The organism is Actinomadura napierensis (assembly GCF_039529375.1).
GTDB lineage: Bacteria > Actinomycetota > Actinomycetes > Streptosporangiales > Streptosporangiaceae > Spirillospora > Spirillospora napierensis.
This window is the reverse complement of sequence record NZ_BAAAMR010000055.1, coordinates 1-55,813: the sequence shown is the minus strand read 5'-3', so window position 1 is coordinate 55,813 and position 55,813 is coordinate 1. Positions and strand designations below refer to the sequence as shown.

The window sequence follows — 55,813 nt, the reverse complement described above, 5'->3', positions numbered from 1 at the left end:
CAAGGTGCTGCGTACCTACGACGAGGAGAACGGCTGGCAGCCGCCGCTGCGCAACAGCCCGCTGATGTCCCTCGATGAGCTGGCCGCCCTGTCCGTGGACGGTCTGGAGGGCCTCCAGCTCCTCCAGGACAAGCTCCGCGAGGAGGCCGGCTGAGAAGGCCGCCCCTTAGCTGCGAAGGCCGAGGCCCCGTCCGTCTGGACGGGGCCTCGGCGTTCGCGTGCGTCAGTTGTAGCGGGCGGCGCGGCGGTCTCCGCCGTCGCGGCGCTTGCCGCCGCCTCCGCCCCCGAAGGAGCGGCGGTTGCTGTGCGGGCCCCCACCGGACCGGGGGCCGCCGCCACGACGCTCCCCGCCCGCGTAGGAGCCGCGGTGCTCGCCGCCGCTGTAGCCGCCGCCCTCGCGGCGTCCCTCGTACGAGCCCTCACTGCGGCCCTCGGAGCGCTGGCCGCCGTCCTGGCGGTCGAACGAGCGTCCGCCGCGTCCGCCGCCGCTGAAGCCGCGTCCGCCCCGGCGCCCGCCGCCCGGACGGCCCCGGCCGCCCTCGCCGCGGCGCGGCCGGTCCGGGATGAGCGGCTCCTCGATCGGGATGCCCGACGGGATCCGCGCCCCGGTCAGCTTCATCAGCTCGGCGTCGCCGCTGCTCACCCGGACGCGCGGCGCGTTGATGCCGGCGCGGCGGGTCATCGCGGACGTCGACCGCACCTGGTGCGGCAGGACGAGCGTGACGACGGTGCCGCGCTCGCCGGCGCGGGCGGTGCGGCCCGCGCGGTGCATGTAGTCCTTGCTGTCGGCCGGCGGGTCGACGTGCATGACGAGGCTGACGTCGTCCACGTGGATGCCGCGCGCGGCGACGTCCGTGGCGACCAGCACGCTGATCGTGCCCTCGCGGAACTCGGCGAGCGTGCGGGTGCGCAGCCCCTGGCTCTTGCCGCCGTGCAGCCCGGCCGCGCGGACGCCGACCTGGGTGAGCTGCTTGGCGAGCCGGTCGACGCCGTGCTTGGTGCGGGCGAACAGGATCGTCCGGCCCTCGCGGTTGGCGATCTCGGCGGTGATGGCGCCCTTGTCCTTGGGCGCGACCAGCAGCAGGTGGTGCTCCATCGTGTCGACGGACTCGTCCACCGGGCCGATCGCATGCGTGACCGGGTCCTTCAGGTACCGCCTGACCAGGACGTCCACGTCCCGGTCGAGGGTCGCGGAGAACAGCAGCCGCTGCCCGCCGGGCTTGGCGCCGTCCAGGATGTCGGTGACGTCGGGCAGGAAGCCCATGTCGGCCATGTGGTCGGCCTCGTCCAGCACGACGATCTCGACGTCGGACAGGTCGCAGGCGCCCTGCCGCATCAGGTCCTTGAGCCGGCCCGGGGTGGCGACGATGATCTCGACGCCGCGGCGCAGCGCGTCGATCTGCTTGAACATCGACGTCTGGCCGATGACGGTCTTGAACTTCAGCCCGAGCCCGCGGCCGAGCGGCTCCAGGTTGGTCTGGACCTGCTGGGCCAGCTCGCGGGTCGGGACGAGGATGAGCGCCAGCGGGCGCTTCGGCGCGGCGCGGCGCCCGGACAGCCGGGCGAGCAGCGGCAGGCCGAAGGCGAGGGTCTTGCCGGAGCCGGTCTTGCCGCGCCCGAGGACGTCGCACCCCGTCATGACGTCGGGGATCGCGGCGGCCTGGATCGGGAACGGGGCGTCGATGCCCTGGCGGGCCAGGGCGGACACCAGCGCGGCCGGGAGGCCGAGCTCGGCGAAGGTCGGAACCCGCTCGTCGCCCGCGGTCGCGGGGTCCGGAGTGGCCGGCATGTCGGCGGACGGGTTCTGTGCAGCAGCAGCTGTGGTCACGCATTACCTTCCGAGAGGGGGGCACGTCTCGGGAGGCACCACGGTGTGATCGGCAGGAAGCGATCGGTGCGCTACAAGGACGAGCCTGGCGCCATCGGGGCGCCGAAGATTGATTCGTAGAGTCTAACGTCGGCCGGGTGCCTGCTTATGCCCCGTCCCGGGTGGAACATGCGTCCCCTGTGACTCAGCATGCGCAGGAGATCCCTGTGACGGGGGCGGTGAGAGGGTCGGGAGAGCGCCGGGTCACCGCGCCGGCGCCGGTCGCGACGGGGAATCCCTCGCGCGCCCAGTACTCGAATCCCCCGATCATCTCCTTGACGGGTCGTCCAAGCTTAGCGAACTCCAGCGCGGCCTTCTGCGCGCCGTTGCAGCCCGGTCCCCAGCAGTAGACGACCACGGTCGTCCCTTGGGGGATCAACGCGTCGGCGCGCGCGGCGATTTCCGCGGTCGGCAGGTGGACGGCGCCGTCCACGTGGCCCTGCGCCCAGCTTTCGGCGCTGCGTGTGTCGACGATCACGATGCCGGGTGCGGCGGCGGCCAGGTCGGCGGCAACGTCCGAGACGTCCGTCTCGAAGGCGAGGCGTGCGGAGAAGTGGCGGCGCGCCTCGTCGGCGTCGGCGGCGGGTACGGAGGTGACGGCGCTCACAGCGGCTCCCTTAACTCGGATGTGTCGATCCTCTGCGCTGGCACCGCATGTCCGGGAGTGGCGTGAATGCCGCCTATCGCTAAGATTGCGCCATGCGCGTCGCCGCCCCCGCCCGCCGGCACACCGTCTCGGTCCTGGCGTTCGACGGCATGGCCCCGTTCGAGCTCGGCTCCGTCGTCGAGGTGTTCGGCCTGCCCCGGCCCGAACTCGGCGTCCCCTGGTACGACCTGCGGGTCTGCTCGCTGGAACGCGGACCGATGCGCGCGGTCGGCGGGTTCACGATGGCCGCCGAGCACGACCTCGAAGCGTTCGCGTCCGCCGACACGGTGATGGTGGTCGCCGTCGCGGACGTCCACGGTGACCCGTCCCCCGAGGTCGTCGCTGCGCTACGCCGGGCACACGCACGCGGCGCCCGCGTCGTGTCGATCTGCTCAGGCGCGTTCGCGCTGGCCGCCGCCGGCCTCCTGGACGGGCGGGACGCCACAACGCACTGGCGGTACGCCGACCTGCTCCAGCGCCGCTTCCCCAACGTCCACGTGACCCCGGACGTCCTGTACGTCGACGGCGACGACGTCCTCACCGGCGCGGGCAGCGCCGCCGGGCTCGACATGTGCCTGCACCTCGTCCGCAAGGACCACGGCGCCCGGGTCGCCAACGCGGTCGCGCGCCGCCTGGTCGTCCCGCCGCACCGCGAGGGCGGGCAGGCCCAGTTCGTCGAGGCCGCCGTCACCGCGCCCGCCGCGAACGGCGCCGACGACGCGATCGCGCGGAGCATGCGCTGGGCGCTCGCCCACCTCGCCGAGCCGATCACCGTCGCGCGAATGGCCCGGGAGGCGCACCTGGCCCCGCGCACCTTCATCCGGCATTTCAACCGGCAGACCGGGACCAGCCCGCTGCGCTGGGTCGTCACCCAGCGGATCATGGCCGCGCTGCCGCTGCTCGAGGAGGGCACGGCACCGGTCGAGAGGATCGCCGCCGCGGTCGGCTTCGAGAGCCCGGTGACCTTCCGGCACCACTTCGGACGGGCGATGCGAACCTCACCGTCCGCCTACCGCCGCACCTTCCGCCCCACCACGCCTTAACCCCCCGGGCTCAGCGCGCGAGTCCAGGTGGGCGGTCGCGGCGGCGTTGTCTGTGAGCGAACTTACGACGACAGGTAGTACTACACGTCGTAGTATTAGCCACAGGACGTAGTACTACAGCTTGTAGTAGATGAGCCGGAGAGGCGCGCGCCCATGGACTCGGTCGACATCGCACGGTGGCAGTTCGGGATCACCACCGTCTACCACTTCCTGTTCGTCCCGCTCACGATCGGACTCTCCGCGCTGGTCGCGGGCCTGGAGACGGCGTGGCTGCGGACGGGGAGGACGCGCTACCTGCGCGCCGCCAAGTTCTGGGGGAAGCTCTTCCTGATCAACTTCGCGATGGGGATCGTCACCGGCATCGTGCAAGAGTTCCAGTTCGGGATGAACTGGAGCGACTACTCCCGCTTCGTCGGCGACGTCTTCGGCGCCCCGCTCGCCATCGAGGGCCTCCTCGCGTTCTTCGTCGAGTCGACCTTCCTCGGCCTGTGGATCTTCGGCTGGGACAAGCTCAACGCCAAGCTGCACAACGCCTGCATCTGGCTCGTCCACATCGGCACTCTGCTGTCGGCGTACTTCATCCTCGCGGCGAACTCCTGGATGCAGCACCCGGTCGGCTACCGCATCGACCACGCGACCGGACGGGCCCGCCTCACCGACTTCTGGGCCGTCCTCACCAACTCCACGCAGCTCGTCTCGTTCCCGCACACGATCACGGCGGCGTTCGTGACCGGCGGCCTGTTCATGGCGGGCGTCAGCGCCTGGCACCTCGCCCGCCGCAAGAACATCGAGGTCTTCCGGCCGTCGCTGAAGGTCGCGCTCGCCGTCACGGCCGTCGCGTCGATCGGCGTCGCCATCACCGGCGACGTCCAGGGAAAGGTCATGACCGAGCAGCAGCCGATGAAGATGGCCGCCGCCGAGGCCCTCTACGAGACCGAGCAGCCCGCGTCGTTCTCCGTCCTCACCGTCGGCACGCCGGACGGCCACAAGGAGGTCTTCGGGATCAAGGTCCCGCGCGTGCTGTCGTTCCTCGCCACCGGCAGCTTCGACGGCGAGGTCAAGGGGATCAACGACGTCCAGGCCGCCGAGGAGGCGCGGTTCGGGCCTGGGAACTACAGGCCGGTCGTCCCGGTCGCCTACTGGAACTTCCGGGTCATGGTCGGGGTCGGGATGCTCACCGCGCTCGTCTCGCTGGCCGGGCTGTGGCTGCTGCGGCGCGGGCGCCTGCCGTCCAACCGCTGGGTCTACCGGATCGGCGTGCTGTCGCTGACGCTCCCGTTCATCGGCAACTCCGCCGGATGGATCTTCACCGAGACCGGACGGCAGCCCTGGTCGGTGTTCGGCGTGATGAAGACGTCCGCGAGCGTCTCGCCCGGCGTGTCGCCGACGTCGATGCTCATCTCCGTCGCCTCGCTGACCGCGCTGTACGGCGTCCTCCTGGTCATCGAGACCGGGCTGATGCTCAAGTACGCCAAGGCCGGGCCGCCCACGGAGGACGAGGTGCTGCCCCCGCCGCCGTCCGGCGACGACGCCGACGCCGAGCGCGCGCTCGCGTTCGCCTACTGAGTTCGCCTACCGAGGGAGCCGGCCATGGAACTCACCACCGTCTGGTTCGTCATCATCGCCTTCCTGTGGACGAGCTACTTCTTCCTGGAGGGATTCGACTTCGGCGTCGGGATGCTGATGCCCGTCCTCGCCCGCGACGACGTCGAGCGCCGCGTCGTCATCAACACCATCGGACCCGTCTGGGACGGCAACGAGGTGTGGTTCATCGTCGCCGGCGCCGCCACCTTCGCCGCGTTCCCCGAGTGGTACGCCACCCTGTTCAGCGGCTTCTACCTGCCGCTGCTCGCGATCCTGCTCGCACTGATCATCCGCGGCGTCGCGTTCGAGTACCGCGGCAAGCGGGACGACGCGCGGTGGCGCGCCCGCTGGGACCGGGCGATCTTCTGGGGGAGCCTCGTGCCCGCGTTCGTGTGGGGCGTCGCGTTCTCCAACATCGTCCGGGGCGTGCCGCTGAACGCCTCCCATGACTACGCCGGGACGCTGCTCGACCTGCTCAACCCGTACGCGCTGCTCGGCGGGCTCGCCACGACGTCGCTGTTCGTCCTGCACGGGGCGGTGTTCCTCGCGCTGAAGACGTCCGGCGAGATCCGGTTCCGGGCGCGCCGCGTCGCCGGCATCGCGGTCGTCGCGGCGATCGCCGCCGGCGGGAGCTTCCTGCTGATCACCCAGATCCAGCACGGCAAGCCGGTGACCTGGCTGACCGCCGGAGGCGCCGCCGCCGGGCTGCTTCTCGCCGCCGCCGCGAACCGGCGCGGGCGCGAGGGCTGGGCGTTCATCGGCACCGGCGCCGCCATCGTGCTCGCCGTCGTGACCCTGTTCACCGCGCTGTTCCCGGACGTCATGCCGTCGACGCTCGGCTCCGGCGGCCTGACCACGGACAACGCCGCGTCGAGCGACTGCACGCTGAAGATCATGACGTGGGTCGCCGCCGCGTTCACCCCGATCGTGATGATCTACCAGGGGTGGACGTACTGGGTGTTCCGCAAGCGGATCGGCACCTCCCACATCCCCGCGGCGCCGAAGAAGAAGCCGGAGCCGGTGCGGTGAAGCCCCTCGACCCGCGGCTGCTGCGGTACGCCCGGACGACCCGGATCTTCCTGCTGTCGTCCGTGGCGCTCGGCACCGCCACCGCCGCACTGATCATCGCGCAGGCGACGCTGCTCGCCGACATGCTCACCCGCGCGTTCCTCGGTGGCGCCACTCTCACCGGCCTGCGCACGCCGATGCTGCTCCTGCTCGGCGTCGTGCTCGGCCGGGCGTTCGTCGCCTGGCTGCAGGAGGTCGCCGCCCACCGCTCGTCCGCCGCCGTCAAGTCGCAGCTGCGCGGCCGGCTGCTCGCCCACGCGATGGCGCTCGGCCCACGTTGGCTGTCCGGCGAGCGCAGCGGCGAACTCGCCACGCTCGCCACCCGCGGCATCGACGCGCTGGACGACTACTTCTCCCGCTACCTGCCGCAGCTCGTCCTCGCGGTGATCGTCCCGGCGGCCGTCGGGCTGCGGATCCTGCTCGGCGACTGGCCGTCCGCCGTCACGATCGCGGCGACGCTGCCGCTCATCCCGGTCTTCGCGATCCTCGTCGGGCTCACCGCGCAGCGGAAGATGGACCGGCAGTGGCGGACGCTGTCCGTCCTCGCCGCGCACTTCCTCGACGTCGTCGCCGGCCTGCCGACGCTGAAGGTCTTCGGCCGGGCGCGGGCCCAGGCCGACCGGATCCGCGAGGTCACCGACCGGCACCGGCGCGCCACCATGGCGACGCTGCGGATCGCGTTCCTGTCCGCGCTCGTGCTGGAACTGCTGTCGACGCTGTCGGTCGCGCTCGTCGCCGTGTCGATCGGGCTGCGGCTGGTCGACGGCGGGCTCGGGCTGGAGACCGCGCTGCTCGTCCTGGTCCTGGCGCCGGAGGCGTACCTGCCTCTGCGGCAGGTCGGGGCGCAGTACCACGCGAGCGTCGAGGGCCTCACCGCCGCGTCGCGGATCTTCGAGGTCCTCGAGACGCCGCTGCCCGCCACGGGGAGTCGATCGGACGTTCCGGACCTTTCGCGCGCGACCCTCCGGCTGGAGGGAGTGACGGTGACCTATCCGCGGGGCCCCGCGATTGAGGACTTCTCGCTGACCGTCCATCCGGGGGAGACGGTCGCGCTGGTCGGGCCGAGCGGCGCCGGGAAGTCGACCGTGCTGTCGGTGCTGCTCGGGTTCGTCCGACCGGACTCGGGGCGCGTCCTGGTCGACTGGGACGACCTCGGCTCCTTCTCCCCGGACGCGTGGCGCGAACGGATCGCCTGGGTCCCGCAGCGCCCCTACCTGTTCGCCGGGACGGTCGCGGAGAACATCCGGCTGGGCCGTCCGGACGCATCGGACGCCTCGGTGCGGGCCGCCGCCGAGGCCGCCAACGCTCTGGAGTTCGTCTCAGCCCTGCCCGGCGGGTTCGAGACGGTGCTCGGCGACCGGGGCTCCGGCCTGTCGGCGGGCCAGCGCCAGCGGATCGCCCTCGCCCGCGCCTTCCTCCGCGACGCGCCGCTCCTCCTGCTGGACGAGCCCACCTCCAACCTCGACGGCGAAAGCGAGGCCGCCGTGATCGACGCCGTCGAACGCCTGAAGACCGGCCGTACCGTCCTGCTCGTCGCCCACCGCCCGGCGCTCGCCGCGCTGGCCGACCGCGTGGTCGCCGTCGAACCCGCGGCGGTGGCGGCATGATCCTCCGGCTGATCAGGTTCGCCCGCCCGGCGCGGGGGCGGCTGCTGCTCGCCGTCCTGTTCGGCGTCCTGGCGCTCGGCAGCGGCGTCGGCCTCATGGCGACCTCCGCGTGGCTCATCTCCCGCGCGGCGCAGCACCCGCCCGTGCTGATGCTGATGGTCGCGATCGTGGCCGTCCGCGCGTTCGGGCTCGGCCGCGGCGTGTTCCGCTATGCCGAACGCCTCGTCGGGCATGACACGACGTTCCGCATCCTGGCCGACCTGCGCGCGCGCGTGTACGAACGGCTGGAGCGGCTGGCGCCCGGCGGGCTCCCCGGATTCCGCGGCGGCGACCTGCTGAACCGGCTCGTCGCGGACGTCGACGCCGTCCAGGACCTCTTCCTCCGCGTGCTGCTGCCGTGCACGGCCGCCGCCATCGTCGGCGGGGCCTCGGTGGGGCTCGCCTGGGCGCTGCTTCCCTCGGCGGGCGTTGTCCTGCTGCTCGCCTTGCTGCTGGGCGGCGTCGTCGCGCCCTGGCTGTCGTCCGCGACGGCGCGCCGGGCCGAACGCCGGACGACCGACCTGCGCGGCGAGCTGACGTCCCATGTCGTCGACACCCTCCAGGGCGCGCCCGAGCTCATCGCCTACGGCGCCGCATCCGCGCAGCTCGCCGAGGCCGACCGCCTGGACCGCGCCTTCACCCGCGCCTCGGCGCGCTCCGCCGCGTCCACCGGCCTCGGCGCGGCCGTCTCCGCCCTCGCGGGCGGGCTGGCCGTGTGGGGCGGCCTCGCCGTCGGCGTCCCGGCCGTCCGTTCGGGCGCGCTCGACGGGGTGCTGCTCGCGGTGATCGTCCTCCTGCCGCTGGCGGCGTTCGAGGTTGTGGCGGGCCTGCCGCTGGCCGCCCAGTACCTGGAACGCGTCCGCCGCTCCGCCGCGCGGATCTTCGCCGTCCTGGACGCCGCACCGCCCGTCCAGGACCCGTCCTCCCCGTCGCCGCTGCCCGAGGCGCCCTACACGCTTCGGGTCGACGACCTCCGCGCCCGGTGGACACCCACCGGCTCCTACGCCCTCGACGGCATTTCCTTGGATCTCACGCCGGGCCGCCGCTGCGCGATCGTCGGCCCGTCCGGCTCGGGCAAGACGACCCTGACCGCCGTGCTGCTCCGGTTCCTGGAACCCGCGTCCGGCTCGGCGTCCCTGAACGGCGTCGACCTCCGCGCGCTGACCGGCGACGACGTCCGGAAGGTCATCGGCCTGTGCGCGCAGGACGCGCACCTCTTCGACTCGACGATCGAGGAGAACGTCCGCCTGGCCCGCCCCGCCGCCACCGACGGCGAGATCCGCGACGCCCTCCGCCGCGCCCGCCTCCTCGACTGGGTCGACTCGCTGCCCCAGGGCCTCGCCACCCGCGTCGGCGAGCACGGCGCCCAGGTGTCCGGCGGCCAGCGGCAGCGCATCGCCCTCGCGCGCGCCCTCCTCGCCGGCTTCCCGATCCTGCTCCTGGACGAGCCCGCCGAGCACCTCGACACCGCGACCGCCGACGCGCTCACCGCCGACCTGCTGAGCGCCACCGAGGGCCGGACGACCCTCCTCGTCACCCACCGCCTCGCCGGGCTGGACGCCGTCGACGAGATCATCGTCCTGTCCGAGGGGCGCGTGGCGGACCGCGGCACCCACGCCGAGCTGGTCTCCCGGCCCGGCCTCTACCGCTCGCTGTGGCGGCGCGAAACGGAGCTTCCGGTCATCCCGGGACGCGGACCCCGGCCTCGGGAGATGCGTCTCCCGTGACCTGCTCCGGCTCCGGCTCCCGGCGCCACGGCAGGAACGCGCAGGCCGCGATCAGCAGCACGCCCGCCACCGCGATGGCCGCCCGCACCCCCACGAACCCCGCCAGAACCCCCCATACCGCAGTGAGAACGGCGATGGCCGTGCGCGAACTGACCGTCCACGCGGTCACCATCCGGGCGACCTTCCCGGTGTCGACCAGCTCCAGCCTCCGGGTGGCGTAGACGGGATTGAACACGCCCATGCAGGTGATGATCCCCAGCTCCATCGCCATCACCAGCAGCAACGCACCGATCCCCGTCCCGACGAACGCGAGCCCGACCAGCCACAACGCCCGGCCGACACCGAACACGAGCATGATCCGGCGCCGCCCGTACCGCTGGACGAGCGGCCGCGAAAGGCGCGCGCCGAGGATCCCGCCCACGCACGGCACGCCGAACGCCAGCCCGTACTCCAGCGGCGAGAACCCCAGGTCGTGGAGCATCAGATACGTCAGCAGCGGAGCCGTCGCCATGATCAGCGCCCCGGTGAGCACGCTGTTCGCGAACAGGAGCCGCAACTCCCGGCGGGACGCGATCACCCGCCACCCCTCCCCGATCTCCGCCCACCGCGACGCGTCCCCCGTCCGAACGGGCGGCTCGGCCTCCGGCGCCGCGATCTTCCGGATCCCCAGCGCCGACAGGACATAGCTGACCGCGTCCAGCAGCACCGTGACCACCGGCCCGAGCACCCCGATCAGCGCCCCGCCCGCCGGCGGCCCGACCGCCGTCGACATCCACTGGACGGTCTCGAACCTGCCGTTGGCGTCCATCAGATGCCGCTGCGGCACCAGCGCCTTCAGATGCGCCCCGCTCGCCCCCCGGAACACGATGTCCGCCAGCGCGACGACCACCGCCACCACGAGCAGATGCACATACGTCAACGCGCCGAATCCGTACGCGATCGGGACCGTCACCAGAACCGCGAACCGCAGCAGATCCGCCCGGACCATCAACCGCCGCTTGTACTGGAACTCGATCCACGGCCCCAGCGGCACCGCCAGCAGCGCCGCCGCCGTCCCGCTCGTCGCGGCGATCATGGACACCTGCGCCGGCCCCACGTGCAACGCCAGGACGGCGATCAGCGGAAACGCGTCCAACGCCAGGAACGTCCCCAGCGTGCTGACCGTGTACGCGCGCCACAACCACGCGAAATCCCGTCCGAGCCCGGCTCCCCGTCTGTTCATCGCCGACGATCAAACACCCGTCGCCCGCCTCCCACAAACAACGAAGCGGCACCCGGACACAACCCCCGGTTGTACCCCTTGACCCACCGCCTCCGACCGGGAGACTGACAGGGTGATGGTCAAGACACTGCGCCCCCGCGACTACAACGAGGCGCTCCACGTCGGGCACTTCTTCCGCAACAAGCGCATCCCGGTCGTCATGGACCTGACGGCCCTGACCGACGACGTCGCGAAGCAGTTCATCGACTTCGCCGCGGGCCTCGTCTTCGGCCGCGGCGGCGACATGGACCGGCTGGCCCCCAAGGTCTTCCTCCTGGTCCCCGCCGGCCTCACCCGGCCGGCCGTCGTCCCTGACGGCTCAACCCCCGGCTGACGCCCCCAGCAGCGGACCGACGACCCGGTAAAGGCACTCGGCCGCATCCGGCCGATCCATGAGCACATCGTCCAGAAGGGCCCGCCAGCACCCGGCCTCTTTGTAGTAGACGTCGTCCTCTTGCAACCGCAGGCGAGTCTCCAGCAACCGCGCCTCGTACGCCGTCCCGAGGCACCGCCCGACCTCCCCGCACAACCACCAGCACAAATCACTGCCCGCGGCCGAAACGAGCACCCGCGCCGCATCGAAAGCGACGCGCTGCGGACTCACTGCCATGACCGGAAAATACGTCCCGGCACCCCCACTGTCCACCGCCCCGAAAAGGCCTCAACGACGGCGGGCTTCGTCCGTCCAGAACAGATCCGCTCCGCCGGTCCCTTGCGAACCCCGGTCCCACGCACGCGCGTCGCGACGGTTCTCGCGCACCTCGCCCGCCAGCATCGCCCCGTCCCGCAGCCGATGCCCGCGCCGCCGAAGACGCCAATCAAAAACCACCCCGAACACAAGCAGCAGAGCAAGAACCCCGAACACCCACACCAACCACATGCAGCCATCGTCACCCCGCCAAGCCGCCCCCGAAAAGGAAAAACCTCACACAACCCTGCACTGCAGCCGCTGACGTTTCGATGCCCAGCGAAGTGTCCGGCCCCTACGTTGACCTCCATGGTGATCACGTGTCACAAGGAGGCTCGGGATGTCCGATGAAACGCCGACCACCGACGATCGTGATCCTGCGTCGGTCGTGACAGGAACGATCGATCACGTACTAGCACTCGCCGCGACCTGGCCAGCGTGGGACGGACGCCCGCGGCACACCGACGAACGGCTGTACACCCCGCACAAGGCGATTCGACGGGTCACCGACCACCTCATCGACCACCTCGCAGAACTGGAGGCGCGGCTGGCCGGACAGGAGACGATCCCCGACCACTGGCATGCCTCCGCGAGCACCACTCCCGCCGATCTGGCGACCTTCACCGACCACGACCTGGACGAGGCCAAGAGCCGCCTCACCCGCCTCGGCCTGATCTGGGCCACCCGGCTGAACGCCCTGACGCCCGACCACCTCGACCATTCACCTGGGGAAGGCTGGACGTTCCGGCAGATCGCCTTCCACCTGACCGAATCCACCTACTACGCCGACGCAGTAGGAAACCTGACCACCCACTCCGACTGACACCCGCAAGCCCCCGTCATTCCAACTCGTCCCGCGCGACGCGCAGAAAGGGCCCCGCGAGATCACCGCGCCTTGGGATCGTCCGGATCAAACTCCCGCTCATCGCCGCATCCAGGGCCCGCGCACCCTCCCGTGCCAGGCCGCCGAGAGACGACCCGACATCACTTCGTTGGATCCAAACCCGCATCCACGGCGTCCTCAGACCGTGACCACCATGCCTCGCTGTCCTCCATTCACCGGCCGTGCGTTCACACCGCGAGCCGCTCGATCCGCCGCTTCTCCGCCAGTTCGTTCGCCTGATGCCGGACGGGACCAGAATCGCGGAAGCCCCACGGATTTTGGCGCCAACTCACCTTGGCGCCGGCCGGACGAGACTGCGAGCGGCGGCGCGACCCGAACGGACGGTTGGCCGGCGGCGAAGCACAGCCGCGCGGGCGGCGCGAGCGCCGCCGTCCCTCGAGATGGAACCGGTGCCCTGGTAGTGGGGCCGACGAAATCGCGGACGAGTGCTCTTACGGCACGCCAGACTCCGACCAGGCGGTGCCGGTCTTCACTGGGGCAAAGGGCGTCCTTCTCTGCTTCCGGCGGGCTCTGGCTGGTCGGGCTTCCGAACCTGCACCTCCACAACGTGAGGCACACAGGCAACACCCTCGCGGCACAGAGCCGGGCAAGCATTCGGCAGGGTGGGGCGACCAAGATGAGCAGTACCCCCTCTCTGACCAGCGAACGGATGGCCCCACCACAACCGAGGCCGTCCGTTCGGTGATCGTTCAGCGCTGGTAGCCGTGCGCGTCACGCCGGTATCTATCGCTGCGCCTGCTCGTAGAACGCTCGGACTCGTGCCGCCCGCCCGTGCTGGTCCATCTCGACCACGTCCAGCGCGCGATTGCCGTTCTCGCGCCGGTACAACAGGGCGTAGCCGCCGGAGCTGGTCAAGAACGCCTCTTCGATGAATCGCAGTTCCGGTGCAAGCTCCAAGCCTCGCTCGAAGTGGCGGCGCAGCTCTGCCTTGCCCCGCAACTGGCCGTCTGGTCGATCCCAGCGGGTCACGACCGTTGAGGCCACAAAGTCGACGTCCTCGGAGTAACACGCCATGACGGCGTCCAGATCCCGAGCTTCCCAACCTGCCAACCACTGATCCGCATGTGCTCTCTCATCCATGTTGACCAGTATTTCGATTGGTGCTCGTCGCCGAACGGCTTCGGCGCTCCGGCGCTGCCTCGGATAGAGCGGCGGCGCGCCCCCCAACCGGACCGGTTCGCCGGCGGCCAAGCCCCGCCGCGCACCGATGCGCGGCCGGGCGCGCGGGGCCGGAGACCGGCGCCCAGGCCGCACGCTCCAGGCGGCAAGGTGCGGGCCGCACAGCGGCGTGAGCGCCGCCGCCCCTTGAGTGCCATGGCCAAAGCCGAACTCAAGGGCGAGAAGCGATCGGGCACGCAACGGGCACGGAAGCGAAAGAAGAGAGCGTGACAGACGAGAGCCCAGGTCGGAATTCGGTTCTGACCTGGGCTTTTGGTGGGTGGAGCCTAGGGGATTCGAACCCCTGACACCTGGCTTGCAAAGCCAGTGCTCTACCAACTGAGCTAAGGCCCCTCGGCGCGTCAAGCTTACCGGTGGTCGGCGGCCGCCGCGTCATCGAGCGGGGCGGGCAGGAGGAGGTCGGGGAGCGCGGCGACGCTCGGGAGGACGTGGGTGGCGCCCGCGGCGAGGAGGCGGTCGCGGTCGTGGGCGCCGGTGAGGACGCCCGCGACGACGGACGCGCCCGAGCGGCGGCCGGTCAGCATGTCGTTCGCGGTGTCGCCGCAGACGGCGATGTGCCGGACGTCGCCCGCGCCGAGGCGGAGCGCGGCGGTGAGGACGAGGTCGGGCCATGGGCGGCCGCGGCCCGCCGTATCCTCGGGGCACAGCGCCAGGTCGACGCGGTCCCACCAGCCGAGCGCGTCCAGGACGCGGGCCTGGGTGCGGCGGCCGAAGCCGGTCAGCAGGCACACGCGTACGCCGGCGCCGCGGATGCGCTCGAGAGCGCGTTCGGCGCCGGGCACGGGGCGCAGGCCGTGCCGGTCGACGAGCTGGTCATAGGACCGCTCGAAGGCCAGGTTCGCGGCCTGGGCGCGCGGCTCGTCGAAGAGCGAGCGAAAGATCTCGATCTTCGACCCGCCGCGTGACTCGCGGACACGGGTCATGGCCCGGTCGTGGGCCGCCGTGCCGGAGGCGATCCCCAGAGCGGCGATCGCCTCGGCGAAGGCGGTCTCGACCGTGCCTCCGTCCGCGACGGTGGTCCCGGCGAGATCGATGCAGGCGATGGAGATCGGCGCCGCACCGTTCACGCCGGGGCCCGATGTGGCCGGCGTCTCAGCTGTCGGACGACGTGGCCTCGGTCCACAGGTCGAGCTCGGCGCGGTCCTGCTGGAGGCGGCGCCAGACGGCGAAGCCACCGAGGGCGACGACGGCAAGGATCAGCAGCTTCTTCACGGTGGGGACCCCTTCACCTCGACTATGAAGTCAGAACCCGGGGTAGATACGGATCAGTGTCTGCTCCCCCAGGCTCCCCGCAGCCTAGCAACCGATCCCGGGCGGTCCGCACCCACTCGCCGGTATCGGACCGATCGTCCAATCCCGGGTGCTGTCACCTCCGCGTGCGGACGCGCGGCGGGACGACCCTCGGGAGTGCCGATGGCTGAGGACGACTTCCGGCGCTGGGAGCGCGAGCTCGACCCGGGCGCGCCGGAGAAGGCGCCGGGCGGCCGGGGGCTGGTGGTGGCGGCCGCGGCGACGGCCGCCGGGTGCGCACTGCTGATCACGCTGGGGGACGTGCGGCTCGGCGCGGTGGGGCTCGGGCTGTCGTCGGTCATCCTGCTGCTGTGGCGGATCGGGTTCTGACGCGGCCGCAGACAAATGCGGATCTTGGGGTGATAATCCGGGCAGTCCCGCTTGATCAGCGGGACGGACCGGCGCGCCGCTCCCGGGCCGACACGGCCCTCGCGCGCCCCCCGGAGGAGGTCCGTGCATGTGGATCGGCAGGACGAGCATCATCGGCGCGGCGGCGCTCACCGTGACGGCCCTGGCGGCGGTGCCCGCGCGGGCGGAGGCGGCGGACGCGACGGTGGTCCCGGTCCAGGTCACCGGTGATCCGGCCAAGCGGTTCAACCTGGTGGTCATGGGCGACGGCTATGCGGCGGCGGACATGCCGAAGTTCCGCGCCGACCTCGACAAGCATCTCAACGACCTGTGGACGATCGAGCCGTTCAAGTCGTACCGCAGCTACATCAACGTGTACGCGGTCGAGATCACGTCGGCGCAGTCCGGGGTGAGCTGCGACCCCGATCTGTCCTCACCGCGCCGTACGACGCCGCTCAGCATGGCTTTCTGGAGCGGCTGCAAGGAGGACGGTCTGCAGCGGCTGCTCGTGATGGATTCCGCTGCGGCGAAGACGTACGCGGACATGGTGCCGGGCACCAGCGCGAGCAACCGGCAGATCCTCGCGATGGCCAACAGCGACACCTACGGGGGCGCCGGCGGTACGTACGCCACGTCCTCTGGCGGGAACGCCATGTCGGCGCTCATCGCGCCGCACGAACTCGGGCATTCGCTAGGCGGACTCGATGACGAGTACGACTACTACCAGCGGGGTGTGCCGGGCGGTACGTACACCGGTGCGGAGCCCACGTCCATCCACCACACGTTGCTGACCGTCGAGCAGATGAAGGCGCAGAAACAGAAATGGTGGCGTTGGCTGGGAGAGCGCAGCGAAGCGGGCGGCGTCATAGACCGCTATGAGGGCGGCCTCTACTTCAGTAAGGGTGTGTGGCGGCCGAGCCAGCACTCCATGATGAAGACGCTCGGCTACTACTACGACCAGGTCGCCCGGGAACGGATGACGCAGCGCATCTCCGGCAAGGTCAACCTCGTTCAGGCGCAGACGTCCACGGACGCTCCTGTGGGCGCCGACCGTGTCCTGTGGATGGAGACCCTGCACCCCACCGGACACCAGTTGTCGGTCACGTGGACGGCCGACGGCAAGGTCGTAGGGAAAGCGCCGAACCTTGACCTCAAGCGCCTCCACCTGAAGAAGGGGACCCACACCGTCAAGGCGACGGTCACCGACCCGACCGACTTCGTGCGGGACCCGGCCATACGCGCCTCCGCGGCGCTCACACAGGTCCGTACATGGACCGTCGACACGTCGCTGAAGACGCCTACCGGAAACGTGCCCGATGACTTCACCTCGTCCACACCCACTGACGAGCCCGTCGGGGCCGAGTCCGTCGTGTATGCGGAGACGACCCATCCCGCTAAGAAGACGCCGGTCGTCCATTGGGAACTCGACGGACGGCGTGTGCGCGGCAGCGAACGCGACATCGCGCTAGGGCGCCTCCATCTGCGCAGTGGCACGCACACACTCGTCGCTAAGGTCGGCTCCAAGACCCGTGCGTGGACGATCGACGCACAGCGTCCGACGGTCAAGGTCCAGTTGTCGGACGCGGCGCAGAAGCAGGCACGGCCGGGCGGCACACCCGAGTACACCTTCGACGGTCCGTTCACCATGAGGCTGACCGGCGCGGACGACCGTCCGGGCGTGGTCGTCTCTGAGTTCCGCGTGGACGGCGACGGCTGGTTCAACTACTTCGGCTGGCCGACCGACTCGACCGCGCCGTGGCGGTTCTCCGAGAACGGCACCGTCATCGACTCGCTGACGTACGGCAAGCTCCCCAAGGGGCGGCATACCGTCGAGTACCGGGCGACCGATCCGGCGGGCAACGCAGGGCGGCCAGGGAAGTTCATCGTGACTCTTCGCTGACCGGCACCTCCACGGCCGGGGCGGCCACCACTGGCCCGGCAGCCGGTGCGCGGCGGACGGTCGCGAGCACGGAACCGCCGAGGATCAGCACGAACGAGGCGATGATCGTCCCGGAGAGCGGCTCGTCGAGCAGCAGCACGCCCGCGACGACCGCCACCGCCGGGTTCACGTACGTGAACACCATCGCCCTGGACGTGCCCGCCTCGCGGATGAGCTCGAAGAACACGATGAACGCGAGCGCGGTGCAGACCAGGCCGAGGCCGCCGAGGGAGGCCAGCACGCGGCCGCTCGGCGCCGCGTCCGGCCATGTCGCGACCGCCGGGCCCGCGTACACCACCGCGGCGATCGTCAGCGCTCCCGCGGCCATGTGCAGGCTCGGCAGGTCCTGCAGCCGGCGCGTCGCGACCATGGGGGCGACGGCGTAGCCGAGCGCCACCAGCATGACCTCGCCGACCGCCCACGCGCTGCCGCCGCCGAGGTGCGGGCCGGCCAGCACGCCGACGCCCGCGAGGCCGACCAGCAGCCCCGCCCAGCGGACCGGCCCCAGCCGTTCCGCGTCGCCGGTCAGCCGCGCCAGCACCACCCCGATGATCGGCACCGCGGCGATCAGCAGCCCGGTCATCGAGCTGGTCAGCCGGTGCTCGGCGTCCGACAGCAGCGCCCACGGGCCGAGGATCTCCACCGCCGTGAACGCCAGCAGCGGACGCCAGTGCCGGCGCACCGGCTCCAGGCCGCCGGACCGGGCGGCGATCGGCACCAGCACGAGCGCGCCGAGCGCGGTCCGCGCGAACACCAGCACGGGCACCGACACGCCCTCGCCCGCCACCTTGATCATCAGGTAGGGGATCCCCCACAACACGCTCATCAGCGCGAACAGCGACCAGCCGCGGCGACTCACCACGTCCTCCGTTCCGGGATCGGCCGCCCGGCCGCACCGCCGGGCACCGGTTCAGGATGCGGTGCGGCGGCGGGCGCGGTCTTGAACGCTGTTGCGGTACGCGCCGGGCGTCACGCCGAGGACGCGGCGGAACCAGCGGGTCAGGTGCGCCTGGTCGGCGAACCCGACGAGCGGCGCGACATCGGCGGGCCTATGCCCCGCGTCAAGCAGCGTTCGCGCGCGCGCCACGCGGTGCTGTGCGAGCCACGCGTACGGCGGCATCCCCATGGAATCGCGGAACGCGCGCAGCAACTGGTATCGGGACATGCCGAGGCCGGCCGCCACCTCGGCCAGCGTGGGCGGGCTCACCAGCTCGTCGGACAGCCGCGACGCGACGGCACGGGCGATCCCGGACGAACCCGGCGGACCGGGCTCCTCCTGCCCTCCCCGCACGGCATGCCGCCGGACGAGCGTGCCGAGCACGCCGAGCAGCCGGCTCTCCCCCTCCAGCGGATCATCGCCCAGCCGCAGCGACCGGTGGGCGAGCCGCAGGACGCGCGCCAGCCCCGGATCGTCGATGATCGGCTCACCGAAGTGCGGCGCCCCGCGGTTCCCGCGGTCCCAGCCCGACGCCGCCCCCACCAGCTCGGCCGTCGGGTAGAGACACAGGTAGGCGAAGCCGTCCTGATCGGCGGGGCCGCCCGTGTGCGCCTCGCCCGGCTCGATCACCACGACGCTGCCGGCCGCCGAGTACAGCCGCTCGCCGCGGTACCGCATGGTCTCCAGGCCGTCGACGCACACGCCGATCGCGAACTCGTCATGGGCGTGCGGCGCGTAGTGCCGGGTGCCGATCCGCGCGTTGAGCAGGTCGAGCGAGGCGCCCTGGATGCCGTCGACCCGCGTCCACACCGCCCGGTCCGGCGGGCGCACCGCGCCCCCGCTGCCGCCTGTGTCGCCTGTGTCGCCGGTGCCGCCGGTGCCGCCGGTGCCGCCGGTGCCGCCGGTGCCGCCGTCAGGCGGAGAAGACGTGCCGGAGCCGCCAGCGGTCCCGGTCACGGCCGAGCTCCGCGACGGCCACGCCCTCCGCGCCGACGATCCGGACCCGGTAGACGCGGCCTTCCTGGGGCGTCCCGTAGGTCTTCAGGACCTCCTCGACGGCGTAGCGCGACCCCCGCCATTCGTACGCCGTGAGCCGTCCGGAGGGATCGTGCTCGGCCCGGACCGGCTCGTTCAGAAGGTGCCCCATGAGTCCGGGAGCCTAGCACGCATTCGAACAAATGTTCGCAGGTGGGAGCCCGTCCGCGCGGCGTCGCGGCGACCGTCCCGGGCATCATCCCGCCATTAAGACGCAGCCCGCCGCACATGTCCAGACCGCCCGAAACGACGATCTCCGCGCCGGGCTCGCCGACCGCCCCGCCCGGCACGGATTCTGCCGACGCGCCCCCTCGACGCCCGTAATCCACAGGCTGGGGGCAACGTTCCGCACATCCCCCGACCCTTGTGAGCAGGCCTTCCGGGAGCCGGCTCCACAACGGAATCCCCAGGCTGCAAGGTCTTTCGAACATCCGATCGGGATTGGCGGGCGCGCCGTCGCGCCGTCCACACCGTCCCCGGGTCGTGCACAGAATCCACAGCCTGTGGATAACTCCCGTGCACAACCTGGGTACGACCGAGGAGCGGCGCCGTCCACCATTCTTCCCCACCCGGTCCCCAGATGGCAGGACCGTTGTCCACGGCGTGGATAACCCGCTGACCAGCGATGAGACGGCTCTCGCGGCCCGTCCGTGCACATCGCGTTCACAGCTTGTGGGCAGCCGCCCTCCACAGGCACCCGCAACCCGTGGAAGGCGTCGCCCACCGAGAATCCCCAACGACGTCCCCAGCCGCCATCCGACCCGCGCTTGTGGACAGCCGCCCGCGCATCGCTCCAGTCGCGTGACGAGGCCCGAAGTCGGCGCGCCGAGGCCTCGTCCACGAGTTCCCCGCCGGTGCACGCCACCTGTGGATAACATCGTCCACGTCCCAGAGGTGGTCGCCGTGCCCACCGCCGTCCACCGGACGTCCCCAAGCCTGCTTCCTGGGGATATCCGCGTCATTCCTGGCCACGCGCGGTTCCGTCGCCAGGGAGCCGGCCAATCCACATCCTGTGGATAACTCTGTTCACATCCCGGCGCCGGCGGGCTTCACCGTCACGATCCGCTGCCCGACGGGATGCGCGCCCGCACCAGGAAGCCGCCGCCGGGACGCGGGTCCGCGCCGAACTCCCCGCCCAGCGCCGCCACCCGCTCGCCGAGGCCCAGCAGGCCGCGGCCGCCGACCCCGACGGCCGCGGCACGCGACCCCGAGCCGTCGTTGCCGACCTCCACCGTGATCTCATTCGCGCCGTAGCGCACCTCGACCACGGCCTGGCTCCCATGGGCGTACTTCAACACGTTCGTCAGGGCTTCCTGCACCACCCGGTAGGCGACGGCCTCGGCGCTGCCCGCGGCCACCGCGGCCTCGCCCACCTGCTCGAACTCCACCGGCTGCCCCGCCCGCCGCGTCTGCTCCACCAGCGCGCCCACGTCGCCCGCGGACGGCGCCCTGCCCTCCGCGCCCGTGCCGGCCCCGGCATCGGCGCCGGTGCCGTGGTCAGGGTTGAGCAGGTCGAGCAGATGCCGCAGATCGGTGATCGCCCGGCGGCCGGTGTCGGTGACCGCGCTCAACGTCTCGTCCAGGCGGTCGGGGGCCGCGAGCAGGTAGCGCGCCGCCTCCGCCTGCACCACCATCGCCGTCACGTGATGGGTCACCACGTCGTGGAGCTCGCGGGCGATGCGGGTGCGCTCGGCGGTCCGGGTGGCCTCGGCGACGCGGAGCCGGCGCTCGGCCTCGGCGGCCCGCGTGGAGCGCAGCCACGAACCGACCCCCCACACCAGGACGAGCGCCAGGTAGAACGTCACGTACTCGTCCACCTGCTCGTTCGCGCCCGCCCGGTTCAGCCCGACCGCGAACACCGGGTACAGGGCCGACGCCACGATCATGAACGTCCGCCGGTAGCGCTCCGCATGGGCGCCCGCGCTGATCAGCGCGATCGGCAGCGCGGTGCCCGCGACCAGGTGGTATCCGCGCAGCTGGTCGGCGGCGAACCCCAGCATCACCAGCGCCGCGCACACCGTCGGCCACCGCCGCCGCACCGCCAGGGGGAGGCACTCCAGGACGACGACCAAGGCGCCCAGTGCGTCGAAGGGGCGGGTCGCCATCTCCCCGATCTGCGTCCCATGGCCGTGGAAGCCCGGAAGGAACGACATGGCGGCCATCAGCAGCGCCAGCGGGAGGTCCCGGACCGTGACGTCGAGCCGACGCCACAGGTCCGGGACCCGGTCGAAATCCGTCATCGGAAGCCGCCGCGTACCGATCATCGGGAGAGCGTAGCGGTCGCGGCGGCCCGGCCGGCGCCCCGCCGGCGGGCGGGCACCAGGTGGCCGCGGCGGTGGGCCAGCCACATGAACACCACCGTCAGCGCGAACCCGGCCCCGACCGCGTACAGGCTCGCCTCCGGGCCGAACTTGCCGCCGGTGACCAGCGACGGGCCCGACGTCACGCCGTCCAGCAGCCCCTTGTTGTCGCCGTTGCCCGACACCTCGGTGCCGAAGATGCCCGACTCGGCGAAGTTCCAGGCGAAGTGCAGCCCGATCGGCACCCACAGGTTCCGGGTCGCGGCGTACGCGGCGGCCAGCATGCCCCCGGCCTCGATGGCGATCGCGATCGCGCCCCACAGGGTGGCGTCCGCGTTGGTGAGGTGCGACAGCCCGAACAGCAGCGCGGTCAGCGCGAGCGCCGCCCACGTCCCAATGCGCCCCTCGATGATCCGGAACAGGATGCCCCGGAACAGCAGCTCCTCCGTCACCGCCGCGGCGGCCATGAAGCCGAGCAGGGCGAACGTGCCCGAGACCGAGCCGAAGCCGTCGACCCGGTAGTCGCCGAGGAAGGCGATGTTCGCGATAACGGCCGCGAACATCACGAAACCGATCAGCATGCCCCGTCCGACGGCGGGGGCGGCGCCCTTCGTCGCGATCTCTGCCGGCGCGCGGTGCTCGGTCCGCCGCACCACCCAGGCGTACACGACGGGCGCCAGCACCGCCGTCGCCATTCCCACCACCAAGGTGAGGGCCGCGTTCCCGTCCACCGCGGCGGCGATCTGGCTGCCGACGAGGGCGACCGCGGCGACCGCCAGTAGTTGCTTCACCAAACGCATTTCCGACTCCTTTAAGACGCCCGCGGCCCGACTTCCGCGGTCGCGATAACGCTATGGATTGAGGCCTTGAGGAAACGTCACCGCGCGGAGGACATTTACGGGTAGCTCGCACGGGGGACGGACCGTTCCGCGGCCGCGCGGCCGAAGGGCGGGACGCCGCGAGGCCCGTCGACCGCCCTCCGGGTTCTCAGCTCGCGACCTGCGCGGACACCCGCTCGACGGCCTGCACCGCGACGTCGGGCTGCTCCAGGTAGATGTAGTGGCCGCTCTTGCCCGCCACCGTGAACCGGCTGCGGCCGGACAGCGCGAGCCACCTGCGCTCACCGGCCGTCCAGGCCGCCTCCAGGCGCGGGCCGGCCCCCGGGACGGCCACGAGGTACGGCTTCCCGTGCTTGATCACCTCGACCGGGATGTTCCCGGCGGATCGGACCTTCCCGTCGGGCGTCGCGAGCCGCTCCGGGTTCTCGCCCCCGAAGACCGCGAGGTTCTGCGCGCGCAGCTGCGCCGCCGGACCCGTGGCGGACGCGGGGATCGCGGTCTTCAGGTCGGCGAGCATCGTCGAAGGCGTCGCGTCCATCAGGACCAGCCCCTTGACCTGGCCCCGGTGGTCGGGGGCGTACCGGGCGGCGATCAGCCCGCCCATCGAGTGCCCGGCCAGGACCACCGGCGCATCGCCCGCGACCTCGTCGATGACCCCGGTGAGGATTTTTCCGGTACTGGCGAAACTCTGCGGCGCGTCCGGCTTGCTGCTCGCCCCCTCCCCGAGCCGGTCATAGGAGCACACCCGGTTCTTCGTGCTGAGCGTCTTCTGGAAAGCGGCCATCTTGTCCATCCCGTCACCCAGGCCGGGCAGCAGGACGACGACCGGCGCGTCCCCGTTTCGCCGTCCCGAGCAGGACACGTTCACCGTCTTCTTCTCGATCGTGAACTTCCTCGCCCCCGAGAAAGTGTCGGGCTTCTTCGAGGCGAACCCGTCGTCCTCGCAGCCAGTGAGCCCCGTCCCGGCCACCGCGAAGCAAACCGCGACCGCGGCGAACGTCCTGAACTTGCGGGTCATCATGTCCTCCAGCGAAAGAACCGGCGGCCGGGACGCAATTCGCCACCGCCTGTATTTCGCGGCCTGTAATGCCGCGCTCACAATGAGAACGCTAGAGATTCGACGACCCCGGAATCATCACCGCGCGGAGGACATTCCCAGGTAGCTCGCTCGGGGGACGGCGTACCCGTCACTCCGAGAGTTCGCGGCGGCACAGCGTGGCGAACTCGCTCGCCCTCTGCCTGAGTTCGCGGTGCTCCACCTTCCCGGCCTCCAACTCCGTCAGTTGACGTGCGAGGTAGGAATCGCTCAGCCGCAGGCCGACGTACGACCCGGCCTCGGCGACCTGCTGGGCCTTGTCCGCCGCCTCCTCCGATCCGACGATCTCCACCCACCGTTCGTGGGCCAGGCGGCGCTCATCTGCCCGGCCGCCTAGGAGCGCGGTCAGAGAGGCTCCGCCGACGGCTGCGACGAGAGTCGATCCGGCCGTGATGAGATTCGTCCACGGAATGGACACCCCATCACCGTCGGGCGGAGGTCCGCGGGGGTCAAGAGGGTCGTCGCACCGAGGACGTGTCGCTCGTCAGCGGCGTCCCGTTCGCCGCCACGGGCAGGAGGTCGGGGACGCGAGCACCGTCGCCGTCGACCAGGACCGAGTGCTTCTCGCCCGGCTCGAAGGCGTGGCGTTCGCCCCACTGCCGCAGCGTGACGATCACCGGGAAGAGGTCCCTGCCCGCCTCGGTGAGCTCGTACAGCCTGCGCCTGCCCGACGGCGCGCCGACCTGGACGAGCAGGCCGCGGGCGGTGAGCTTGCGGAGCCGTTCGGTGAGGATGTTGCGCGCGATGCCGGTGCGCTGCTGGAACTCGGTGAACGAGCGGGCGCCGTCCATCGCGTCGCGGACGATGAGCAGGCTCCACCGGTCGCCGACGAGATCGACCGTGCGGGCGACCGGGCAGGTCGGATCCGTCCACCCCTGCCCGTCGGCGTCGTCGCGTGCCATCACACCTCCAATGAGTTGCACATTGAAACTATTCTGACCTAATCTCCCATCAGTTGCAAAATGAAACTGATCGGGGGGCTCGGTGAACTGGAGGACGAGGCTGCTGCTGGGGGTGGTGTGCGGGGTCGCGGTGGCCGGCGTCTACGCCGCGCAGCCGGTGCTGAGCCCGATGGGCCGCGACCTGGGCGTTGCGGACGGCTCGCTCGGCTGGCTGGTGGCCACGGGCCAGCTCGGCTATCTGGCCGGACTGGTCCTGCTGGTGCCGCTGGGCGACGTCCTCGACCGCAGGCGCCTGATCGCCGCGCACCTCGCCCTGGTGGCCGCGGGCACGGCCGTCACCGCGGCCGCCCCGGCCGCCTGGGCGGCGTTCTCCGGACTGGCCGCCGCTGGCGCCTTCGCGGTGGTGGTGCAGACGACCGTCGCGTACACGGCGTCGATCTCCCCGCCAGCCGAACGCGGCCGCAACCTCGGCATCGTGACCTCGGGCGTGGTGATCGGCATCCTCGGCTCGCGCGTCGCCGCCGGAGTCCTGGCGGACCTCTGGGGATGGCGGAGCATCTACGTGACCCTCGCCGTCCTCGCCGCGGTCCTCGCGCCGCTCACCCTCACCGCGCTGCCTGCGGACCCCCGTCCGGACACCGCGCGGTACGGGCAGGTGCTCCGGTCATTCGGCGGGTTGTTCGTCCAGCCGCTTTTCCTCAGCCGCGGGCTGATCGCGTTCTTCCTGTTCGCCTCGTTCGGCACCCTGTGGAGCGGCATGGCCCTGCCGCTGGCCGGCGCGCCGTGGCACCTCAGCCAAGCGCAGATCGGGCTCTTCGGCGTCGCCGGTCTCGCCGGAGCCCTCGGCGCCGCCAGGTCCGGACGCTGGGGCGATGCCGGGCACGCGCACCGCGTCACCGGCATCGCGCTGGCGCTCCTGCTCGCCTCCTGGGCAGCCATCGGACAACTCTCATGGTCGCTGCCGCTCCTGGCCCTCGGCGTGCTCCTGCTCGACTTCGCCGTCCAAGCCGTCCACGTGAGCAACCAGCACGCTCTCACCACCGCCTACCCCGACCGCACCAGCACCGCCATCGGCGCCTACATGGTCTTCTACTCCCTCGGCTCCGCCCTCGGAGCAACCGCGACCACGGCCCTCTTCGCCACCACCGGCTGGCTCGGCCCCACAACCCTGGGCGCGACCCTAACCCTCGCCGCCCTAACCACCTGGAAGCTAACCCCCACCCCCCGTCGGCATTGCCTAACGTGCACTCCGTGACGAAAGCGATGATCCGATACGGCCAGGCTGACGAAGCCGACGACGTCCTGGAGTTCTGGAAGCTGGCGGGCGAGGGGACAGACCGGCACGACTCGTCCCAGGGCTATCTGGCACTGATCGAGCGGGATCCGCACTCTCTGCTGGTCGCGGAGGCCGACGGGCGGATGGTCGGCACGCTGATTGCGGGGTGGGACGGGTGGCGCGCGCATCTGTACCGGCTCGCCGTCCATCCCGCCTACCGGCGGCAGGGCATCGCACGGAGGCTGATCGAACGAGCTGAGCTGCGCTTTCGCGATTTCGGCGCGTTCCGGGCCGACGCCATGGTCCTGGACGCGAACGAGCTCGCTCACCACGCTTGGAGCACCGCGGGATACCACCGGCAGCCCCAGTGGGGCCGCTGGGTGAAACCGCTGGACGCACCACGACCGGACGAACAAGATCAGCGATAGCCGTCCCGCCCCGCGCCCCGAGCGCCCAGGGGCGAAGCCGCCCGTGGGGGGCAAGGGGGCGGAGCCCCCAAAGGGGGGCGTGGGGGGCAAGGGGGCGGAGCCCCCAAAGGGGGGCGTGGGGGGCGGAGCCCCCCACATCGGGGGTCCGGGGGTCGCCCCCCGGGTGAAATGACGGAGGAGTGGCGGCCCGCGCTCTCCGCGGGCACACCACTCCCATCTCCGAAGTGGGCCTAGGAGGACTTGAACCTCCGGCCTCATCCTTATCAGGGATGCGCTCTAACCGACTGAGCTATAGGCCCGTACTGCCGCCGCCTTGCGGCGCAACCAGAGATTACCCCATGGGGAACAGCAACCGGAAATCGATTGGCGGGCGGCGGCGGGGTCGCGCTATTCGGCCTCCTTGAGGGTGACCTCCACGCCGCCGACGAGGTCCGCGGCGAGGTTGTAGATGACGGAGCCGACCGTGGACAGGGCGGTGATGAGGAGGACGTTCAGGGCGCCGACGAGGACCGTGTAGCCGAAGACGCGGGCGAAGGAGAACCAGCTGCCGGCGTCGACGCCGCCGTCGGTCTCGCCCTGCTGCTTGGTGAGGCTGTTGATCGTGTCGCTGATGGCGTCGAAGACGCCGAGGCCGGACAGGATGATGTACAGCACCACCACGGCGACCAGCAGGACGACGAAGCAGACCAGCGACATCACGAAGCTGAACTTCATCACCGACCACGGCTCGAGCCGGGCCAGCTGGAGCTGGGCCTTGCGGGCCGGCTTGGCCGGCGCGGGGGCCTTGCCGGAGTTCACCGGGGCGACGGCGGCGGAGGGGCGGTCCTTGAGGACGGTCCCCGCGAAGCCGGAGCCCGTCCGGCCCGGGCCCGGGCCGGACGAGTTGCCCGACGCGGCGGCCGCGGCCGGCGGCTTCTCCGTCCGGCCGCTGGAGACCGAGCCGGACGGCTCGGCGGGCTTCGCCCAGCTGGACGGGCCGGGCCGCTTGGCGGGCGCCGGGCCCTTGGCCGGCTCGGCGGTGTCCTTGACCGGGGCGATCTCCGGCGTCTCGGGCTTCGCCGGCTCGTCCTTGACCTGGGCGAGGTCGATCCTGGTCGCGTCGGCGCCCGAAGGGGAGCCCGAGGAGCCCGCCGAACCCGAGGATCCCGTCGCGGCGTCCGAGCCGTTCTCCGAGGCGGCGTCGGAGTCGATCTCGACGGTGGCCTCGTCCCGGGCCGGCTTGGCGGACGCGGCGGCGACGGTCTTGCCGCCGGGCCTGTCCGCGGCCTTGCCGGTCGCGGCCGGGCGGCCGGCGGGCTTGCCGGCGCCCCCCTTGCCGCTCCCGCCCTTGCTCTTGCCGGGCTCGGTGCTCACGTGTCCTCCTGGCCTAGCGGCTCGGTGAGGAGAACGGAAACGTCACTCACCATCGCCCCCCTCGGCGTCGACTGAGTCCTCAATGGTGGACTCTACGTTCCTCGCGATGGCGACCACGCTGTCCCCCTCGGCGAGGTTCATCAGGCGGACGCCCATGGTCTGCCTGCCGGACTGCTTGATCTCGGCGGCGCTGGTGCGGATGACGCCCCCGTTGGAGGTCATGCCGAACACCTCGTAGTCCGGGCGGACCATCAGCGCCCCTACCAACCTGCCGCGAGATTCCACGATCTTAGCGGTGAGAACTCCCTTACCACCCCGCCCTTGGACGGGGTACTGGTCGGCGGGGGTCCGCTTGGCGTAGCCGCCCTCGGTCGCGACCAGGACGTCGTGCTCGGCGTCCTTCACGACCAGCATGTTCAGGACCTCCTGGTCCTCCTCGAAGCGCATGCCGATCACGCCGGAGGTGGCGCGGCCCATCGGCCGCAGGGACTCGTCGTCGGCGTGGAACCGGATCGCCTGGGCGCCGGTCGACACCATCAGCAGGTCGTCGTCGGCGGAGACGAGCCGGGCGGCGATCACCTCGTCGTCGTCGACCAGGTTGATCGCGATGATGCCGCCGGTGCGGGGCGAGTCGAAGTCGCGCAGCGCCGTCTTCTTGACGCGGCCCTTCTTGGTGGCGAGGACGAGGTAGGGGGCGACCTCGTAGTCGCGCAGGTCCATGACCTGGGCGATGTGCTCGTCCGGCTGGAACGCGAGGAGGTTCGCGACGTGCTGGCCGCGCGAGTCGCGCCCGGAGTCGGGCAGTTCGTACGCCTTCGCCCGGTACACCCGGCCCTTGTTGGTGAAGAACAGGATCCAGTGGTGCGTCGTGGTGACGAAGAACTGGTCGACGATGTCGTCCTGCTTCAGCTGCGCGCCGCGGATGCCCTTGCCGCCGCGCCGCTGCGCCCGGTACAGGTCGGTCTTGGTGCGCTTGGCGTAGCCGCCGCGGGTGATGGTGACGACGACGTCCTCTTCGGCGATGAGGTCCTCGTACGACACGTCCCCGTCGAACGGGATGATCTCGGTGCGCCGCTCGTCGCCGAACTTCTCGACGATCGGGGCCAGCTCGTCGCCGACGATCTGCCGCTGCCGCTCCGGCGAGGACAGGATGTCGTTGTAGTCGGCGATCTCCGCCATGAGCTTGTCGTACTCGTCGGTGATCGCCTGGCGCTCCAGGGCGGCGAGCTTGCGCAGCTGCATGTCCAGGATCGCCTGCGCCTGGATCTCGTCGATGTCCAGCAGGTTCATCAGGCCCTGCTGCGCCTCCGAGGCGGACGGCGAGCGGCGGATCAGCGCGATGACCTCGTCGATGCGGTCCAGCGCCTTCAGCAGCGCGCGCAGGATGTGGGCGCGCTCCTCGGCCTTGCGGAGCAGGAACCGGGTGCGCCGGACGACGACCTCGATCTGGTGCGCCACCCAGTGCCGGACGAACTGGTCGATGCGCAGCGTGCGCGGCACGCCGTCGACCAGCGCGAGCATGTTCGCGCCGAACGTCTCCTGCAGCTGCGTGTGCTTGTACAGGTTGTTCAGGACGACCTTGGCGACCGCGTCCCGCTTGAGGACGATCACCAGGCGCTGGCCGGTCCGGCCGGAGGTCTCGTCGCGGACGTCGGCGATGCCGTCGAGCTTGCCGTCCTTGACCGACTCGGCGATCTTCAGCGCGAGGTTGTCCGGGTTGACCTGGTAGGGGAGTTCGGTGACGACCAGGCAGGTGCGGCCCTGGATCTCCTCGACCTCGACGACGGCCCGCATCGTGATGGAGCCGCGGCCGGTGCGGTAGGCCTCCTCGATGCCCTTGCGGCCGACGATCAGGCCGGCGGTCGGGAAGTCGGGGCCCTTGACCCGCTCGATCAGCGCCTCGAGCAGCTCCTCGTCGGACGCGCCGTAGTTGTCCAGGAACCAGCGGACGCCCTCGGCGACCTCGCGCAGGTTGTGCGGCGGGATGTTGGTGGCCATCCCGACCGCGATGCCGGCCGAGCCGTTCACCAGCAGGTTCGGGTACCGCGACGGCATGACGTCCGGCTCCTGGGAGCGGCCGTCGTAGTTCGGGGAGAAGTCGACGGTCTCCTTGTCGATGTCGCGCAGCAGCTCCATCGCCAGGGGCGCCATGCGGCACTCGGTGTACCGCATGGCAGCGGCGGGGTCGTTGCCGCGCGAACCGAAGTTGCCGTTGCCGTCGACCAGCGGGTACCGCATCGACCACGGCTGTGCCAGGCGGACCAGCGCGTCGTAGATGGCCGAGTCGCCGTGGGGGTGGTAGTTCCCCATGACGTCGCCGACGACGCGGGCGCACTTGAAGTAGCCGCGGTCGGGCCGGTAGCCGCCGTCGTACATCGCGTACAGGACGCGGCGGTGGACCGGCTTGAGTCCGTCGCGGACCTCGGGCAGCGCGCGCGCGACGATGACCGACATCGCATAGTCGAGATAGCTCTTCTGCATCTCGACCTGGATGTCGACCGGTTCGATCCGCTCGCCCGGGTGTCCACCCTCTGTGGTCACGTCCGTCACTCTCAAGACCTCTTCTGCTAAATGGGAACGAAGTACGACGCCCGATGGGAGCCCCGCCGCCGGTCAGGGCGGGCGGGGGCCGCCGCACCTGTCAGATGTCGAGGAAGCGCACGTCCTTGGCGTTGCGCTGGATGAACTCCCGGCGGGGTTCGACCTCCTCGCCCATGAGCACGCTGAACAGCTCGTCGGCCTGGGCGGCGTCGTCGAGCTGAACCTGCAGCAGGACCCGGTTGTCGGGGTCCATCGTGGTGTCCCACAGCTCGTTGGCGTTCATCTCGCCGAGGCCCTTGAAGCGCTGCACCTGGTCGCGGGGGCGCGGGTCGCGGCGGCCGGCGGCGATCCCGGCCTCGATGATCGCGTCGCGCTCGGCGTCGGAGAAGGCGTAGTCGGCCTCGTTGCCGCGCGCGTCCCACTTGATCTTGTAGAGCGGGGGCTGCGACAGGTACACGTGGCCGGCCTCGATCAGCGGCTTCATGAACCGGAACAGCAGCGTCATCAGCAGCGTGTTGATGTGGTGGCCGTCGACGTCGGCGTCCGACATCAGGATGATCTTGTGGTAGCGCAGCTTGGAGATGTCGAACTCGTCGTGCACCCCGGTGCCGAGCGCGGTGATGATCGCCTGGACCTCGTTGTTCTTGAGGATCTTGTCGATCCGCGCCTTCTCGACGTTCAGGATCTTGCCGCGGATGGGCAGGATGGCCTGGAAGTGCGGGTCGCGGCCGCCCTTGGCCGAGCCGCCCGCCGAGTCGCCCTCGACGATGTACAGCTCGGACTTGCCGGGGTCGGTGGACTGGCAGTCCGACAGCTTACCGGGCAGCGACGTCGACTCCAGCAGGCTCTTGCGCCGGGTCAGGTCGCGCGCCTGCCGCGCCGCCACCCGCGCGCGCGCGGCCTGCGACGCCTTGTTGATGATCTCCTTGGCCTCGCCCGGGTTCTCCTCGAACCAGTCGCGCAGATGCTCGTTGCAGGCCCGCTGCACGAACGACTTCGCCTCGGTGTTGCCGAGCTTGGTCTTGGTCTGCCCCTCGAACTGCGGGTCGGCCAGCTTGATCGAGATGATCGCGGTGAGGCCCTCGCGGACGTCCTCACCGGTCAGGTTGTCGTCCTTGTCGCGCAGCAGCCCCTTGTCGCGGGCGTACCGGTTGACGATCGTCGTCAGCGCCGCACGGAACCCTTCCTCGTGGGTGCCGCCCTCCGCCGTGTTGATCGTGTTCGCGAACGTGTGCACCGACTCGGCGTACGAGGAGTTCCACTGCATGGCGATCTCCACCGACATGCCCTCGGTGTCGTCGCCGAAATAGATCGTGGTCTCGTGGACGGGTTCCTTGCGCGCGTTGATGTAGCGGACGAAGTCCTCGATGCCGCCCTCGTAGCAGTACTTCACCACGTTCGGCTCACCGTTGGAGTGGTCCGGCCGCTCGTCCACCAGCGTGATCGACAGGCCGCGGTTCAGGAACGCCATCTCCTGCATGCGGCGCGACAGCGTCTCGAAGTTCCACTCGAGGGTCTCGAAGATGTCGCCGTCGGGCCAGAAGGTGATGCGGGTGCCCGTCTCGGCGGTCTCCTCGCCCCTGCGCAGCTCCGTCGCCGGGCCCTGCCAGGTGTAGGACTGCCGCCACACGTGGCCGTCCACCCTGACCTCGGCATCCAGCCGGCTGGACAGCGCGTTCACCACCGCCGAGCCGACACCGTGCAGGCCGCCGGAGACCGCGTAGGACTTGCCGTCGAACTTGCCCCCCGCGTGCAGCGTCGTCAGCACCAGCTCGATCGCCGGGCGCTTCTCCACCGGGTGCTCGCCCACCGGGATTCCGCGGCCGTTGTCGAGCACGCTGACGCCGCCGTCCGCGAGCAGCGTCACCACGATGTCGTCGGCGTAGCCCGCCAGGGCCTCGTCGACCGAGTTGTCCACGATCTCGTAGACCAGGTGGTGGAGGCCGCGCTCACCGGTCGACCCGATGTACATGCCCGGACGCTTGCGCACCGCTTCCAGGCCTTCAAGGACAGTGATCGAACTAGCGTCGTACGCCAAAGGAGATCCTCCTGCCGGGGATGGTGAGCCGCCCCGCGCCCAGGGGAGCGCGGTGTGCCCCGTACACACATGAGGGCGCCCTAGTGCTCCGTACGTGTTCGGTAGAGCTCTGGGCACCCCATGGCGGTGCAGCATCCTGAACCCGTTTTCATTCTACCGGGTCACACGGCGAAAAGTGGCACTCCCGAGCGCTGTGTGCGCGTGTGGCGGCCGAGCGGGCCCGGAGATGCATCCCCCCATAGCCCTGGGGGGGTTCTCTGGCCTACGGCGCGCTCGTTGCTGAACTCGTCACCGAGCTTCCCGAACAGATGTTCCCACCCGCCACCGACATCCCGTCACGCCGCGCGACCGCCTCCGCGGCGCGCCGTCCCCGCCTGCCCCTTGTCACCCAGCTGAGCGCCGGGAGCGCCTCTCCGCGGGGCGCCGCGCGCCGCGTGAACCGCCGAACCGCTCCCTCGCGGGCGCTCGGCCGCCGGTTCAGCGGACGCGCCAGGCGCCGTTGCGGCGGGGGCCCGACGCCGGACCGACCACCTTGACCCGGCGGACCGTCCCGTGCCCCAGCTCCTCGTTCAGCCGCCGCACCAGTGTCGACGACAGCAGCCGCAGCTGCGTCGCCCACGTCGTCGAATCGGCGGCGACGGTCAGCTCGCCGTCCTCGAAGCGCTCCGGACGGGTGTGCTCGGCCAGCTCGGGACCGACGATGCCGGCCCAGTTCCCGAACACGCCGCCGACCGCCGCGCGCTGCTCCCACCCGCGCGAGGCCAGCAGGTCGCGGATCGCCGCGCCGAACGCCTGCGGGTCGCCGCCGCGGCTCGGATCCCGCACCCGGACGGGCTTGGCCGCGCCCTTGCGCTTGCCTCCCTGGCCGGGGAGGGTGCCGCGCTTCAGCGCGTCGGCCTTCGCCTGCGCGAGCGCCTCCCGCGCCAGCTCGATGCCCGACTTCGCCGGGACCCCGCCGGACTCCCCCGACGCGGCGTCGTCCCCCTGCGAACCGGCCGTCTGCGGCCCCGACTCCTGGGAGCCGGCCCCCTGTGGACCGGCGCCTGGCGGGGCGGCGGCCTGCGGGCCGTCCACAGCCTGGGGATCGTCGGCGCCGCCGGGATCCGGAGAATTCACCGGACCGGGGGAGTTGTGCACATCCTGTGGATCATTCGTCACCTGCGCGCCCCTTCCCGGTCAGTCCCGGACCACCCGGCCGTCGGAGACGGTATACGAACCGCCCGTCAGTTCCGCCGGGACGTCGGCGGGGACCGCCGCGGTGATCAGCACCTGCTCGGCCGGCACCACCATCTCCGCCAGCCGGCTGCGCCGCCCCACGTCCAGCTCGGCGAACACGTCGTCGAGGATCAGCACCGGGTCGTCGCCGTCCGCGCGGAGCAGGTCGAACGCCGCGAGCCGCAGCCCGAGCGCGAACGACCACGACTCGCCGTGGCTGGCGTAGCCGCGCGCGGGCAGCTCCCCCAGCCGCAGGACGAGCTCGTCGCGGTGCGGCCCGACCAGGCTCACCCCGCGCTCCAGCTCCTGCTTGCGCGCCTCGGCCACGCCTGCCAGCAGCTGCTCGGCCAGCCGTCCACGGTCTGTGGACAACTCCTCCGCCGCCAGCGAGCTCTTGTAGTGCAGATCGGCCGCGCCGCTGGCCGGGGCGAGCGCCGCGTACGCGCGCGCGACGAGCGGGCGGAGCGCCTCCACCAGCTCGAGCCGCCCCGCCAGCAGCTCCGCCCCGGTGCGCGCCAGATGCGAATCCCACACGTCGAGCGTCGCGAGCACCTCGGGGCCGGGGGACCGGCGATGTGCGGCGGCCGATTTCAACAGGGCGTTGCGCTGCTTGAGGACGCGGTCGTAGTCGGACCGGACCGCCGCGAACCGGGGGGCCCGCGACGTCAGCAGCTCGTCCATGAACCGGCGGCGCTCCCCCGGGTCGCCCTTCACCAGCGTGAGGTCCTCCGGGGCGAACAGCACCGTCCGCAGCATCCCCAGGATCTCGCGCGGCCTGGGGACGGGGGACCGGTTCAGCCGCGCCCGGTTCGCCTTGCCCGGGTTGATCTCGAGCTCGATCAGCGCCTTGCGGTCGTCCTTCACCACGCCCGCGCGCACGATCGCGCGCGGCGCGCCCTGCCGGACGAGCGGCGCGTCGGTCGCGGCGCGGTGGCTGCCGTGCGAGGCGACGTACCCGATCGCCTCGACCAGGTTCGTCTTGCCCTGCCCGTTCGGCCCCACGAACGCGGTCACGCCCGGCCCGAGCGCCACCTCGGCGGTGGCGTACGACCGGAAGTCCTGCAGCGAGAGGTGGGCGACGTGCACGAGACACGAGCGTAGAGCCTCCCGCGCACCGCCCACACACTCCGCGCGTTCTGTGGATAACCCTGGACGGCTTTGAGCCGCCCAGCCGTCGCGCGAGCGCGTTACCTGCCCGGTGGTGCGACGCCGAAGGCGAGCACCACCGGCCAGATCGCGAAGCGATGCCGCGCTCGCCCAAGACCGGTCAAGGGTCGAGCCGCCAGGCGAGACCTTTGGGCCGGGATTGCTACAACACAGGGGGGTTCACGTCGGCGCCGGGGGAGTCGGCGCCCTTGGCGGTCTCGATCGCGTGCCCGCCGAACTGGTTGCGCAGCGCCGCGACGACGCGCATCGCGGGGGAGTCGTCCTGCCGGGAGGTGAACCGGGCGAACAGCGAGGCGGTGATCGCCGGCAGCGGGACGGCGTGCTCCACCGCGGCCTGCACCGTCCAGCGGCCCTCGCCGGAGTCGTTGGCGTAGCCGCGCAGGTCGTCCAGCTCCGGGTCGTCCTTGAGCGCGCGGTTCAGCAGGTCCAGCAGCCAGGACCGGATGACCGTGCCCTCCTGCCAGCTGAGGAACGTGTCCGGCACCTTCGTGACGAGGGGGCTGGCCTCGATCAGCTCGTAGCCCTCGCCGAAGGCCTGCATCATCGCGTACTCGATGCCGTTGTGGACCATCTTCACGTAGTGGCCGGCGCCGATCTTGCCGGAGTGCACGAAGCCGTAGTCGCCCTCCGGCTTCAGCGTCTCGAAGATCGGCATCAGCCGCTTCACGTTGTCCTCGTCACCGCCGACCATGAGGGCGTAGCCGTTCTGCAGTCCCCACACGCCGCCGCTGACCCCGCAGTCGACGAAGCCGATGCCCTTGCCGGCCAGCTCCTCGCCGTGCTTCTGGTCGTCCACATAGTGTGAATTACCGCCGTCCACCACGAGGTCGCCCGCGTCGAGCAGCTCCCCCAGCTTGTTGATGGTGTCCTGCGTCGGGCCGCCCGCGGGCACCATCACCCACACGGCGCGCGGCGGGGAGAGGCGTTCGACCAGCTCCTCGACCGAGCCGACGTCGCTGACGTCGGGGTTGCGGTCGTAGCCGACGATCGTGTGACCGCCGCGCCGCAGCCGCTCGGCCATGTTCGCGCCCATCTTGCCCAGGCCGATGATGCCCAGCTCCATGCTCACTTCTCCCCTGTGCGTAACTGCCCGTGCCCGTCCGCGGAGGCTTCCCCGCGGACCGGTCGTCTCCCCCAGGTATGCCCCAGGACCGGTCTTTACCCAGACAACCGCACCGGCATGATCAGATAACGGTAGTTGGGGTTCTCACCGTCCTGCGGGGGCTTGCCGGTGAGCACCGCCGGCTTGGTGGGCGTGGTGAACGACAGCCGCGCGACGTCCGAGCCGATCGCCGAGAGCCCGTCGAGCAGGAACCCGGGGTTGAAGGCGATGTCGATGTCCTCGCCCTCCAGCGTCGCCTCCAGGGCCTCCACGGCCTGAGCCTCGTCCCCCGTCCCGGCCTCCAGGACGACCTCTCCCTGGCTGAACGAGAGCCGCACGGGGGTGTTGCGCTCGGCGACCAGCGACACGCGCTTCACCGCCTCGATGAACTGCGCCGTCTGCACCTCGGCCAGGCCCGCGTACTCGCTTGGCAGCAGCGACCGGTACTTGACGAAGTCGCCGTCCAGCAGCCGCGACGTGGTGCGGCGGCCGCCGCCCTCGAAACCGATCATGCCCTCGCCGGCGCCGCCGGTCGCGGCCAGCGCGATCGACACCTCGGCGCCCGCGGTCAGCGACTTGGCGGTGTCGGCCAGCGTCTTCGCCGGGACGAGCGCGACCGCGGAGAAGTCCGGCCGCTCCGGCTTCCAGTGCAGCTCCCGGACGGCCAGCCGGTACCGGTCGGTGGACGCGAGGGTGACGGTCTCCCCCTCGATCTCCACACGCACACCGGTGAGCATGGGGATGGTGTCGTCCTTGCCCGCCGCGATCGCGACCTGGGCGACGGCGGCGGCGAACTCGTCGCTGCCGACCGCGCCGGCGGCCGGCGGCATCTCCGGCAGCGACGGGTAGTCCTCCACAGGCATGGTGAGGAGTGTGAACTTCGCGCTCCCGCAGCGGAGCATCACCTTCGCGCCGTCGGTCGTGACCTCCACAGGGTGGGGAGGAAGGCTGCGCGAGATCTCCGCGAGCAGCCGGCCGGACACCAGCGCCGTCCCCGCCTCCTCGACGTCGATCTCCGTGGAGACCTGCGCGGAGACCTCGTAGTCGAACGCCGACAGCTTCAGCCGGTCGTCGTTGCCTTCGCCTCCGGCGACGATGTGCATGCCCGCGAGCACCGGCACCGGGGGCCGGACCGGCAGCGTGCGCGCCGTCCAGGCCACGGCGTCGGCCAGGGCGTCTCTGTCGATGCGGAACTTCAAGGGGACCCGCCTCCTGCAGGTGTCGGACGAGGGTGTGCTGCTTGCGCCTCGGCGCGGGCGCTCGGGGCGCGTTGTCCCCAGGCCCTGATTTGAGTTGGATCTTTTCTTGAGTAGAGAAGTAGAGCAGTACCAGTAATAGGGGCCGTGGATAGTGTGGACAGACCGCGTTCCCGCAGGTGAGACCGCGGATCTCTGTCCACCGGGTCTGTGCATCGGCGGTGGACGGCGCGGGCCGTGCTGGGGACGGCGATTCCGTCCCCACAGGTCGTCCTCACGTCATCCCCCGGTTGTCCACGAGTTTTCCGCAGGTTCTCCCGGGCCGTCCCGGCTCCCGGCCGTCGTGGCGGGGTCCGGCCGCGGTCGTCCCCAGGGCGTCCCCAAGGCTTCCCCAGCTTGTCCACGGGTTCGTCCCCATGATGCCGGGTGGCCGTCCCCAGGGCTTCCACAATCGGTCCACGAGTCGTCCCCATGTTGTCCGCAGGTTTTCCCCGGCCTTTCGGCCGGGATCCCCAGGGTTATCCCCAGGTTGTGCGTGTCGATCTTGGTTCGGGGCCGCCGCCGGCCGGTGTTCGACCGGGCGTTCGAACGGCCTGTGCACGAGGCTTTTACACAGCTCGCAAGGGGCCGGGACGGCCCGTCCGGGCCCTTCCGTCAGCGCTTGCGGGCCTGGTGCTTGATCCGTCCCGTCAGCTCGGTGACCTGGTTGTAGATCGCGCGGCGCTCGGCCATCAGCGACCGGATCTTGCGCTCGGCGTGCATGACCGTGGTGTGGTCGCGGCCACCGAACTGCTGCCCGATCTTGGGAAGCGACAGGTCGGTCAGCTCCCGGCACAGGTACATCGCGATCTGCCGGGCCGTCACCAGCATCCGCGACCGCGACGGCCCGCACAGGTCCTCGATCGTCGTGCCGAAGTACTCGACCGTCTGCGCCATGATCATCGCCGCGGTGATCTCCGGACCGGAGTCGTTGGGGATCAGGTCCTTCAGGACGATCTCCGCGAGCTTCATGTCGACCGACTGCCGGTTCAGGCTCGCGAACGCCGTCACCCGGATCAGCGCGCCCTCCAGCTCGCGGATGTTCGTCGCGATCTGCGAGGCGATGAACTCCAGCACGTCCGGCGGCGCGGCCAGGCCCTCCTGGCGGGCCTTCTTCTGCAGGATCGCGATCCGCGTCTCCAGCTCGGGCGGCTGGACGTCGGTCGTCAGGCCCCACTCGAACCGGTTGCGCAGCCGGTCCTCCAGCGTGACCAGCTCCTTGGGCGGCCGGTCGCTGGAGATCACGATCTGCTTGCTGGCGTTGTGCAGGGTGTTGAAGGTGTGGAAGAACTCCTCCTGCGTCTGCTCCTTGCCCTCCAGGAACTGGATGTCGTCGACGAGGAGGATGTCCACATCCCGGTAGCGGCGGCGGAACCCGTCGGCCTTGCCGTCGCGGATGGAGTTGATGAAGTCGTTCGTGAACTCTTCGGAACTCACATAACGGACACGTGCTCCGTTGAAGAGGCTCTGCGCGTAGTGGCCGATCGCGTGCAGCAGGTGCGTCTTGCCGAGCCCGGAGTCGCCGTAGATGAACAGCGGGTTGTAGGCCTTGGCCGGCTGCTCGGCGACGGCGACGGCCGCGGCGTGCGCAAACCGGTTGGACGAGCCGATGACGAACGTCTCGAAGGTGTACTTGGGGTTGAGGCGCGCGTGCTCGGACGCACCGGCGCCCTGACCGCCGCCACTCTCGCGCGCGCCCCCGGGGCCACCCGAGCCGGACGGTCCGCCAGGGGCCGGGACCGGTCCACGAGCGTCGGACCCCTCGTCGTCGCGGAAACCGCCCTCGCCCCGGTACGGCTTTTCGTCGCGGTACTGCTCGGAACCCGGATACTGCTCCGGCCCTGTGTACGACTGCTCCGTGCCGGGAAACGGGGACTCCGCCTTATAGGAGTCTTCGTCGCGCCCCAGCGGAGGCTCGCCTTTCCCATGCTGGGCCTCTCGGCCCATCGGCTCGCCACGGCCGCCGGGACGCAGCGGGCCGAGCGTGCGGTCATTGAGATGGGAAGGCGCGTGCGGGGGCCGTCCGGGAGGCTCGCCACCGAACCCCTCGGAGCCGAACCCTTCTGCTCCCCCATAGCCCTCGGGACCGCCGAACCCTTCCTGCGGACGGCCGCGCCCCGGAAAGTTCGGGACGTTTCCCCGGTCATAGGAGGACGGCCCGCGCCCCCCCGGACCGGCCCCATACGCGGGGGGACGGGGAGCCGGCGGATAAGGGGCGCCGTGGTCATTGTCACGCTGCGGCCATCCACGGTCGTCGTCGCCCTGTGGATATCCACCGGGAAGGCCCGGCCTGTGGGTAACTTCGGACGGCGGCCGGTAGCCCGGGTCGCCGTACGGCTGCTCCGGGTAAGGACGGTCGGTGTAATCCGGGCGCTCGGAGTAAGGGGAGTCCCCGTACTGCTGCTTGTCCGGATAGGGCCGATCCCGGTCGCGATCCCGGTCCCTGTCGCGGTCCTCAAGCGGCCGTTCGCCATAAGAAGAAGGCGCGGACTCGTGCATCCCCGGACCCGGCACCGGCGCCGACAGCGGCTCTCCCGAACCCGCGCGGGAACCGCCGCCCGGACCCGGCCCGGAAACGGCCGGCGGCTCCGGCTGGACGGTCACCGCGACGCGGATCTCCCTGCCCAGTTCATGGGAGAGCGCCTGCGTGATGAGGTTCCGCAGCCGCGTTTCCAGGGCGTCCTTGGCGAACTCGTTGGGCGCCGCCAGAAGGGCCGTCCCCTCCACCAGGGCCAGCGGGCGGACCATCGGCAGCCATGCGCGGTAACTCGGGGACAGATCGCTCTCAGACAGCGCGGTGAGGGTGCGGGCCCAGACCGATCCGAGATCCTGACCGTCCATGCGCAAGGTCCCCTCCCCACAACTCCGCCGAACGGAGTACCTGACCGTCCGGGTACCTGACCGCCCGGCTGTCCCACGAGTTGCGGCCCGCCTCGTTGGGCACGGCCGCGACGCGGAAGCCTTACTCTCTCACGAGTTGTCCACAGAGTTGTCCACATGCTGTGCATAGGCATGAGGCACCCTGTGCAAAACTCCGCCGCAGGGGTTCGGGAAAGGCGGGACGGGGCGTCTCCGGCCGCGTCGGCGGCCGGGCGGGGTGGTTCTCGATTGGGGGGCGGGCGGAACACCGAACATCGCTCTCACGAGTCACAGGAGCGTCGGCTTGCCCGGAGGAAGAACCCTAGCCCGTGCCGATCCGCACCCGCAACACGAAGCCGGGACCGTCCGGGGCCGATACGGTGCGCGAGCGGGCCCCCGCCGGACGACCAGCTCCAACGGGACGTCCGGCGCCGCGGCGGCCGCATGATCCGTTTGACCGGGCGGGGCGATTGCCCGTAACGTGCTGAGGTCGAGTCGCATCGACGGAGGTGACGCGTGCCCGCCGGTCGTCCGCCCGGACGGCACGGGTGGGCCCCCGCTGCGGGGGACCGAACGCGGGCCCTCGATGCGAGCTTTCGCACCTTTCTAGTCGAACCGACCGCAGCACTGGAGCCTCAAAGTGAGCAAGCGTACATTCCAGCCGAACAACCGCCGCCGCCACAAGAAGCACGGCTTCCGGCTGCGGATGCGCACGCGCGCCGGGCGCGCCGTCCTCTCCTCGCGGCGCGGCAAGGGCCGTGCCCGCGTCGCGGTCTGACCGTTCCCTCCCATGCTGCCGTCCGGGAACCGGATGCGGCGGCGGGACGACTTCTCGTTGGCCGTCCGGCGCGGTCGCCGCGCCGGACGGCCTAACGTCGTCGTCCACCTGCTACGGCCGGAGGAGGCCGCGGAGGCCGCCGTCCCGGCGCTGGTCGGGTTCATCGTTGCGCGCAACGTCGGCAACGCCGTGACCCGCAACGCGGTGCGGCGCCGGCTCCGGCACCTCGCGCGCGGGCACGTGGACCGGCTTCCACCGGGTAGCCTGCTCGTAGTGCGCGCCAACCCCCGCGCGGGGGAGGCGCGCCCCGACGAACTGGCCGCGGATCTGGAGTCGGCGCTCGACCGGCTGCTGCGGCCCGCGTCCAAGGGGCGGAGATGAGGAACTGGCACGGGGAGCCGATCCCCGCACGACGCCCGGCGACGACCCCAGGTCCGGTCGCCGCGGTGTTGATCCTTCTCGTCCGCGCCTACCGCCGCTTCTTGAGTCCCCTGCTCGGGCAGCAGTGCCGCTTCACCCCGTCCTGCAGCACCTACGGCCTCAAGGCCCTCCAGGTGCACGGGGCGGGGCGCGGCACATGGCTGACGGTCCGCCGGATCGCGCGGTGCCACCCCTTCCACCCCGGCGGCTACGATCCGGTGCCGCCGAAGAAGACGCCCTCAGGCAAGTCCGGGGCGGCCTCTTCGAACTCCGGCCGCAAGGAACGCGGCCCCGCCCTAGCAGAGCCCAAGGAGCTGCCCGGTGCTTGACTGGTTGTACGAGATCGTCTCTCAGCTCATCGTGTGGATCCACGCTGGGCTGAGCGTCGTCTTCCCCAAGGACAGCGGATGGGCCTGGGGCGGCTCGATCATCCTGCTGACCGTCCTGCTGAGGCTCGTCCTCGTTCCGCTGTTCGTGAAGCAGATCCATGCCTCGCGGAAGATGCAGGAACTGAACCCGAAGGTTCAGGCGCTGCGCAAGAAGTACAAGAACGACAAGCAGCGCCTCAACCAGGAGGTCATGAAGCTCTACCAGGAGAACGGCGCGAACCCGCTGTCGGGCTGCCTTCCCCTGGTCGTGCAGATGCCGGTCTTCATCGGCCTGTTCCAGACCCTGAAGCGCATCTCGGACGCCAAGGAAGGCCACAGCGTCTTCGCGATGTCGGCCGACCTGGTGCACAGCGCCCAGAACGCCAACATCTTCGGCGCGCACATCCCGGACACGTTCCTGAACGCCTGGAGCGACAAGACCTGGAGCGCGATCATCATCACCGGCATCGCCGTGGTGACCAGCTCCTGCACGACCTTCTTCACCGTCCGGGCCAGCATGAAGCGCCAGCCCGCCGCCGCGGCCGACGCCAACCCGATGATGCAGGCGCAGAAGATGATGGTCTTCCTCGCGCCCCTCTTCGGCCTCTTCGGGCTCGGCTTCCCGCTGGGCGTGCTCATGTACTGGGTGACGTCGAACTCCTGGACGCTCGCGCAGCAGCACTACATCTACAAGCGCTTCCCGCCGCCCACCGACGCGACCGCCGACACCGGCACCACCGCGGGCACCAAGACCGCCGGGTCCAAGCCGGCCGCGAAGACGGGCGCGAAGGCGGCGGGCGGCAAGGCCGCCGCGGGCAAGAACGGCCAGGCGCCGTCCGGGATCAAGGCCAAGCTCAAGAAGGAGCCGGAGCCGGCCCCCGAGCCCGAGGACACCAAGCCCAAGGTCGTCCGCAACCAGCCGACCCGCAAGTCCCGCAGCAAGCGGAGCGGCAGCCCGAAGCGCTAGTTTGGACCCCTGTCCTCGCCGAAGAAGGAGACCCCGTTGAGCCAGACCGACACCACCGAGGTCGACGTCCAGGCCCTCGAGCAGGAAGGCGAGATCGCCGCCGACTACATCGAGGGCCTGCTGGACATCGGTGACTACGACGGCGACATCGACATGGACGTCGAGGGCGAGCGCGCCATGGTCGCCGTCGTCGGTGCGTCGTTGGACGAGCTGGTCGGCAAGCGCGGCGAGGTCCTGGAGGCGCTGCAGGAACTGACCCGGCTGGCCGTGCACCGCCAGACGGGCAACCGCACCCGCCTCATGCTCGACATCGGCGGCTACCGCGAGCGCCGCCGCGCCGAGCTGACCAAGCTCGGCACGGACGTCGCCGACGAGGTGAAGCAGGGCGGCGAGTCGAAGCCGCTCGCCCCGATGACCCCGTTCGAGCGCAAGATCGTCCACGACGCGGTGGCGGCGGCGGGTCTGCGTAGCGAGTCCGAGGGTGAGGAGCCCGACCGCTACGTGGTCGTCTACCCCGCCTGACCCGCCGATCGTCCACCTCGCGCCTGGACTGGCGCCCACCCGACGACCCACCGAACGGCCCCGGCAAAGCACGACGCCGGGGCCGTTCGCACGCCCGGCCCCAGCAAGCGGCACGGCGATTATCCACAGATCGACGTTCTACTTCCGCTCCCTGCGGCGAGGGTTGACGATGGGGATATGCGGGTCCGCCCCCGGGCGGGAGGGGCGTCTTTTCGGGGTAGCAGCTCGCCTCGGGTTCCTGTTGCGGGTGTGTACCTGCGGTGGTGAGGGCCGGGTAGACGAGGCGGGGCCCCGCGCCCTGACCGGCGCGGGGCCCCTGGGGACCCGGTGTGCACCGCCGCCCAAAGCACACCGGGTTGGTCTTTCGTGGACGTTCACGCGTCGGGCAGCGGCCGGGCGCGGCGTCTCCAGAGTCGGGCGGACGCCCGGACGCGGATCAGCGCGTACGTCGTCCCGTCGCGGTCACCTGCGCCGGCGCAGGGTGCGGCCGTACACGCTCCGCTCGCGCGGCGCCGGGTCCGGCACCGGAGCCGACTCCTGTGCCGGGTCGCGGATCGGCTCGACGGTGGGCGCGGAGCCGACGCCCGTGCTGTTCTGCTCCGCGGGGTCCTGCGCGACTGCCGGGTCCTGCGCGACCGCCGGATCCTGGGACATGTGCCCGTGCGTCACGCCCTCGTCGGCCGGGTGCTGGATCACCCGCTCGACGCGCTCGGCGGGACGGCCCGCGGGGGCGGGGTCTTCAATGATGTGCTCCTCGTGCACCACCGTTCCCGGCTCGTCCCCATAGCCGGGGTCCGCTCCGGCTATCCGGCCGGCCTGGCGGCGCGGGCGCGTGTATTTGAGGGTGAACGCCATGCTGAAGGCCCCGACCAAGAGCAGGATCCAGCCGACGAGGTGGATGTCGACGCCGGCGAGATCGACGCGGAGGGCGAACGCGAGGATCGCGCCGATGGCGATGAACGCGAGACTGACTCCGATTCCCATGTCTCGGAGCTCCTTCCAGGGGGCGACACCGTCCCTCTACCCGGCGGACGCCGAATATGCGGAAGGACATGTGGTTCTTGCCATACCGCAAGAGTTCGCCGTTCCCGCCCGGGCGGCGAGCGGTTTCGCGTCCCGAAGACGAGGTGTTCCGGTCCGGGACGTTGCGCATGTACGCCGTCACGCTGTTTTGTGGAACGATTCGGATGGTGGGGATTGCACGCGAGGTTTTCGGGGAAGCTCTGCCGGTCGCGGAGCGCTATGCGGCGTTCCTCGCCGACGCGGGCGTCGAGCGCGGGCTGATCGGGCCGCGCGAGGCCGATCGGCTCTGGGAGCGCCACCTGATCAACTGTGCGGTGGTGGCGGAGGCGATCCCGGCGGACGCGCAGGTCGTGGACATCGGGTCCGGCGCCGGCCTCCCCGGCATCGTGCTCGCGATCGTCCGCCCCGACCTGCGCATCACGCTGCTCGAACCGCTGCTGCGGCGCACCACCTTCCTCAACGAGTGCGTGGAGATGCTCGACCTGCGGAACGTCGAGGTGCGCCGGGGCCGGGCCGAGGAGGTCGCCAAGGAGTTCTCGGTGGACGTGGCGACGGCGCGTGCGGTGGCCCCGCTGGAACGTCTCGCGAAGTGGGCGCTGCCGCTGCTGCGCCCGGGCGGCGAGCTGCTGGCGCTGAAAGGCGAGCGGGCCGCCGCCGAACTCGCCGAAGCCGAGCCCGTTCTGCAGCGATTCGGGGTGCGTACCACCGAACTGCTCCAAGTCGGGCGCGGTATGGTCGACCCGCCGACAACGCTTGTCCGTGTGGTCGCCGGCAGACCGGCGGATCGCAGTGCAGCGGCCGGGCGACGACAACGCGCGCCCCGGCGCGCTGAAGGGTCGAGGAAGAGGTCTTCATGAGCACGGGACCAGGACTGGGCCGGCCTGACCGCGCCGACGAATCCCCCGACGAACGACCGCCCGGCCCGGGCGGGACCGGCGACGCCGAGCCCGCGCGGGAAACCCCCGCGAGCCCGGCCGCGCAGGCCGACGAGGAGACGCGGGGGGACGCCGGCGTCGCGACGACGCCGGCGGCCGCGCCCTCCGGGCACGCAATGTGGGGTAATACGACGTCCGGTACCGCGGAGAACGTCGGCTATGTGCCGACCAGCGCCGGCACACAGCAGGCGGGTCCGCGCAACGGACCATCTCAGGGGGAGTCAGAACTCGTGCGCGAGGCGCTCAAGGACGCCAAGGTTTCACATGAAACAGCGGTCACCGCCCTCAAGGCGATGTCCGGCCGCAGGGAACGCGAATGGCCGCGGCCGGACCACTGCCGCATCATCACCATCGCCAACCAGAAGGGCGGCGTGGGCAAGACCACCAGCTCGGTGAACCTCGCCGCCTCGCTCGCCATGCACGGCGCGCAGGTGCTGGTGGTCGACCTCGACCCGCAGGGCAACGCGTCCACCGCGCTCGGCGTCGAGCACCACGCCGAGATCCCGTCCATCTACGACGTCCTGATCGAGGACATGGCCCTCGCCGACATCGTCGTCGCGGCCCCGGAGATCCCGAACCTGTACTGCGCGCCCGCGACGCTCAACCTCGCCGGCGCCGAGATCGAGCTGGTCTCCAAGGTGGCCCGCGAGTCCCGGCTGCGCCGCGCGCTGGACGCCTACGACACCGACAAGTTCGACTACGTGCTGATCGACTGCCCGCCGTCGCTCGGCCTGCTCACCGTCAACGCCCTCGTCGGCGGCGACGAGCTGCTCATCCCGATCCAGTGCGAGTACTACGCCCTCGAAGGGCTCGGGCAGCTCATCCGCACCGTCGACCTCGTCAAGGCGCACCTCAACCAGAAACTGTGGGTGTCGACCATCCTGCTCACCATGTACGACGCCCGGACGCGGCTCGCCGCGCAGGTCGCGGACGACGTCCGCAGCCACTTCGGGGACGTCGTCCTCAACACGGTGATCCCCCGCAGCGTCCGCGTCTCCGAGGCGCCGAGCTACGGGCAGTCCGTCATGACGTACGACCCGGGTTCCAGCGGCGCCCTCGCCTACAGCGAGGCCGCCTCGGAAATGGCCCATGGAGGGGCGAGGAAGTGAGCCAGCAGCGACGCGGTCTGGGCAAGGGGCTCGGTGCCCTCATCCCCACCGCCCCGCCCCCGCCGCCGGCGGACGAGCCGGCCGGCGCGGGCGGCACGGGCGGGCCCGGCTTCCCCGGCGGCCCGAACGGCCCCGGCCAGGACGGCGCCGCGTCCCCGGACGCCCCGCTGGTCGCGGGGGCGCATTTCGCGGAGCTGCCCGTCAAGTCGATCACCCGCAACCCGCGGCAGCCGCGCGAGCACTTCGACGAGCAGGCGCTCGAAGAGCTGGCCGAGTCGATCGCCATCGTCGGACTACTGCAGCCGGTCGTCGTCCGCCGGGCGGAGTCCGGTGAGCACGACTACGAGCTGATCATGGGCGAGCGCCGGCTGCGCGCCTCCCAGATGGCCGGGCTGGACGTCATCCCCGCGATCGTCCGCGACACCGGCGACAACGATCTGCTCCGCGACGCCCTCATGGAGAACCTGCACCGCCAGCAGCTGAACCCGCTGGAGGAGGCGGCCGCGTACCAGCAGCTGCTGCAGGACTTCAACGCGACCCACGAGCAGCTCGCCGGACGTATCGGCCGGTCCCGCTCGCACATCACGAACACGCTGCGGCTGCTGAACCTGCCGCACGCCGTCCAGCTCCGGCTCGCCGCCGGCGTGATCTCCGCCGGACACGCCCGCGCGCTGCTCAGCCTCGACAGCCCCGAGGCGCAGGCGCACATGGCGAAGCGGATCGTGGAGGAGGGCCTCTCCGTCCGCGCCGTCGAGGAGATGATCGCGCTCCGCGAGGTGGAGGACGAACCGAAGGCCGCCCGGCAGGGGCGCCGGAAGAAGCCGGTCGCCCCCGGACTCCAGGAACTGGCCGACCGCCTGTCCGACCGCTACGAGACCAGGGTCCGCGTCGACATGGGCCGCAACAAGGGCAAGATCGTGGTCGAGTTCGCCACCCTCGAAGACCTCGACCGCATCATCAAGTCGATGGTCCCCGACGAGGGCGGCACCGGCGAGCCGTAAGCCCTCGACTTCGCTTCATCAGAGCGCCCCGGGAGAGTCTCTTCCGGGGCGCTCTGCGTTCTCCCGGCCGATGTTTCCCGTGAAACATCGGCGGCGGCGGTGCGCCTACGCCTCCTCGTGGAGCCCCCCGGAACTCGATGGCGCTCGGGCGACCGCACGCGCAGCTTTGTGGAGAGGGGGGAAGTCGACGCCGTGCCAGAACGACACGTGGTGAGATTGGCGCCAGGCCCAGAGTTCGACCGTGCAGCGGCCAGGACCGCGAGCGCCAGGAGTGGCCTCTCCGAGGAACGCGGCGTGGCCTTGGTGACCGAGAAGCCGGAGCGATGGATGCGGGTCCGGTGCCTCCCCCGCGAGCCCAAAAGGCGGCCGTCCGGTGGCGAAGTGCTCAGACCGTTGTGTCGGGTGGCTGGGGCGCGCCGCCACCATGGGTCGACCCGGGCGCCGATGTTTCCCGTGAAACATCGCTCAGCGGTGCCCTCCGGACGGTCGTCGTGGCGGAAGAGCGTCGGACGCGGTCGATTGCGGGACGCTTGCGCGTCGCGACTCCGGCGTGTCTTGGCGGAGGCTTGGGGAGCCACCAATGTTTCCCGTGAAACATCGGCCGCCTCGTCTCCCGATGTTTCACGGGAAACGTCGAGAGGTGGGGGTCAGTCGAACTGGGCGACGATCAGGTCGCGGCAGACCTCGCCGAGATCGAGGCCGGCGACGCTGACGGCGCGGGGGAGCAGGCTCGTCTCGGTCATGCCGGGCGCCACGTTGACTTCGAGGAAGTGGATCTCGCCCCCGGGGTCGACGATGAGGTCGGTGCGGGAGAGGTCGCGAAGGCCGAGGGTGCGGTGGGCGGTGATGGCGGCGGCGGTGGCGCGTTCGGCGGCGTCGGGTGAGAGGCGGGCCGGGGTGATGAAGTCGGTGTCCTCGGTGTCGTAGCGGGCGGTGTAGTCGTAGCGGCCGTCCGGGGCGACGATCTCGACGGCGGGGAGGGCGTGCGGCTGCCCGTGGCGCTCGATGATGCTCACGGCGATCTCGGTGCCCTCGATGTAGCGCTCGACCAGAGCGGCATCGCCGTAGGCGAAGCAGCCGACGACGGCGGCGGACAGCTCCGACGGCTCGCGGACGACGGATGCGCCGAGGGCGGAGCCGCCGCGGGTGGGCTTGACGAACAGCGGCAGGCCGAGGCCGCGGACGATCTGGTCGAGGACGGACGCGGCGCCGAGGTCGTGGAAGACCTCCTTGGGGAGGGCGACGGACTCGGGGGTGCGCAGCCCGGCGCGGCGCACCACGGACTTGGCGGTCGGCTTGTCCCAGGCGACGCGGCAGGAGTCCGGGCGGGCGCCGACGTAGCGGACGTCGAGGAGGTCGAGGACGTCGCGGATCGAGCCGTCCTCCCCCGCCGCGCCGTGCAGGACGGGGAACACCGCGTCCGGCGGGTCGTCGCTGAGGGAGTCCAGGAGGGTGGCGTCGGCGTCGCGCAGTTCGACGGGGATGTCGAGGGCGCGCAGCGCGTCGCTGACGCGGCGGCCCGAGCGCAGCGAGACCTCTCGCTCGTAGGACAGTCCCCCGGCGAGGACGACGACGTGCCCGAGTTCCACAGCAGGTGCCCTTCTGGCGTCCGGACTTGGAGCGGCGACGAAAAAGCGCCGGCTCCCCAGCATGGGGGAGCCGGCGCGGTTACGCGAAACCGGGCGGTACCCGGGCGTTGCGGCGCCGCCGCCCGCCCGGAGGCCGGTTCAGACGATGCCCGGGCCCGGGGTGTGCACACCGCCGGGGCCGTCGTGCTCGACTCCCCCGAAAGTGTCCCGCAGCCGGATCTCCTTCTCCACCACCGCGGCGAGGCGGCGGACGCCCTCGCGGATGCGGTCGGGCTCGGGGAAGCAGTAGGACAGCCGCATGTTGCGGCGGCCGCCGCCGTCGGCGTAGAAGCCGGTGCCGGCGACGTAGGCGACGCGGTCGGCGATCGCGCGGGGGGCCATCGCCTTGGCGTCCAGGCCCTCGGGGAGGGTGAGCCAGACGAAGAAGCCGCCGGCGGGGCGCGTCCAGGTGCAGCCGTCCGGCATGAGCTGCTCGAGCGCGTCGAGCATCGCGTCGCGGCGCTCCCGGTACAGCTCGCGGAAGCCCTTGATCTGCTCGCGCCACGGCTGCGTGGCGAGGTACTCGCGGACGGCGAGCTGGGAGAAGTTCGACGGGCACAGGATCGCGGACTCGGCGGCGAGCACGAGCTTGGCGCGGACGGCGTGCGGCGCGAGCACCCAGCCGACCCGCAGCCCGGACGCGATCGTCTTGGAGAACGACCCGAGGTAGATGACGCGGTCGGGGTCGTCGGCGCGCAGCGCCCGCATGGGGTCGCCGTCGAAGCCGAGGAGGCCGTACGGGTTGTCCTCGACGATCAGCACGTCGTATTCGGCGCAGATCTCCAGGATCTGGGCGCGGCGCGCGGTGGTGAGGGTGACGCCGGCGGGGTTCTGGAACGTGGGGACGGTGTAGAGGAACTTGACGCGGCGGCCCTCGCGGCGCAGCCGGGCGAGGGTCTCGCGGAGCGCGGAGGGAATCAGGCCGCCCTCGTCGAGCGGGACGTGCACGACGTCGGCCTGGTAGGCGGCGAAGGTGCCGAGCGCGCCGACGTAGGAGGGAGCCTCGGCGAGGACGACGTCCCCGGGGTCGACGAAGATCTTGGTGATGAGGTCGAGGGCCTGCTGGGCGCCGACGGTGACGACGACGTCGTCCGCGGAGCCGTGCACGCCTTCGAGGGCCATCACTTCGCAGATGAGCTCGCGGAGCCCCTCGTCGCCCTGCGCGGAGCCGTACTGCAGCACCTCGGCGCCCTTGCCGGCGACGAGGTCGCCGATCATCGAGCCGACGGCGTCGAGGGGCAGCGCCGACACGTAGGGCGCGCCTCCCGCCAGCGAGACCACCTCGGGACGGGCGACCATCGCGAACAGAGCCCGGATCTCCGACGGCACCATCCCGGCGGCGCGGGCGGCGTAGCGGTCGCTGTAGGCATCGGTTCGCGAGTGCTGTTCCACGAGGCACCTCCGGTGGGGCTGACTTGACCGCAAAGGTACGGCATCGGTTCCGGGGGGATCGGGCGAACCCCGCACCTGGCGCGCCGCCCGGTCATTCGTCCCCCGTCCGATACGATGCCCGAGGATCCCGGTTTGTTGCCGGGGAGTTCCGCGCAAGTGGGCGATCCGTCCCGAAGGTCCCGGCCGTGCCGTGGGTCTTCGCGGCGGACAGGATGCCAGCAGGGGGTGCCGGCCCGGTGTCGCGTCGTCTCGTCAACATCACGCTGGACAATCTGGACGATCTCCCGCACCGCTGTCGCGGCTGCGTGTTCTGGGAGCTGGATCCGGTCAGCCGCGACCGGGCGCGGGCGAGCGGCGACGCTGGGCTGGAGAAGGAGGCGTGGATCTCCTCCACGCTGCTGGAGTGGGGCTCCTGCGGAAAGATCGCGTATGTGGACGACGTGCCGGCGGGGTTCGTGATGTTCGCGCCGCCGCTGTACGTCCCGCGCTCGGTGGCGTTCCCGACGAGTCCGGTGAGCGCGGACGCGGTGCTGCTGATGACGGCGCACATCCTGCAGGAGTTCACCGGCGGCGGCCTCGGCCGGATGCTCGTCCAGGGCGTCGCCAAGGACCTGACGCGCCGCGCCGTGAAGGCGATCGAGGCGTTCGGCGACCTGAAGGGCGAGGAGGGCGGCTGCATGGTGCCGGCCGACTACCTGCTGTCGGTCGGGTTCAAGACCGTCCGCCCGCATCACCGGTACCCGCGGCTGCGGCTGGAGCTCAAGTCGGCCCTGTCGTGGCGTGAGGACGTCGAGGTCGCCCTCGAACGGCTGCTGGGCTCCATGACCCCGGAAGGTGCGCTCCGCCCCGCCTGAGAGCCGTTCAGGGCTTCCCCGTCCGGGGGCGCGCGGGATGCGCGGCCTGGATCGGCCACAGACGGCCGACCCGAACCGCCGGGCTGTCCTGCACGACGGGCTGATCGCCGGGGCGGAGGATCGCGGGGCGCTGGCGAAGGAGCTGGAGGTCGCCCGGCGGGTCGCGGCGTTCTGCACGGCCCAGATCATCGCCGCCGACCTGGACTCCGACCGGCCGTACGTGGTGAGCGAGTACGTCGACGGCCCGTCCCTCCAGCAGATCGTGCGGTCGGACGGCCCCCGGACGGGCAACGCGCTGCACCGGCTGTCCGTCGCGACCGCGACCGCGCTGGTGGCCATCCACGAGGCGGGCATCGTGCACCGCGACTTCAAGCCCGCCAACGTCCTCGTCGGGCCGGACGGACCGCGGGTCATCGACTTCGGGATCGCCCGCATCGTCGAGTCGAGCACGACCCTCTCGGGCGGCCTGATCGGCACCCCGGCCTACATGTCCCCCGAGCAGGCGGCGGGCGGGCGGGCCGGGCCGGAGACCGACGTCTTCGCCTGGGGCTGCGTGATGGCCTACGCCGCGCTCGGGCGGCCGCCGTTCGGCACCGGCCCGGTGCCCGCGGTGATCGCGCGCATCGCCCACGCGGCCCCGGATCTCGGTGATCTCCAGGGGCCGATGCGCGACCTGATTCTGGCCTGCCTCGACAAGGATCCCGCGCGCAGGCCCAGCGCGCACGCCGTGCTGATGCGGCTCATCTCCGCACCGCGGTCGCCGTCGCCGCGGAACACCGTGCCCCAGCGTCCGTCATGCGGCAGAGGGTCTGCAGGTACGCCCTGCTCGCCGAGGACGGCAAGGTGGTGCTGGTCAGGGGCGCGGGGCAGAGCGACTGCCGGCAGGAGAGGATCCAGAACAGTGACATCGCCGTCGCCGATCTGCCCGCCGCCCAGGCGGACGCGGTCAGGCAGGGGAGCCTGGTCTTCGTCGGAAGGGCCGACGCGGAGCGGAAGCTGGCGGAGCTCGGCACGTGCGCCGGCGCCTCGGGCTGCCCGGCCTCCTGACGGCGTGCGGCCCGGGACCGTGGTGGTCCCGGGCCGCAGGAGTCGCTCTCGCCGTGAGCGGACGGCGTCGATCAGTCGGTCAGAGGAACTCGGCGAGGTCGCGCAGCAGCGCGGCCTTCGGCTTGGCGCCCATGATCTGCTTGACGACCTCGCCGCCCTTGTAGACGTTCATCGTCGGGATCTGCAGGACGCCGAACTTGGCCGGGACCTTCGGGTTCTCGTCGATGTTCAGCTTGACGATGTCGAGCTTGTCGCCGTGCGCCGCGGAGATCTCCTCCAGGATCGGCGCCACCATCCGGCACGGGCCGCACCACTCGGCCCAGAAGTCGACCAGGACGGGCTTGTCGCTGGCCAGGACCTCTGTCGCGAAGTCGGCGTCGGTCACGGCTTTCATGGTGTCTCCTTCGGTAAGGCTGCCCGGCGCGGGTCGAGGCACCGGACGGGCGTGCTGGTCAGGCCTGCGGGACGGTCTCCGCGGCGTGCTGGTCCTGCAGCCACCGCTCGGCGTCGATGGCCGCCGAGCAGCCGCTGCCGGCCGCGGTGATGGCTTGACGGTAGATGTGGTCGACCACGTCGCCGCAGGCGAACACGCCGGGAATCTTCGTCCGCGTGGTCGGGGCGTCCACCAGCAGGTAGCCGTCCGCGTCGGTCTCCAGCTGGCCGGTGAACAGCTCGCTGCGCGGGTCGTGGCCGATCGCGATGAACAGGCCGGTGATCTCCAGCGGGGACTGCTCGCCGGTCCTGAGGTTGCGGACCTGCACGCCGGTCACCCGGTCCTCGCCGTCGATCCCGACGACCTCACTGTCCCAGAGGAAGCGGATCTTCTCGTTGGCGAACGCCCGGTCCTGCATGATCTTGGAGGCGCGCAGCTCGTCGCGGCGGTGGATCACGGTGACGGAGCGGGCGAACTTGGTCAGGAAGATCGCCTCCTCCATCGCGGTGTCGCCGCCGCCGACGACGGCGATGTCCTGCTCGCGGAAGAAGAAGCCGTCGCAGGTCGCGCACCAGGAGACGCCGCGTCCCGACAGCCGCTTCTCGTCCGGCAGGCCGAGCTCGCGGTAGCCGGAGCCGGTCGCGACGATGACCGTCTTGGCCAGGTACGTCTCGTCGCCGACCTTGACGACCTTCGGGTCGGCGGCCAGGTCGACCTCGGTGACGTCGTCGGTGATCAGCTCGGCGCCGAACCGCTCGGCCTGCTTGCGCAGGTTGTCCATCAGGTCGGGGCCCATGACGCCGTCGGGGAAGCCGGGGAAGTTCTCCACGTCGGTGGTGTTCATCAGCGCGCCGCCCGCGGTCACCGAACCCTCGAACAGCAGCGGCTTCAGGTCGCCGCGGGCCGCGTAGACCGCGGCCGTGTAGCCCGCGGGGCCCGACCCGATGATGATGACGTTACGGACGTCGCTCACTGTTGTGCGCCTCTCCTCTTGGCCTTCGGTCGCCTCACCGCACGGCCTTGCCAGTCGCGTCAACCGATACTAGGGCCAGGGGATTCCCGGTACGCGCCGCCGCCCCCGTGACCTGCGCCGCGGTACGGCCCGCGGCCCGTCCGGCCACCGCCCTAGGGTGGTGCCCATGGCACGCATTCTGCTTCTCCACTCGATGCTCGGGCTGCGACCGGCCGTGCACCAGGCGGCGGACCGCCTGCGCGGCGCGGGGCACGAGGTCACCGTCCCGGACCTGTACGGCGGCCGGGTCGTCGACACGCCCGAGGAGGGCGTCGAGATCAAGGAGGAGATCGGCCGGGACGCGCTGCTGCGGCGGGCGGTCGCGGCCGCGGCGCCGCTCACCGACGAGGGCGGCCTGGTGTACGCGGGCTTCTCGCTCGGGGCGGCGATCGCGCAGAACCTGGCGCTCGGCGACGAGAAGGCGGCCGGCCTGCTGCTGATGCACGGGACGTCCGACCTGGCCGACGACGCGTCCACCGACATCCCCGTGCAGCTGCACGTCGCCGACCCCGACACCTACGAGCCGGTCGACTGGCTGAACGCGTGGTATCTGCGGATGCGCAAGGCGGGCGCGGACGTAGAGGTCTTCCGGTACCGCGGCGCCGGGCACCTGTTCACCGACCCGGACCTGCCCGACCACGACCCCGAGGCCGCCAACCGGTCCTGGGCGATCGCCCTCGACTTCCTGGCGTCGCTGTAGCCGGCCATGCACAGGTCGACTGAATGTCGGTGGCGGCGAGCATAATCCGGCCATGGCTTACGACCACGATCTGGCCGATCTCATCCGCGAGCTGATCGCGGGCGAGGAACGCGTCACCGAGCAGCCGATGTTCGGCGGGCTGGCCTTCCTCGTCGGCGGGAACATGTCGGTCGCCGCGAGCCGGCAGGGCGGCCTGCTCGTCCGGGTGGACCCGGCCGAGGCCGAGGCGCTGGTCGACGGCGAGCGGGTGAGGCCGATGGTGATGGGCGGGCGGGAGATGCGCGGGTGGCTGCATGTCGACGCCGACGCCGACGGTCCGCCCGACGAGGTCGGACGGTGGGTGTCGCGCGGCGTCTCCTACGCGCGGTCGCTGCCGGCCAAGTCCAAGTCCGGGCGCGGCTGAGTTCCGCCGGCGCCCGGCTCCCGCCCGGAGAAACGGGACCAGGCGGGATCAGAGGGGAGCAGGCCGGTCTAGGCGGGTTCGTGTTCGAGGACGTGGGCGTCCTGCGCGCTGCAGTCGGGGCCGACGACCCAGACGTCCCAGCTGCCGCTCCTGGCGCCGGGGAGCGCTATCACGGTCGCGTCCTGCCCGTCGTAGGTGGCCTGGTCGACGAGCGCGGGCGTGCGGCCCCGGGTGACGCCGGTGACGCAGCCGGACATCAGCGCGGTGGGCGCGGAGCCCTGGAGCCGCAGCTCCTGGCCCTTACCGAGCAGCCGGTCGATCTGGCCGCCGAGCCGCCCGGCCCGGTAGTCGGTTCCGCTGCGGGTGACCTTGAAGGACGCCGCGCTCAGCGCGGACTGGGACGGTGCGACCGCGTTCGGCGCCGAACCACCGGCCTCGTGATGCTTCTCGTTGTCCTGTGCCGGTGCCGAGGCCCGGCCGGCGGTGCCGTCCGAGCCGTCGAGCGCGATCTTGCCGACCGCCGCTCCGCCGCCGAGCACGACGACCGCCGCCGCCGCGGCTGACAGTATCCGCCAATGCCGCCTTCCGCGCCGCTGCTCCATGCTCACCACGGTGGCGTTGTGCATCGACTCCGCCGCGATGGCGGTGTCGATGCGCTCGGCCAGCTCGGCGGGCATGGACGGGACGGGTGCCTCCGCCAGGATCCGGGAGACGTCCGCGAGGTCGGCGGAGCGGTCCCGGCATTCGACGCAGGATTCGAGGTGCGCGTTGACGGAGGCGGCCTGATCGTCTTCGAGCAGTCCTTCGGCCAGGTCGGCCAGGACGTCGTAGTCAAGATGTGCGGGGTTCACTTGGGCATGCCACCTCCTTCCACACCTCCGACGTTTTTGGAGTCGCGTCGGTTCCGGTGGTGGGTCAGAAGGGGGGCGAGCCGCGCGCGGCCCCGCGCGCACCGGCTCTTGATCGTCCCGGGCGGGACCTCCATCACCTCGGCGGCGTCGTCGACGGAGTAGCCCATCATGTCGACCAGCACGAGCGCGGCGCGCTGCTCGAACGGCAGTTGCTCCAGCGCGGTGCGGACGTCCAGCGACACCCCGTGCGCGTCGGTCGGGTCGGGCATCTTCGGCGCGACGGCGTCGAACGTCGCGTCGTCGCCCATCGGGGTGGCCGGGCGGACGGACTTGCGGCGGATCCGGTCGAGGCAGGCGTTCACCACGATCCGGTGCAGCCAGGTGGTGACGGCCGCGTCGCCGCGGAACCGGCCGGCGGCGCGGAACGCCGACAGGCACGCGTCCTGCAGGGCGTCGGAGGCCTCCTCCGGGTCGCCGAGGGTGCGCAGCGCGACCGCCCACATCCGGTCCCGGTGCCGGTGCACCAGCTCGGCGAAGGCGTGCGGGTCCCCCTGGGCGTGCCGGGCGAGGAGCTCCTTGTCGGGGACCTCGTCGACGCGACGCATGCTCACCGACGTCATGAGCGACCGCTTTCTCGTACGGGCCGCCCTGCCGGTGCCGGGCGGCTGCGACCGGTTGCGGCTGCTCGGGTGGACACCACGGTTTCCTGGGGGCGAGGGGACAGGGATGCTCACAGGCACGATACAGACAACCGGCAGCTCACGTCACAGGTCGCGGCGCTCCGGACCGCGCCGCGGGCGGCCGGGCGTGCGGCCGAGGCGACGCCGGCGCCGGCCGCGGCGCGGCCAGCCGGCCGG

Annotated in this window: 55 protein-coding genes, 2 tRNA genes and 1 pseudogene (1 of these 58 cut by a window edge); 25 read left to right on the top strand and 33 right to left on the bottom strand. The window is 71.3% G+C overall.

Annotated features, from left to right (window positions below):
• Positions 1-154 carry the 3' end of an acyltransferase gene (locus tag ABD296_RS27670; RefSeq protein WP_344273198.1) on the top strand. The gene continues 623 nt to the left of window position 1, outside the view, so the window shows 154 of its 777 coding nt (coding positions 624-777); its start codon lies beyond the left edge, outside the window; the stop codon is at positions 152-154.
• A 69-nt stretch (positions 155-223) separates the two neighbouring features.
• Here ABD296_RS27670 and ABD296_RS27665 read toward each other — a convergent pair whose 3' ends face one another.
• Both ABD296_RS27665 and ABD296_RS27660 read right to left on the bottom strand, forming a co-directional pair.
• On the bottom strand, positions 224-1,789 hold the full coding sequence (locus tag ABD296_RS27665) for a DEAD/DEAH box helicase (protein ID WP_344273254.1): 1,566 nt from the start codon (positions 1,787-1,789) through the stop codon (positions 224-226).
• Positions 1,790-2,012: 223 nt separating this feature from the next.
• Entirely contained in the window at positions 2,013-2,474 is a 462-nt protein-coding gene (locus ABD296_RS27660) for a rhodanese-like domain-containing protein (protein WP_344273194.1), read from the bottom strand.
• A 92-nt stretch (positions 2,475-2,566) separates the two neighbouring features.
• Between ABD296_RS27660 and ABD296_RS27655 the strand changes: the two genes are divergently transcribed.
• The 5 genes from ABD296_RS27655 to cydC all read left to right on the top strand — a co-directional run bounded on the left by ABD296_RS27655 (position 2,567) and on the right by cydC (position 9,581).
• A complete protein-coding gene (locus ABD296_RS27655; RefSeq protein WP_344273191.1) occupies positions 2,567-3,556 on the top strand; it encodes a helix-turn-helix domain-containing protein in 990 nt (329 codons plus the stop codon).
• Between the two features lie 153 nt (positions 3,557-3,709).
• Positions 3,710-5,122, top strand: coding sequence for a cytochrome ubiquinol oxidase subunit I (locus ABD296_RS27650; RefSeq protein ID WP_344273188.1), 1,413 nt, complete (start codon positions 3,710-3,712; stop codon positions 5,120-5,122).
• A gap of 24 nt (positions 5,123-5,146) precedes the next feature.
• Complete coding sequence (gene cydB / locus ABD296_RS27645) at positions 5,147-6,169, top strand: cytochrome d ubiquinol oxidase subunit II (protein ID WP_344273185.1); 1,023 nt, start codon at positions 5,147-5,149, stop codon at positions 6,167-6,169.
• Entirely contained in the window at positions 6,166-7,815 is a 1,650-nt protein-coding gene (cydD, locus tag ABD296_RS27640; protein WP_344273181.1) for a thiol reductant ABC exporter subunit CydD, read from the top strand. The genes cydB and cydD overlap by 4 nt, the downstream gene beginning before the upstream one ends.
• A complete protein-coding gene (cydC, locus tag ABD296_RS27635) occupies positions 7,812-9,581 on the top strand; it encodes a thiol reductant ABC exporter subunit CydC (RefSeq protein WP_344273178.1) in 1,770 nt (589 codons plus the stop codon). The genes cydD and cydC overlap by 4 nt, the downstream gene beginning before the upstream one ends.
• Here cydC and ABD296_RS27630 read toward each other — a convergent pair.
• Positions 9,535-10,803, bottom strand: a complete 1,269-nt coding sequence (locus tag ABD296_RS27630; protein WP_344273175.1) for an MFS transporter — start codon at positions 10,801-10,803, stop codon at positions 9,535-9,537. The two genes, cydC and ABD296_RS27630, sit on opposite strands and share 47 nt — an antisense overlap.
• Before the next feature lie 115 nt (positions 10,804-10,918).
• Here ABD296_RS27630 and ABD296_RS27625 point away from each other — a divergent pair, with 115 nt between their 5' ends.
• On the top strand, positions 10,919-11,176 hold the full coding sequence (locus tag ABD296_RS27625) for a cell division protein SepF (RefSeq protein WP_344273251.1): 258 nt from the start codon (positions 10,919-10,921) through the stop codon (positions 11,174-11,176).
• Here the strand turns inward: ABD296_RS27625 and ABD296_RS27620 are convergent.
• Positions 11,162-11,452, bottom strand: coding sequence for a hypothetical protein (locus ABD296_RS27620; RefSeq protein WP_344273172.1), 291 nt, complete (start codon positions 11,450-11,452; stop codon positions 11,162-11,164). The two genes, ABD296_RS27625 and ABD296_RS27620, sit on opposite strands and share 15 nt — an antisense overlap.
• A 51-nt stretch (positions 11,453-11,503) precedes the next feature.
• Positions 11,504-11,722: a hypothetical protein gene (locus tag ABD296_RS27615; protein ID WP_344273169.1), complete on the bottom strand. Its 219-nt coding sequence runs from the start codon at positions 11,720-11,722 to the stop codon at positions 11,504-11,506.
• A 148-nt stretch (positions 11,723-11,870) separates the two neighbouring features.
• Between ABD296_RS27615 and ABD296_RS27610 the strand changes: the two genes are divergently transcribed.
• Positions 11,871-12,353, top strand: coding sequence for a hypothetical protein (locus ABD296_RS27610; RefSeq protein WP_344273166.1), 483 nt, complete (start codon positions 11,871-11,873; stop codon positions 12,351-12,353).
• Between the two features lie 804 nt (positions 12,354-13,157).
• Here the strand turns inward: ABD296_RS27610 and ABD296_RS27605 are convergent.
• From ABD296_RS27605 to ABD296_RS27590, 4 genes are all read right to left on the bottom strand, one after another.
• Entirely contained in the window at positions 13,158-13,514 is a 357-nt protein-coding gene (locus ABD296_RS27605) for a nuclear transport factor 2 family protein (protein WP_344273163.1), read from the bottom strand.
• Between the two features lie 359 nt (positions 13,515-13,873).
• A tRNA-Ala gene (locus tag ABD296_RS27600) sits at positions 13,874-13,946 on the bottom strand.
• A 14-nt stretch (positions 13,947-13,960) separates the two neighbouring features.
• Positions 13,961-14,680 carry an HAD family hydrolase gene (locus ABD296_RS27595; protein ID WP_344273160.1) on the bottom strand — a complete coding sequence of 240 codons (720 nt, stop codon included), beginning with the start codon at positions 14,678-14,680 and terminating at the stop codon, positions 13,961-13,963.
• Positions 14,681-14,705: 25 nt separating this feature from the next.
• A complete protein-coding gene (locus ABD296_RS27590) occupies positions 14,706-14,825 on the bottom strand; it encodes a DLW-39 family protein (protein ID WP_211238580.1) in 120 nt (39 codons plus the stop codon).
• A 201-nt stretch (positions 14,826-15,026) separates the two neighbouring features.
• On the opposite strand from ABD296_RS27590, the gene ABD296_RS27585 reads away from it, so the two are divergent.
• Positions 15,027-15,233 carry a hypothetical protein gene (locus ABD296_RS27585; protein WP_344273153.1) on the top strand — a complete coding sequence of 69 codons (207 nt, stop codon included), beginning with the start codon at positions 15,027-15,029 and terminating at the stop codon, positions 15,231-15,233.
• 172 nt (positions 15,234-15,405) lie between these two features.
• Positions 15,406-17,151, top strand: a complete 1,746-nt coding sequence (locus ABD296_RS27580; protein ID WP_344273150.1) for a M64 family metallopeptidase — start codon at positions 15,406-15,408, stop codon at positions 17,149-17,151.
• Here ABD296_RS27580 and ABD296_RS27575 read toward each other — a convergent pair.
• From ABD296_RS27575 to ABD296_RS27540, 8 genes are all read right to left on the bottom strand, one after another.
• Positions 17,132-18,049, bottom strand: a complete 918-nt coding sequence (locus tag ABD296_RS27575; RefSeq protein WP_344273148.1) for a DMT family transporter — start codon at positions 18,047-18,049, stop codon at positions 17,132-17,134. The two genes, ABD296_RS27580 and ABD296_RS27575, sit on opposite strands and share 20 nt — an antisense overlap.
• Before the next feature lie 51 nt (positions 18,050-18,100).
• The gene (locus ABD296_RS27570) at positions 18,101-19,084 is read right to left on the bottom strand and encodes an AraC family transcriptional regulator (RefSeq protein WP_344273145.1); all 984 of its coding nucleotides are present in this window, start codon (positions 19,082-19,084) and stop codon (positions 18,101-18,103) included.
• The gene (locus tag ABD296_RS27565; protein WP_344273142.1) at positions 19,041-19,274 is read right to left on the bottom strand and encodes a hypothetical protein; all 234 of its coding nucleotides are present in this window, start codon (positions 19,272-19,274) and stop codon (positions 19,041-19,043) included. The genes ABD296_RS27570 and ABD296_RS27565 overlap by 44 nt, the downstream gene beginning before the upstream one ends.
• 943 nt (positions 19,275-20,217) lie before the next feature.
• Positions 20,218-21,402: a sensor histidine kinase gene (locus tag ABD296_RS27560; RefSeq protein WP_344273248.1), complete on the bottom strand. Its 1,185-nt coding sequence runs from the start codon at positions 21,400-21,402 to the stop codon at positions 20,218-20,220.
• A 20-nt stretch (positions 21,403-21,422) separates the two neighbouring features.
• Positions 21,423-22,262: a CPBP family intramembrane glutamic endopeptidase gene (locus ABD296_RS27555; protein WP_344273139.1), complete on the bottom strand. Its 840-nt coding sequence runs from the start codon at positions 22,260-22,262 to the stop codon at positions 21,423-21,425.
• 187 nt (positions 22,263-22,449) lie between these two features.
• Entirely contained in the window at positions 22,450-23,322 is an 873-nt protein-coding gene (locus ABD296_RS27550) for an alpha/beta fold hydrolase (RefSeq protein ID WP_344273136.1), read from the bottom strand.
• A gap of 166 nt (positions 23,323-23,488) precedes the next feature.
• Positions 23,489-23,815, bottom strand: coding sequence for a hypothetical protein (locus ABD296_RS27545; RefSeq protein ID WP_344273133.1), 327 nt, complete (start codon positions 23,813-23,815; stop codon positions 23,489-23,491).
• Positions 23,816-23,846: 31 nt separating this feature from the next.
• Entirely contained in the window at positions 23,847-24,299 is a 453-nt protein-coding gene (locus ABD296_RS27540) for a winged helix-turn-helix transcriptional regulator (RefSeq protein WP_344273130.1), read from the bottom strand.
• Positions 24,300-24,381: 82 nt separating this feature from the next.
• Here ABD296_RS27540 and ABD296_RS27535 point away from each other — a divergent pair, with 82 nt between their 5' ends.
• Both ABD296_RS27535 and ABD296_RS27530 read left to right on the top strand, forming a co-directional pair.
• On the top strand, positions 24,382-25,554 hold the full coding sequence (locus ABD296_RS27535) for an MFS transporter (RefSeq protein WP_344273127.1): 1,173 nt from the start codon (positions 24,382-24,384) through the stop codon (positions 25,552-25,554).
• Positions 25,551-26,003: a GNAT family N-acetyltransferase gene (locus ABD296_RS27530; RefSeq protein WP_344273125.1), complete on the top strand. Its 453-nt coding sequence runs from the start codon at positions 25,551-25,553 to the stop codon at positions 26,001-26,003. Before ABD296_RS27535 ends, ABD296_RS27530 begins: the two co-directional genes overlap by 4 nt.
• A 225-nt stretch (positions 26,004-26,228) precedes the next feature.
• On the opposite strand, the gene ABD296_RS27525 is transcribed toward ABD296_RS27530, so the two are convergent.
• The 9 genes from ABD296_RS27525 to dnaA all read right to left on the bottom strand — a co-directional run bounded on the left by ABD296_RS27525 (position 26,229) and on the right by dnaA (position 39,495).
• Positions 26,229-26,302, bottom strand: a tRNA-Ile gene (locus tag ABD296_RS27525).
• Between the two features lie 88 nt (positions 26,303-26,390).
• A complete protein-coding gene (locus ABD296_RS27520) occupies positions 26,391-27,356 on the bottom strand; it encodes a DUF3566 domain-containing protein (RefSeq protein ID WP_344273122.1) in 966 nt (321 codons plus the stop codon).
• A 42-nt stretch (positions 27,357-27,398) separates the two neighbouring features.
• Entirely contained in the window at positions 27,399-29,906 is a 2,508-nt protein-coding gene (gyrA, locus tag ABD296_RS27515) for a DNA gyrase subunit A (RefSeq protein ID WP_344273119.1), read from the bottom strand.
• 91 nt (positions 29,907-29,997) lie between these two features.
• A complete protein-coding gene (gene gyrB, locus ABD296_RS27510; protein ID WP_344273117.1) occupies positions 29,998-31,935 on the bottom strand; it encodes a DNA topoisomerase (ATP-hydrolyzing) subunit B in 1,938 nt (645 codons plus the stop codon).
• Positions 31,936-32,412: 477 nt separating this feature from the next.
• Positions 32,413-33,051 carry a DUF721 domain-containing protein gene (locus ABD296_RS27505; RefSeq protein ID WP_344273114.1) on the bottom strand — a complete coding sequence of 213 codons (639 nt, stop codon included), beginning with the start codon at positions 33,049-33,051 and terminating at the stop codon, positions 32,413-32,415.
• 60 nt (positions 33,052-33,111) lie between these two features.
• Entirely contained in the window at positions 33,112-34,236 is a 1,125-nt protein-coding gene (gene recF, locus ABD296_RS27500) for a DNA replication/repair protein RecF (protein WP_344273111.1), read from the bottom strand.
• Between the two features lie 223 nt (positions 34,237-34,459).
• The gene (gene gnd, locus ABD296_RS27495; protein WP_344273108.1) at positions 34,460-35,380 is read right to left on the bottom strand and encodes a phosphogluconate dehydrogenase (NAD(+)-dependent, decarboxylating); all 921 of its coding nucleotides are present in this window, start codon (positions 35,378-35,380) and stop codon (positions 34,460-34,462) included.
• Between the two features lie 95 nt (positions 35,381-35,475).
• On the bottom strand, positions 35,476-36,618 hold the full coding sequence (gene dnaN / locus ABD296_RS27490; protein WP_344273105.1) for a DNA polymerase III subunit beta: 1,143 nt from the start codon (positions 36,616-36,618) through the stop codon (positions 35,476-35,478).
• Positions 36,619-37,269: 651 nt separating this feature from the next.
• Positions 37,270-39,495, bottom strand: a complete 2,226-nt coding sequence (gene dnaA / locus ABD296_RS27485; RefSeq protein ID WP_344273102.1) for a chromosomal replication initiator protein DnaA — start codon at positions 39,493-39,495, stop codon at positions 37,270-37,272.
• 658 nt (positions 39,496-40,153) lie between these two features.
• Between dnaA and rpmH the strand changes: the two genes are divergently transcribed.
• The 5 genes from rpmH to ABD296_RS27460 are packed head-to-tail and all read left to right on the top strand — an operon-like array spanning position 40,154 to position 42,568.
• A complete protein-coding gene (gene rpmH / locus ABD296_RS27480; protein WP_151593908.1) occupies positions 40,154-40,291 on the top strand; it encodes a 50S ribosomal protein L34 in 138 nt (45 codons plus the stop codon).
• Between the two features lie 12 nt (positions 40,292-40,303).
• Positions 40,304-40,672, top strand: coding sequence for a ribonuclease P protein component (gene rnpA, locus ABD296_RS27475; RefSeq protein ID WP_344273091.1), 369 nt, complete (start codon positions 40,304-40,306; stop codon positions 40,670-40,672).
• Positions 40,669-41,040 (top strand): membrane protein insertion efficiency factor YidD, encoded by a 372-nt coding sequence (yidD, locus tag ABD296_RS27470; RefSeq protein ID WP_344273088.1) that lies wholly within the window; start codon positions 40,669-40,671, stop codon positions 41,038-41,040. Before rnpA ends, yidD begins: the two co-directional genes overlap by 4 nt.
• Positions 41,033-42,046 (top strand): membrane protein insertase YidC, encoded by a 1,014-nt coding sequence (gene yidC, locus ABD296_RS27465; protein WP_344273085.1) that lies wholly within the window; start codon positions 41,033-41,035, stop codon positions 42,044-42,046. The genes yidD and yidC overlap by 8 nt, the downstream gene beginning before the upstream one ends.
• Before the next feature lie 36 nt (positions 42,047-42,082).
• Positions 42,083-42,568: a Jag family protein gene (locus tag ABD296_RS27460; RefSeq protein ID WP_344273082.1), complete on the top strand. Its 486-nt coding sequence runs from the start codon at positions 42,083-42,085 to the stop codon at positions 42,566-42,568.
• A 462-nt stretch (positions 42,569-43,030) separates the two neighbouring features.
• Here ABD296_RS27460 and ABD296_RS27455 read toward each other — a convergent pair whose 3' ends face one another.
• Positions 43,031-43,552: a DUF6458 family protein gene (locus ABD296_RS27455; protein WP_344273078.1), complete on the bottom strand. Its 522-nt coding sequence runs from the start codon at positions 43,550-43,552 to the stop codon at positions 43,031-43,033.
• Positions 43,553-43,755: 203 nt separating this feature from the next.
• Here ABD296_RS27455 and rsmG point away from each other — a divergent pair, with 203 nt between their 5' ends.
• The 3 genes from rsmG (at position 43,756) to ABD296_RS27440 (ending at position 46,636) form a co-directional block, all read left to right on the top strand.
• A complete protein-coding gene (gene rsmG, locus ABD296_RS27450) occupies positions 43,756-44,448 on the top strand; it encodes a 16S rRNA (guanine(527)-N(7))-methyltransferase RsmG (protein WP_344273245.1) in 693 nt (230 codons plus the stop codon).
• Between the two features lie 371 nt (positions 44,449-44,819).
• Positions 44,820-45,635 carry a ParA family protein gene (locus tag ABD296_RS27445; protein WP_344273242.1) on the top strand — a complete coding sequence of 272 codons (816 nt, stop codon included), beginning with the start codon at positions 44,820-44,822 and terminating at the stop codon, positions 45,633-45,635.
• A complete protein-coding gene (locus ABD296_RS27440; protein WP_344273075.1) occupies positions 45,632-46,636 on the top strand; it encodes a ParB/RepB/Spo0J family partition protein in 1,005 nt (334 codons plus the stop codon). The genes ABD296_RS27445 and ABD296_RS27440 overlap by 4 nt, the downstream gene beginning before the upstream one ends.
• Positions 46,637-47,283: 647 nt before the next feature.
• Here ABD296_RS27440 and ABD296_RS27435 read toward each other — a convergent pair.
• Positions 47,284-48,225, bottom strand: a complete 942-nt coding sequence (locus ABD296_RS27435) for a D-alanine--D-alanine ligase family protein (protein WP_344273072.1) — start codon at positions 48,223-48,225, stop codon at positions 47,284-47,286.
• Positions 48,226-48,363: 138 nt separating this feature from the next.
• A complete protein-coding gene (locus ABD296_RS27430; RefSeq protein ID WP_344273239.1) occupies positions 48,364-49,596 on the bottom strand; it encodes an aminotransferase-like domain-containing protein in 1,233 nt (410 codons plus the stop codon).
• 296 nt (positions 49,597-49,892) lie between these two features.
• On the opposite strand from ABD296_RS27430, the gene ABD296_RS27425 reads away from it, so the two are divergent.
• The 3 genes and pseudogenes from ABD296_RS27425 (at position 49,893) to ABD296_RS27415 (ending at position 51,557) form a co-directional block, all read left to right on the top strand.
• Positions 49,893-50,510: a GNAT family N-acetyltransferase gene (locus ABD296_RS27425; protein WP_344273070.1), complete on the top strand. Its 618-nt coding sequence runs from the start codon at positions 49,893-49,895 to the stop codon at positions 50,508-50,510.
• Positions 50,511-50,547: 37 nt separating this feature from the next.
• A pseudogene (locus tag ABD296_RS27420) lies at positions 50,548-51,237 on the top strand (serine/threonine-protein kinase); the annotation flags it as partial.
• A gap of 68 nt (positions 51,238-51,305) precedes the next feature.
• Complete coding sequence (locus tag ABD296_RS27415) at positions 51,306-51,557, top strand: hypothetical protein (protein ID WP_344273068.1); 252 nt, start codon at positions 51,306-51,308, stop codon at positions 51,555-51,557.
• Positions 51,558-51,636: 79 nt separating this feature from the next.
• On the opposite strand, the gene trxA is transcribed toward ABD296_RS27415, so the two are convergent.
• Both trxA and trxB read right to left on the bottom strand, forming a co-directional pair.
• On the bottom strand, positions 51,637-51,951 hold the full coding sequence (gene trxA / locus ABD296_RS27410) for a thioredoxin (protein ID WP_344273066.1): 315 nt from the start codon (positions 51,949-51,951) through the stop codon (positions 51,637-51,639).
• Between the two features lie 58 nt (positions 51,952-52,009).
• Positions 52,010-52,963 (bottom strand): thioredoxin-disulfide reductase, encoded by a 954-nt coding sequence (gene trxB / locus ABD296_RS27405; RefSeq protein ID WP_344273064.1) that lies wholly within the window; start codon positions 52,961-52,963, stop codon positions 52,010-52,012.
• A 166-nt stretch (positions 52,964-53,129) separates the two neighbouring features.
• Between trxB and ABD296_RS27400 the strand changes: the two genes are divergently transcribed.
• Both ABD296_RS27400 and ABD296_RS27395 read left to right on the top strand, forming a co-directional pair.
• On the top strand, positions 53,130-53,702 hold the full coding sequence (locus tag ABD296_RS27400; RefSeq protein ID WP_344273061.1) for a dienelactone hydrolase family protein: 573 nt from the start codon (positions 53,130-53,132) through the stop codon (positions 53,700-53,702).
• 52 nt (positions 53,703-53,754) lie between these two features.
• Positions 53,755-54,105, top strand: coding sequence for a TfoX/Sxy family protein (locus tag ABD296_RS27395; RefSeq protein ID WP_344273058.1), 351 nt, complete (start codon positions 53,755-53,757; stop codon positions 54,103-54,105).
• A gap of 68 nt (positions 54,106-54,173) precedes the next feature.
• On the opposite strand, the gene ABD296_RS27390 is transcribed toward ABD296_RS27395, so the two are convergent.
• Entirely contained in the window at positions 54,174-54,956 is a 783-nt protein-coding gene (locus ABD296_RS27390; protein ID WP_344273055.1) for an anti-sigma factor family protein, read from the bottom strand.
• Positions 54,953-55,576, bottom strand: coding sequence for an RNA polymerase sigma factor SigM (sigM, locus tag ABD296_RS27385; RefSeq protein ID WP_344273052.1), 624 nt, complete (start codon positions 55,574-55,576; stop codon positions 54,953-54,955). Before sigM ends, ABD296_RS27390 begins: the two co-directional genes overlap by 4 nt.
• Positions 55,577-55,813: the final 237 nt, after the last annotated feature.

Excerpts from the sequence above, each read along its gene's own strand:
- ABD296_RS27665 (WP_344273254.1), bottom strand. The coding sequence starts at position 1,789 with ATGCCGGCCACTCCGGACCCCGCGACCGCGGGCGACGAGCGGGTTCCG.
- ABD296_RS27655 (WP_344273191.1), top strand. The coding sequence starts at position 2,567 with ATGCGCGTCGCCGCCCCCGCCCGCCGGCACACCGTCTCGGTCCTGGCG.
- ABD296_RS27650 (WP_344273188.1), top strand. The coding sequence starts at position 3,710 with ATGGACTCGGTCGACATCGCACGGTGGCAGTTCGGGATCACCACCGTC.
- cydB (WP_344273185.1), top strand. The coding sequence starts at position 5,147 with ATGGAACTCACCACCGTCTGGTTCGTCATCATCGCCTTCCTGTGGACG.
- cydC (WP_344273178.1), top strand. The coding sequence starts at position 7,812 with ATGATCCTCCGGCTGATCAGGTTCGCCCGCCCGGCGCGGGGGCGGCTG.
- ABD296_RS27630 (WP_344273175.1), bottom strand. The coding sequence starts at position 10,803 with ATGAACAGACGGGGAGCCGGGCTCGGACGGGATTTCGCGTGGTTGTGG.
- ABD296_RS27625 (WP_344273251.1), top strand. The coding sequence starts at position 10,919 with ATGGTCAAGACACTGCGCCCCCGCGACTACAACGAGGCGCTCCACGTC.
- ABD296_RS27620 (WP_344273172.1), bottom strand. The coding sequence starts at position 11,452 with ATGGCAGTGAGTCCGCAGCGCGTCGCTTTCGATGCGGCGCGGGTGCTC.
- ABD296_RS27615 (WP_344273169.1), bottom strand. The coding sequence starts at position 11,722 with ATGTGGTTGGTGTGGGTGTTCGGGGTTCTTGCTCTGCTGCTTGTGTTC.
- ABD296_RS27610 (WP_344273166.1), top strand. The coding sequence starts at position 11,871 with ATGTCCGATGAAACGCCGACCACCGACGATCGTGATCCTGCGTCGGTC.
- ABD296_RS27605 (WP_344273163.1), bottom strand. The coding sequence starts at position 13,514 with ATGGATGAGAGAGCACATGCGGATCAGTGGTTGGCAGGTTGGGAAGCT.
- ABD296_RS27585 (WP_344273153.1), top strand. The coding sequence starts at position 15,027 with ATGGCTGAGGACGACTTCCGGCGCTGGGAGCGCGAGCTCGACCCGGGC.
- ABD296_RS27565 (WP_344273142.1), bottom strand. The coding sequence starts at position 19,274 with ATGGGGCACCTTCTGAACGAGCCGGTCCGGGCCGAGCACGATCCCTCC.
- ABD296_RS27560 (WP_344273248.1), bottom strand. The coding sequence starts at position 21,402 with ATGACGGATTTCGACCGGGTCCCGGACCTGTGGCGTCGGCTCGACGTC.
- ABD296_RS27555 (WP_344273139.1), bottom strand. The coding sequence starts at position 22,262 with ATGCGTTTGGTGAAGCAACTACTGGCGGTCGCCGCGGTCGCCCTCGTC.
- ABD296_RS27550 (WP_344273136.1), bottom strand. The coding sequence starts at position 23,322 with ATGATGACCCGCAAGTTCAGGACGTTCGCCGCGGTCGCGGTTTGCTTC.
- ABD296_RS27540 (WP_344273130.1), bottom strand. The coding sequence starts at position 24,299 with ATGGCACGCGACGACGCCGACGGGCAGGGGTGGACGGATCCGACCTGC.
- gnd (WP_344273108.1), bottom strand. The coding sequence starts at position 35,380 with ATGGAGCTGGGCATCATCGGCCTGGGCAAGATGGGCGCGAACATGGCC.
- dnaA (WP_344273102.1), bottom strand. The coding sequence starts at position 39,495 with ATGGACGGTCAGGATCTCGGATCGGTCTGGGCCCGCACCCTCACCGCG.
- rnpA (WP_344273091.1), top strand. The coding sequence starts at position 40,304 with ATGCTGCCGTCCGGGAACCGGATGCGGCGGCGGGACGACTTCTCGTTG.
- yidD (WP_344273088.1), top strand. The coding sequence starts at position 40,669 with ATGAGGAACTGGCACGGGGAGCCGATCCCCGCACGACGCCCGGCGACG.
- ABD296_RS27455 (WP_344273078.1), bottom strand. The coding sequence starts at position 43,552 with ATGGGAATCGGAGTCAGTCTCGCGTTCATCGCCATCGGCGCGATCCTC.
- rsmG (WP_344273245.1), top strand. The coding sequence starts at position 43,756 with ATGGTGGGGATTGCACGCGAGGTTTTCGGGGAAGCTCTGCCGGTCGCG.
- ABD296_RS27445 (WP_344273242.1), top strand. The coding sequence starts at position 44,820 with ATGTCCGGCCGCAGGGAACGCGAATGGCCGCGGCCGGACCACTGCCGC.
- ABD296_RS27430 (WP_344273239.1), bottom strand. The coding sequence starts at position 49,596 with ATGGTGCCGTCGGAGATCCGGGCTCTGTTCGCGATGGTCGCCCGTCCC.
- ABD296_RS27415 (WP_344273068.1), top strand. The coding sequence starts at position 51,306 with ATGCGGCAGAGGGTCTGCAGGTACGCCCTGCTCGCCGAGGACGGCAAG.
- trxA (WP_344273066.1), bottom strand. The coding sequence starts at position 51,951 with ATGAAAGCCGTGACCGACGCCGACTTCGCGACAGAGGTCCTGGCCAGC.
- ABD296_RS27400 (WP_344273061.1), top strand. The coding sequence starts at position 53,130 with ATGGCACGCATTCTGCTTCTCCACTCGATGCTCGGGCTGCGACCGGCC.
- ABD296_RS27395 (WP_344273058.1), top strand. The coding sequence starts at position 53,755 with ATGGCTTACGACCACGATCTGGCCGATCTCATCCGCGAGCTGATCGCG.
- sigM (WP_344273052.1), bottom strand. The coding sequence starts at position 55,576 with ATGACGTCGGTGAGCATGCGTCGCGTCGACGAGGTCCCCGACAAGGAG.